Source organism: Aeromonas bestiarum, from assembly GCF_000819745.1.
GTDB lineage: Bacteria > Pseudomonadota > Gammaproteobacteria > Enterobacterales > Aeromonadaceae > Aeromonas > Aeromonas bestiarum.
In genome coordinates this window covers 18,638-76,308 of the sequence record NZ_CDDA01000041.1, presented here as the reverse complement: position 1 = coordinate 76,308, position 57,671 = coordinate 18,638, and the positions used below count along the sequence as shown (strand labels likewise).

Sequence of the window (57,671 nt, the reverse complement as noted above, 5' to 3'; positions counted from 1 at the left end):
GGATATCCCAAGGCACCCCTTTGATCTTGCGCCCTGCGTGCCATACCTTCTTCAGGCCGCCGTTGTCGCCAAACACGGTTTCCACATAACCGTAGAGCGGGATCTCCTGCACGGATTCCGGACGGCAGATTTCCCAGGGGTTGCCATATTCGCGCCAGGAGTCCGGACGCTCTATCTGACGACCATCCTGGATCTCCTGACGGAACAGGCCGTGCTCGTAATGGATGCCGTAACCGACGGCCGGATAGTTCAGGGTCGCCAGCGAATCGATGAAACAGGCGGCCAGGCGGCCAAGGCCACCGTTGCCGAGCGCCATGTCCGGTTCTTGTTCACACAGGTCGGTCAGTTCCAGACCGAGTTCACCCAACGCCTCTTCACACACTTTGTACAAGGAGAGGTTGTGCAGGTTGTTGGAGGTCAAACGCCCCATCAGGAATTCAGCAGAGAGATAGTGAATCGCACGAGTATCTTTCTTGAAATGAGTCTGCTGAGTGCGGGTCAGGCGCTCGTACACCTGTTCGTTGACGGCGGCTGCGGTCGCTTTCCACCACGCTTCTGGCGAGGCTTTCTGTTCGCTTGTACCCAAGGTAGAACGCAGGTGACGCACGATACTCGCCTTGAGCTGATCTTTATCCAGTTGGAGATCCTGGTCTGTCTTCTTCTTGGTAGCCATAAACCATTTCCTTCGTTACAGAATAATAAAATTGTTATCCCATCAGGGACCGGTGCTGTTGTTATCTCAGAATATGTTCCGGCGTGGGCATACTAGCTAAAGCCGATGGTTGAAAAGTTAACGCAAGTCACACTTTAACGCATAAAAATGACAGTTCAAGCTTGAAAGCCCTTTCCTGAAACTTATTAAGCAAGAACGCTCATTTCATTTAAAATCAGCAACTTAACAAACTCACGCAAATATAAATCCGTGAATAGGTTTTCAATCATTGCCAAGTACTGAAAATCCATGAAAATAACTGAAAATACAGCGCACATTGAAATCGTTTTCAATGTGCGCTGTTCATGGGACCAGACTGACGATGCCCTGTGATGGCTATATCCCCTTTAACCATGCGCCTTGAACTGATTGCTCATGGGGTCGTAGTGATAGCCTATCTGCAATAAACGGGTCGCGAGCTGATCCTCCGTCATGTCGTAATAGGCCAATAACTCCTCCAGACCATCGCACTCCAGCCGCAGCTTCTCATTGATGATCCCGAGCAGGATATTGGCATCCAGTCGTTGCAAGGTGCTGACGTCCATCCTCATCTCTCCTCTTCACAAACCGACTGTATAACCATGAGCGCCTGCTCCCACTTTGTCCATAGCCTAAAAAACACCCACACCCAGATACAAATAAATATCAATTAAAATCAATGGGATGAATATAAACCCTGCCGATTAGATCACATTTTTGACCATAAATGGCTTGTCACTGGTGTGAGTTACAACTACTGTATACACATACAGCATGGTTATTCATACAGGACGAACATATGAGCCAGCCCATGAGTCATCCCCCTTTCGCCGCCTCTGTCAGCATGAGCAATCCCTGGCCTACCCGGCATCAGGGCAAGGTGGAAGATGAACGCCTCATCACATCTGCCAGCCAGGAACCGCCGCTGCTCGACGAGCTGGTGAGACTGAGCCACGGCGACACGGGCTGGATCCTGCTGATTGCCCCGCCTGGCCTGCCGGTGGCCAAACAGCTGCAGGCACAGGGGATCAATCCCGATCGGGTGCTGGTGGTACACAGCCCCAAGATCAAGAACTGGCAGCGAATGCTGGAGCAGAGTCTGGGCAATGGCCACTGTGCGGCCGTCCTGACCTGGCTGCCTGAGCAGATCTCGCTGGATCGCGCCAAGCTGAGCAAGCTGGGGCAACGCTTCGGGGTGCTGACTCGCTTCTTCGAACCGGCAGGGACTGCCCTCCCCGTTCACAACGGCGCATTGGCCTATGGCGGACAGGATATCTACCTCAACCATTGATGCCGGCGAGAGGATGAAACCGTGCAAAGGCTGGGTCGTACGAACAGTCGTAGGCACAGACCAAGACACCAACAGAGGTGACAGGACGGAAAATGCCCAGGTGAGCGAGGTTCAGCAGGACGACCCAGCCCATGAACCGGTCGCCAATCCGGCCTGCCACTCATAGAAAAAGGCGACCCTGGGGTCGCCTTTTTGCGCAGTACCTATTGTTGAACTCAACCTGCGAGTTGGGCCACTCAGGAGAGCTTGCCATCGAGCTCGGCAATCTTGGCCGACCAGTAGGCCGGGCCTGTCTCATGTATGTTGTTGCCCTGCGAGTCCACCGCCACTGTCACCGGCATGTCTTCCACCTCGAACTCATAGATGGCTTCCATGCCCAGATCGGCAAAGGCCACCACACGCGCCTTCTTGATCGCCTTGGCCACCAGATAGGCGGCGCCACCGACGGCCATCAGATAGACGGCCTGGTGCTGCTTGATGCTCTCGACCGTCTTGGGGCCACGCTCGGATTTGCCGATCATGCCGATGAGGCCGGTTTCACCCAGCATCATGTCGGTGAACTTGTCCATCCGGGTGGAGGTGGTGGGACCGGCCGGGCCGACCACTTCGTCACGCACCGCATCGACCGGGCCGACGTAATAGATGAAGCGGTTGGTGAAATCGACCCCTTCCGGCAAGCCTTCCCCCTTCTTGAGCATGTCGGCGATGCGCTTGTGGGCGGCGTCGCGACCGGTGAGGATCTTGCCGGAGAGCAGTACAGTATCGCCGCTCTTCCAGCTGGCGAGCTCGGCCTTGGTGATGCCGTCGACATTGACGCGACGCACGTTGGCCCCCGCTTCGCGGGTGATCTCCGGCCAATCGGCCAGTTTCGGCGGGGTCAGCTCGGCCGGGCCCGAGCCATCCAGTTCGAAGTGGACATGGCGGGTGGCGGCGCAGTTGGGGATCATCACCACCGGCTTGGAGGCGGCATGGGTCGGGGCGCTCTTGACCTTCACGTCCAGCACGGTAGTGAGGCCGCCCAGGCCCTGAGCGCCAATCCCGAGCTTGTTGACCTTGTCATAGAGCTCGACCCGCAGCTTCTCTTCGGTGGTCTCGGGACCACGAGCGATCAGCTCCTGAATGTCGATATGCTCCATCAGGGCTTCCTTGGCCAGCACGGCCGCCTTCTCGGCGGTGCCGCCGATGCCAATCCCCAGCATGCCGGGCGGGCACCAGCCGGCGCCCATGGTCGGCACGGTTTTCAGCACCCACTCGACCACATCATCGGAGGGGTTGAGCATCACCATCTTGGATTTGTTCTCGGAGCCGCCGCCCTTCGCCGCTATGCTCACTTCCACCTTGTTGCCGGGGATCATGTCGATGTGCACGACAGCAGGGGCGTTATCCTTGGTGTTCTTGCGGCTGCCGGCCGGGTCGGCCAGTACCGAGGCGCGCAGCGGGTTGTCCGGATTGGTGTAAGCGCGGCGAGTGCCCTCGTCCACCATCTCCTGCACCGTCATGTCGCTGTCCCACTGAACCTGCATGCCGATCTTGACGAAACAGGTGACGATACCCGTATCCTGACACAGGGGGCGATGGCCTTCGGCGGACATGCGGGAGTTGATCAGGATCTGGGCCAGGGCATCCTTGGCGGCCGGGTTGATCTCGCGGTCATAGGCGGCCTTGGCGGCATGGACGAAATCGAGGGGGTGATAGTAGGAGATGTACTGCAGGGCGTCGGCGACGGAATCGATAAAATCCTGTTTTTTAATGATGCTCATATCATCCTCACTGGTCCTTGTCTTCGCCGTGACGGCAGAGCAAGGGCTTCCATATGAGCCGTGCTTCGGTGTTGTGATGCCAGGCGAGGTGCCTGCAGATCCGATAGACAACGGCGTGTTTTTTCTAAAAATTCCGGCGCCTATGATACGCTTGCCCCCCCGTACCGGCTAGGGAGCAGGGTGCAAACTGTTGCCTGTGTAACAAAAAATGAAACCAACTCTTCATATCCACCATTTTGATCACCAGACGGCGCTGCATGCGCTGTTTGCCCGCCTGCATCATCAGCCCTGGGCCATGTTGCTGGAGTCGGCCGGCCCTCAAGGGGCGGACAACCGGTTTGACATCATCACAGCCGACCCGCTGGCGACCCTGCAGACCGAGGGGCCCTTGACCTGGATAGCCCAGGGTGAACAGCGCCAGTCATTTGATGCCGATCCCCTGACCCTGCTGGCACAACGGCAGCGCGAACTGCTGGGTGAGCTGGCGCCACACAGCGACGCGCTGCCTTTTATTGGCGGCGCCCTCGGGCTGTTTGGCTATGATCTGGGCCGCCGCTTCGAACGGCTGCCGGTGCAGGCTGAGCGGGATGTGTCCGTGCCAGACATGGCGGTGGGCATTTATGACTGGGCGCTGCTGCGAGAGGTGGCGAGCGGCGCCTGGCAGCTGGTGCACTGGGGTGACGAGGCCGGCCTCCATCGCCGGCTGCAGTGGCTGGCCGCGCAGCACGAGCTGCCAGCGCCGCCATTTGCCCTGCAAGGGGAGTGGCGCAGCAACATGAGCCGCGCCGAATATGGCGAGAAATTTGCGCGGGTACAGGCTTACCTGAGTGCCGGGGACTGTTACCAGATCAACCTGACCCAGCGCTTCAGCGCCGCCTACCGCGGTGATGAATGGCAGGCTTATCAGGCGTTGTCCCGCGCCAACCGGGCCCCCTTCTCGGCCTTTATCCGGCTGCCCCGGAGCGCCATCCTGAGCCTCTCCCCCGAGCGGTTCCTGCTGCTCGATGACCGCCATATCGAAACCAAGCCCATCAAGGGCACCCGTCCACGGCTTGCCGATCCGGAGCAAGATCAGGCCAGCGCCCTCGAACTGGCTGGCGCCGACAAGGACAGATCGGAAAATCTGATGATAGTGGACCTGCTGCGCAACGATATCGGCAGGGTGAGCCGGCCAGGTTCAGTCCATGTGCCCAGCCTGTTCGCGGTGGAGTCATTCCCGGCGGTGCACCATCTGGTCTCCACCATACACGGCGAACTGGACAGCCGCTGGCAGGCGGTGGATCTGCTGCGCGCCTGTTTCCCGGGCGGTTCCATCACGGGAGCCCCCAAGATCAGGGCGATGGAGATCATAGAGGAGCTGGAGCCCCAGCGACGCAACGCCTACTGCGGCAGCATCGGCTACCTGAGCCAGCATGGCCGGATGGACACCAGCATCTGCATCCGCACCCTGATAGCGGCGGATGGCCAGCTGCACTGCTGGGCCGGTGGCGGCGTCATCGCCGACTCCGAGGTGGACAGCGAGTATCAGGAGACCTATGACAAGGTGGCCCGCATACTGCCGCTGCTGGATGCGCTGCGCTGAGCGCCTGACGAATGGACAGATGGATCGCCACGCGAGAGACTCAAGGGCAGATCCAAGAGAAGAGTTGAGAGACATAGCCCAGATGGACCGCACCGAACTGCTGACCCGCTTCTTGCTGCAACGCCCCGCCCCTGCCCATCGGCTGACGGTGGCAGGGCTCAAGCCCGCCGCCGTCTTGCTGCCGCTGGTCGAGCGGGCCGACGGCCTGCAACTGCTGCTGACCCGTCGCAGCCCGCACCTGCGCCATCATGCGGGCCAGATAAGCTTCCCCGGGGGCAGGCAGGATCCCGACGACCGGGATCTGATCCACACTGCGCTGCGGGAAACCCAGGAAGAGCTCGGCATCGCGCCCGCCCAGATCGAGATCATAGGCACCCTCAGCCCCCTCAATACCGTCTCCCAATACGAGGTGCTGCCGGTACTGGGACTGGTGGCCGCCGATTATCAGCTCACCCTGAGCCGGGATGAGGTGGCGCAGGCCTTCGAAGTGCCGCTCAATCACCTGCTGGATCCGCACCACCATATCGCCCTGACCATTCCCAGAGCCGATCACCGCCACACCATCTACTGGATACCCTGGCAGGACCACTTTATCTGGGGGGCGACCGCCAGCATGATCCGCCAACTGTCTCGCCAGATTTCGATATAACATTTCGTCAACAGATTACTGTGCAACATTTGCTCGTTAACACTAAAATAACGAAGCGATTTATAAAAAATAATTGATTAATTCTTCCTTCGATCACATTTCCGCAAAAGAGTGCGGGTCTGGCCCTCATTAAGATGAATTTCATCAACATTTTTGATTAAAAAAACCGTATCCTTGCGCCGACTAATTAAAACCACACATTCGGGGTGAGATACATGACTAATACTGTCACCGGCGCACAGGACGTTGCGACCTCACAGGAGCAAGGAACCCGCTCCATCCAATCTCGTGGTTGGACCAAACAAGACACCAGTTGGGTGATCAGCCTGTTCGGCACCGCCGTCGGCGCTGGCATACTGTTCCTGCCCATCAACGCCGGCATGGGTGGCTTCTGGCCACTGGTGGTGATGGCGCTGCTGGTCGGCCCCATGACCTACCTGGCTCACCGCGGCCTGGCCCGGTTCGTACTCTCCTCCAGCAAGCCCAATGCCGACATCACGGAAGTGGTGGAAGAGCACTTCGGGGTGGGTGCCGGTAAATTAATCACCCTGCTCTACTTCTTTGCCATCTATCCCATAGTGCTGATCTACGGTGTCGGTATCACCAACACGGTCGAAAGCTTCATGGTCAATCAGTTGCAGATGACGGCACCACCGCGCTGGATCCTCTCCATAGTGCTGATCATGGGCATGATGTCGGTGATGCTGGCCGGCGAGAAGCTGATGCTGAAGGTCACCGAGTTCCTGGTCTACCCGCTCATCGCCATCCTGGTGGGGATCTCCTTCTACCTGATCCCGGACTGGACCGGCGCCGCCCTCTCCCAGGTGCCCTCTGCCAAGGATTTCGCCACCACCCTGTGGCTGACCATCCCGGTACTGGTGTTCTCCTTCAACCACAGCCCGGCCATCTCCAGCTTCTCCCTGGCCCAGCGCCGTGATCATGGCGAGCATGCGGTCGAAAAATCCGACGCCATTCTCAAGCGCACCGCCACCATACTGCTGGGCTTCGTGATGTTCTTCGTCTTCTCCTGCGTCATGAGCCTGACCCCGGCCCAGCTGGCAGAAGCCAAGTCCCAGAACATAGCCGTGCTCTCCTACCTGGCGAACCAGCATGCCAGCCCCATCATCTCCTACTTCGGCCCGCTGGTTGCGTTCGTGGCCATCGTCTCCTCCTTCTTCGGTCACTACCTGGGTGCCCGTGAAGGCCTGAAAGGCATGATAGTGCAGAACCTGCGCAAGTCAGGCAAAGAGCCGAACCACAAGAAGGTCGAGATATTCATCATCGCCTTCTTCATCCTGACCCTGTGGGGCACGGCGGTAGCCAACCCCTCCATCCTCGGCATGATTGAATCTCTGGGTGGCCCCATCATAGCCACCATCCTCTTCATCATGCCGATGTACGCCATCAAGCGCGTGCCGGCCATGGCGAAATATCAGGGCCACATCAGCAACGCCTTCGTCGCCCTGATGGGCACGATCGCCATCTCAGCCATCCTCTACCAGATGGTCGGCTAATCGCCAGAAGCTGACGACAAGGCCGATGCCTGCCGCAAGTGCCCGCCCATGATGGCGGGCATTTTTATGGCGTCTCCCAGCCCAAGTCGGTGACCTGACCATGGCCGCCAGTTTGAGCACCCTATCCCAGGCTGGCGTGTTGTTCGCAACCTCAGAGCCGGTCTCGGCAAGGCAGGCGGATAACATGATCCCACCCATCCCCATGATTTTCCTCAGATAAACCTCGCGCCGCCCGTATGGCTTACGTCCATGGGTCTCTTGCCATGTCACGGCCGCACGCTTGCAAACCGTTGATGTGGCTGACCGCACTGACCTGACGTTGCGGCCTTGCAGATAGACAAGCAACCACCATGGCTGGGCTTGCTTGCACGCGGCTCTCCTTTATTCGGCCGTGGCAAACCGGCATAAAAAACGCCCTCGAATGAGGGCGTTGTCCATGGAGCCATGAAGCTGGCTATCAGGCTTCGGTATTGGGCACCGGCGAGGCATCCAGCAGGGTTTCATCCTCGGCCATGCAGGCCGCGGCGGTAAACAGCACGTCGGTGGAGCTGTTGAGGGCCGTTTCGGCGGAGTCCTGCAACACCCCTATGATGAAGCCCACGGCCACCACCTGCATGGCGATGTCGTTGCTGATGCCGAACAGGCTGCATGCCAGCGGGATCAGCAGCAGGGAGCCGCCGGCCACGCCGGATGCGCCACAGGCGCTGATGGTGGCGACCACGGAGAGCAGAATGGCGGTGGCCAGATCCACTTCCATCCCTAGGGTGTGTACCGCCGCCATGGAGAGCACTGTGATGGTGATGGCGGCACCGGCCATGTTGATGGTGGCACCCAGCGGGATGGAGACCGCATAGGTGTCTTCCGGCAGACGCAGTTTTTCACACAGTGTCATGTTGACCGGGATGTTGGCGGCGGAGCTGCGGGTGAAGAAGGCGGTCACGCCGCTCTCTTTCAGGCAGGTCAGCACCAGCGGATAGGGGTTGCGCTTGATCTTCCAGAACACAATCAGCGGGTTGACCACGAAGGCGATGAACAGCATGCAGCCGATCAGTACCATCAGCAGGTGGGCATAGCCAAACAGCGCATCGAAGCCGGTCTCGGCCAGGGTGGAGGCAACCAGGCCCAGAATGCCGAGGGGGGCGCAGCGGATCACCGCCTTGACGATGGTGGAGACACCGTGGGAGAGATCGGTGATCATCGCCTTGGTGCTGTCATTGGCGTGGCGCATGGCGATGCCAAGACCGATGGCCCAGGCCAGGATACCTATGTAGTTCGCATCCATCAGCGCCTTCACCGGGTTGGTCACCACGTTGAACAGCAGGGTCTGCAGCACCTCAGTGATGCCGCCCGGCGGGGTGATCTCGGCGCTGCTTGCCACCAGATGCAGGTTGGAGGGGAACAGGAAGCTGGCCACGACGGCGACCGCAGCAGCCAGGAAGGTGCCCAGCAGATAGAGCAGCAGGATCGGCTTCATGTTGCTCTTCTGGCCCTGCTTGTGGCCGATGATCGCCGCCATCACCAGTACAAAGACCAGCAGTGGAGCAACCGCCTTCAAGGCACCGACGAACAGGCTGCCAAGCAGACCCGCCGTTTTGGCCCATTCCGGCATGAACATGGCAAGCAGGATACCGAGTACCAGACCGACCAGGATCTGGCTAACCAGACTGGTGCTGTTGACCAGTCGCATGAGGGGGTGTTGTTGTGTCATCAAATAGTCCCTGAGCACCTAAGTGCGTGAATCATTAGTCCTGTTGGCAACCGCTACGCCAGGCGACACCCATGTCACAGGATGGCGTCATCTGCCCCGGCAAGCCTTCTGTTGAGCCTGTCCGGAAACACACGGGATTGCGGACAAGGAATATCCCATCTGCAATCGCTTTTTTCCACATAATCACTGAAAAATATCCGGTTAACCTCACAAAAAATCCACAACAATGCGATAACACAATATCAACAGCGCCCAATTGGATGCTGTTTTCCCCCGGATAGCCGTCCAGACACTCACTGGCGGTGGTATCATGCCGGTTTTGTACTGGAGTCCTGCCATGATCTCGTCCCTGTTGACCCGCCACTTCGGCTTCGACCAGTTAAGGCCCGGTCAGGAGGCGGTGATCAGCCGGTTGCTGGCAGGCCAGAGCGCCGCCGCCATCTTCCCCACCGGCTCCGGCAAGTCTCTCTGTTACCAGCTGCCCGCCCTTGCCCTGCCCCACCTGACCCTGGTGATCTCCCCGCTGATCGCGTTGATGCACGACCAGCTCGCCTTCTTGCGCAGCAAGGGGATAGCCGCCGCGACCCTGGATTCGAGCCAGACGCCGGAGGAGAGCCGCCGGGTGATGCAGCAGGTCAGTGACGGTCAGCTCAAGATCCTGATGATCTCGGTGGAGCGGCTCAAGAACGAGCGCTTTCGCCGCTTCATCCAGCAGGTGCCGCTGTCAATGCTGGTGGTAGATGAAGCGCACTGCATCTCGGAGTGGGGTCACAACTTTCGACCCGATTACCTCAAACTGCCGACTTACCGCCGCGAGCTGAAGATCCCCCAGGTGTTGCTGCTGACCGCGACCGCAACGCCGGCTGTCATGGCCGACATGCAGGCCAAGTTCGATATCGAAGATGAGGGGCTGATCGTCACCGGCTTCTATCGCGCCAACCTGGATCTGGCCGTCGTGCCGCTGCCCGCCGAGGCGCGCGATGGCTGGCTGCAAGCGGAAGTGCGACGGGAGCCCGGCGCCCCCACCATCGTCTATGTCACCTTGCAGCACACGGCGCAACAGTGCGCCGAGCTGCTGCAACGGGCGGGGATCAGGGCGCGTGCCTATCATGCCGGGCTCGACTCGGCCCTGCGCAGCCAGATCCAGCATGACTTCATGGCAGGCAAGGTGGATTGCATCGTGGCCACCATCGCCTTTGGCATGGGGATCGACAAGGCCGATATTCGCCGGGTCATTCACTACGATCTGCCCAAATCCATCGAGAACTACAGCCAAGAGATCGGCCGTGCCGGGCGGGATGGGCTCCCTTCCCGCTGCATAGTGCTGGCCAACCGCGCCCAGCTCCCCGTGCTGGAGAATTTCGTGTACGGGGATACGCCCGATCGCACCGCCATAGTGGCGCTGCTCGAGATCCTGCAGCAAAGCGGCAACGAGTGGGAGTTTGGTCTGCTGCGCCTCTCCAACGACACCAACATCCGTCAGTTACCGCTCAAGACGCTGCTGGTCTATCTGGAGATGGCGGGCATCATAGCGCCTGCCTACAGCTATTTCGCCGAGTATCGCTTCAAGTTCGTGCAGGACAAGGCCGAGATCCTCGCCCGTTTCAATCCGGATCGCCGCCAGTTCCTGGAGCAGCTGTTTGCCTGCGCCCCGCAGGCGCGCAGCTGGTGCACCATGGACTTCGATGCACTCTGGCAAGGCTATCAGGGGGAGCGGCAGCGAGCGGCGGCGGCACTGGATTATCTGCAACAGCAGGGCTGGATCGAGCTGGAAAGCAAGCAGATGACGGATGTCTATCGGATCCTGCGCAAGGGGGTGGACATAGATGTTCTGGCCGATGAGCTGTATACCCTGTTCGAGAAGAAGGAGTTGAGTGAACTGGCCCGGTTGCAGGCATTGCTGGCTTTCTTTACATCGGCTCGCTGCCTGAGCCATGAACTGGCCCGCTACTTTGCCGATGAGCAGGCGCCAAGCCAGTGCGGGCACTGCTCAGTCTGCCGTGGCGAGGTCGCCGTCCTGCCACCACTACCTAGCCTCACCCTGCCCAACGAAAGCGGGTTGCGCGCCTGGTGCGATCCCCTGATCGCCTTGTGCCACAGCCGCCATCCTCGCATTCTGACCCGTTTTCTGTGCGGCATCGCCACGCCACTGACCACCCGGGTCAAGGCAAAAAGCCTGGCGGGCTTTGGTCAGCTGGCCATGCATCCGTTTGCCGACGTGCTGGCGGCCGTGTCACGGATCTACCCTGCCCATAACGACTGATCATCTCTGTGCATGTTCACACTGCGCTGAAAAAATAAGACCCTCGCTTTTGCGAGGGTCAAGCCAACGGAAACGTGCTTAAACAGAGCTTTGTATCCAGCAGCCAACCACTCTCTTGCTAAAGCGCTGACTGCCTGACACAGGGCCAATCTAGAGCAGCCGCAATGTAGCGTCAATGTAAAAATTAGAGCCAAAGCACCAAACAGACTGCATTACGCTGACGTAAACGTAATGCATTTCCCTCTTGCCACTCCCCCTCCCCTTGCCCTGTCTAGGCTGCAGCCAGATGACCCGATAAATTCGATCTTCTTTCCATTTTCTGGCAAACATTTATTTTTTATGTCTTTGACATTTACCTCACTATCGTGGCAAAAATAATTTAACAGTCAGTAACATAGGTGTGTCACTGATTGCGCCTTCCCGCATCAGGATCGGGAAGTACCCTTGCAAATTTAAACCAATAGATGGTGATGGATTACTGGGGGCTGTTGACTAGGCTTAATGAGGTAAACAGAACAAAAGTAGTGATCCACTCTTTTCAGGGTAAGCGACTATAACGAGGGCAAAGTTATGGGCATCTTCGAGCATTATCAACAGCGATACGAGAAAGCCAGGGAAGAGGAGTACAGCATCCAGGAGTTTCTGGATATGTGTAAGCAGGACAAAGCCTGCTATGCCTCCGCTGCCGAACGCTTGCTGGTCGCCATCGGCGAGCCGGAAATGATCGACACCTCGGTCAATCCCAGACTCAGTCGCCTTTTTTCCAACCGCGTCGTCGCACGCTATCCCGCCTTCAAAGATTTCTACGGCATGGAAGAGGCCATCGAACAGATCGTCTCCTACCTCAAGCACTCGGCTCAAGGGCTGGAAGAGAAGAAGCAGATCCTCTATCTGCTGGGGCCGGTTGGCGGCGGCAAATCCTCTCTGGCTGAAAAACTCAAGTCTCTGATGCAGAAAGTGCCTGTCTATCGCATCAAGGGCTCACCGGTCAACGATCACCCCTTCTGTCTGTTCGACATCGAAGAGGATGGTGAGCTGCTGGAAAAAGAGTACGGCATCCCGCGCCGCTACCTGCGCCCCATCATGTCACCCTGGGTGGCCAAGCGACTGCACGAGTTCGGTGGCGACATCTCCAAGTTCAAGGTAGAGAAGGTCAACCCCTCCATCCTCGATCAGATTGCCATCGCCAAGACAGAACCGGGCGATGACAACAACCAGGATATCTCCTCTCTGGTCGGCAAGGTCGACATCCGCATGCTGGAGCATTTTGCCCAGGATGATGCCGATGCCTACTCCTACTCGGGGGCGCTGTGCAAGGCGAACCAGGGGATCATGGAGTTCGTGGAGATGTTCAAGGCACCCATCAAGGTGCTGCACCCGCTGCTGACCGCGACCCAGGAGGGGAACTACAACGGCACAGAGGGGCTTTCCGCCCTTCCCTTCGACGGCATTCTGCTGGCTCACTCCAACGAATCCGAGTGGCAGCAGTTCCGCAACAACAAGAACAACGAGGCCTTCCTCGACCGTGTCTACATCGTCAAGGTGCCCTACTGCCTGCGTGTCTCGGAAGAGGTAAAGATCTACGAAAAACTGCTGATCAACAGTGAGTTGACCGACGCCAAGTGCGCGCCCGGCACTCTGGAGCTGCTGGGTCAGTTCTCCGTCCTTTCCCGACTGAAAGAGCCGGAAAACTCCAGCCTCTACTCCAAGATGCGGGTCTACGATGGCGAGAGCCTGAAAGACACGGATCCCAAGGCGAAGAGCTATCAGGAGTATCGCGACTATGCCGGTGTGGACGAGGGCATGAATGGCCTGTCGACCCGCTTTGCGTTCAAGATCCTATCCCGCGTCTTCAACTTTGACCACGCGGAAGTAGCGGCCAACCCGGTGCATCTCTTCTACGTGCTGGAGCAGCAGATTGAACGTGAGCAGTTCCCGCAGGAGTTGCATGATCGCTATCTCGAGTTCATCAAGGGCTATCTGACCCCGCGCTATGTGGAGTTCATCGGCAAGGAGATCCAGACCGCTTACCTCGAATCCTATTCGGAGTACGGCCAGAACATCTTCGATCGCTACGTCACCTACGCCGACTTCTGGATCCAGGATCAGGAGTACCGTGACCCGGAAACCGGTCAGCTGTTTGACAGGGCATCGCTCAACAGTGAGCTGGAGAAGATTGAGAAACCCGCCGGGATCAGCAATCCGAAGGATTTTCGCAACGAAATCGTCAACTTCGTGCTGCGGGCCCGAGCCAACAATGCAGGCCGTAACCCCAACTGGACCAGTTACGAGAAGCTGCGCACCGTGATCGAGAAGAAGATGTTCTCCAACACGGAAGAGCTGCTGCCGGTTATCTCCTTCAACAGCAAAACCTCGGCCGAGGAGCAGAAGAAGCACGATAACTTTGTCGAACGGATGATGGAGAAAGGCTACACCCGCAAACAGGTGCGACTGCTCTCCGAATGGTATCTCAGGGTACGCAAGTCATCCTGACCCTGCCGTGGTTCAAGGGGGAGTTATGGCGCATTTTATCGACCGCAGGCTCAACGGCAAAAACAAAAGCGCTGTCAATCGGCAGCGCTTCATCCGCCGCTACAAGAAGCAGATCAAACAAGCGGTCTCGGATGCTGTCTCCAAGCGCAGCATTCAGGACGTAGACAAGGGCGAGAGCATCAGCATCCCGACCAAGGATATCGGCGAACCCCATTTCCATCAGGGGCAAGGCGGTAAACGGGAGATGGTGCATCCCGGCAATGATCAATTCGTCTCTGGTGACAAGATTGACCGCCCCAAGGGAGGGGGTGCGGGCCAGGGCTCGGGCGAAGGCCAGGCATCCAATCAGGGGGAAGGGGCTGACGATTTCGTGTTCCAGATCTCCAAGGATGAGTATCTGGATCTGCTGTTTGAAGACCTGGAGCTGCCACGCCTGCAGAAAACTCAGCTCAACCAGCTGATGGAAGTGAAAACCTACCGAGCGGGCTACACCTCCAACGGGGTGCCCGCCAATATCAACGTGGTGCGCTCGCTGCAAAACTCATTGGCCCGGCGCATGGCGCTGCAATCGGGCAAAAAACGCCAGCTTCATGAGCTGGAAGAGCGGCTGACCCTGCTGGCGGCCGATCCCAACGAGCATTTCGCCGAAATTGCCCTGCTTGAGAAAGAGATCAGAGAACTGAAACGGCGGATCGCAGCCGTGCCCTTCATCGACACCTTCGATCTCAAATTCAACAACTTCGTCAAACGGCCCGTGCCTTCCAGCCAGGCGGTGATGTTCTGCCTGATGGACGTGTCGGGCTCCATGGATCAGGCCACCAAGGAGATGGCCAAGCGCTTCTACATCCTGCTCTATCTGTTCCTGAGCCGGACCTACAAGAACGTGGAAGTGGTCTACATTCGCCACCACACCCAGGCCAAGGAAGTGGATGAACACGAGTTTTTCTACTCTCAGGAAACGGGCGGCACCATAGTCTCCAGCGCGCTCAAGATGATGAACGACATCATCAACGAGCGTTACCCCGCCCATCAATGGAACATCTACGCGGCGCAAGCCTCGGATGGTGACAACTGGGCCGATGATTCACCGCAATGCCGGGAGATCCTGACGCGGGACATAATGCCGCGGGTGCGGTACTACTCCTACATCGAGATCACCACCCGCGCCCACCAGACCCTGTGGCACGAGTATGAGTCGGTGGCCAGCCAGTTCCCCCACTTCGCGATGGAGCACATTCGCAAGGTCGAGGATATTTATCCGGTATTCCGGGAGCTGTTCAAGAAGCAAGCGGCGTGAGGGAGGCCATATGGTAGAAACCGCAAGAAGAGTACCGCCACTGGACGATGGCCCGGACTGGAACTTCGATCTGCTGGAAACTTATCATCAGGAGATCGCCCGGGTCGCCAGGTTCTATCGACTGGATACCTACCCCAACCAGATCGAAGTGATCACGGCAGAGCAGATGATGGATGCCTACTCCAGTGTCGGCATGCCCATCGGCTACCAGCACTGGTCATTTGGCAAACGCTTCATCCACACCGAGCGCAACTACAAGCGCGGCCAGATGGGGCTGGCCTACGAGATCGTCATCAACTCGGATCCCTGCATCGCCTACCTGATGGAGGAGAACACGATGCCAATGCAGGCGTTGGTGATGGCGCACGCCTGCTATGGCCACAACTCCTTCTTCAAGAACAACTATCTGTTCAAGACCTGGACCGACGCCTCCTCCATCATCGACTACCTGCTGTTTGCCAAGAACTACATCACCGAATGCGAAGAGAAACACGGCATAGATGCGGTGGAGAAGCTGCTCGACTCCTGCCATGCGCTGATGAACTTTGGTGTAGATCGTTACAAGCGGCCACAGAAGATCTCGCTGGCGGAGGAGAAACGTCGCCAGAAGGCCCGGGAAGACTACCTGCAGACCCAGGTCAACGAACTGTGGCGCACCCTGCCCAAGCAGCACAAAGCCTTGGGGGTTGAAGACAGACGCTATCCGGCCGAGCCGCAGGAGAACATCCTCTACTTCATCGAGAAGAATGCCCCTCTGCTTGAGCCCTGGCAGCGCGAGATAGTGCGCATAGTGCGCAAGATCAGCCAGTACTTCTACCCGCAAAAACAGACTCAGGTGATGAACGAAGGCTGGGCCACCTTCTGGCACTACACCATCCTCAATCACCTGTATGACGAGGGCAAGATCAGCGATCGCTTCATGATAGAGGTGCTGCACAGCCACACCAACGTGGTGTACCAGCCCCCTTACAACAGCCGCTACTACTCGGGGATCAACCCCTACGCCCTCGGTTTCGCCATGTTCACCGATCTGCGCCGCATCTGCGAACACCCGACCGAGGAGGACAGATACTGGTTCCCCGATTACGCCGGCACCAACTGGGTGGATACCCTGCATTTCGCCATGCAGAACTTCAAGGACGAGAGCTTCATCAGTCAGTTCCTGAGTCCCAAGGTGATGCGGGAGATGAAGCTGTTCGCCATCGACGATGACGATCTGAAGAACTACCTCAAGGTCTCCGCCATCCACAACGAGGAGGGTTATCGACTGGTGCGCAATACCCTGTCGGCCCAGTACAACTTGAGCAATCTGGAGCCCAACATTCAGGTCTACAACGTGGCGGTGAAGGGCGATCGTTCGCTGACCCTGCGCTATGTGCCGCACAATCGGATCCCGCTGGGAGATTCCCGCCACGAGGTGCTCAGGCATCTGCATCAGCTATGGGGATTCGATGTGGTGCTGGAGCAGGATAACGGCGACTTGCCCGCCGACATCATAGGCCGCTGTCCGGAGAAGAAACCGGCCTGAGGCCACTTTCAGCCATAAAAAACGCGCCAGAAGGCGCGTTTTTCTTTACATCAGCAATTAGTTATCGCACAGATTGCTCGGCATGTCCTGGCGCAGACGGGTCCACAGCTTGCCGGACTCTATGCCGTACTGGCGTACCGTCATGAACACGGCTTCGTGATTCTTGGTCTCGGCCAGACCCAGCAAGGTCTTGTAATAGGCATCCGCCGTTTCACGAGCCTGCTTGTCAGAGAAGTAGTAACGTCCAACCCGACTATAGAGCCCCTTGAAGCCATTGAGGATCAGGGCGTAGATGGGGTTGCCGGAGGCAAAGGAGAGCTGGTGATGCAGACGGTAATCAAACTCCGCATACGCTTCCGGAGTGCTGTCCACCGCATTGGCACCACGCAGTATCTCGGCGGCTTGCTCAGGGTTGTTGCGGATCGCGCCACGGATGAAGATGGTGCAGATATTGGTGCGGGCCGACAACAGCTGGGCCACCAGATCCGGTACCTTGTCCTGATCCAGACGGGCCAGGGTTTCCAGGATGTTGAGACCCGAGGTCTCCCAGAAATTGTTCACCTTGGTCGGTTTGCCATGCTGGATGGTGAGCCAGCCATCGCGGGCCAGACGCTGCAGCACTTCGCGCAAGGTAGTACGAGTCACCCCGATCAGCTCGGACAGCTCGCGCTCGGCCGGCAATATGGATCCTGGAGGAAAGCGATTGTTCCAGATGGACTCGATGATGTATTCCTCGGCAAACCCTGCAGGGCTCTGCGCTTTTATGACCATGTAGTGACTCTGTTGTAGTACGCAAAAAGGCCCACGAATAATAGCAAAGCAGAGAGGGCTGGCAAGCAGAAGGTCAGTCCTCTGCTCACATAAGCAGGCTATTTTGTTAAATAAATGTATGTATTTCCACCATGGGTGCCAGCCAACCCCGCCGTCTGGCGATAAAACGGACATTCTCTTGGGCAAGGGGCACTATGTTATTTATAGTTAAAGCCATTTTTGATTAAAATCATGAGGAATCAATCTGATAAGGGACAACATCCGGATGTTCTGGTCGAGCCTGTCTTGACTGCATAGACGCAGATACCCACAACAAAACAGAGACCCATTATTATGCCAATCAGCTTAGGCCAAGCCTTTGCCAGGAACTTCCTGGGCAATGCGCCCCAGTGGTACAAGGCCGCCATTCTGCTATTTCTGCTGATCAACCCGATCGCCTTCCATCTCGACCCTTTCGCCGCCGGCTGGCTGCTGGTGGTTGAATTCATCTTCACCCTGGCCATGGCGCTCAAGTGCTATCCACTGCAACCCGGTGGCTTGCTGGCCATCGAGGCCGTGCTGATCGGCATGACCTCGGCAGAGCAGGTCAAGCATGAGCTGGTGGCCAACATAGAGGTGCTGCTGCTGCTGGTGTTCATGGTGGCCGGCATCTACTTCATGAAGCAGTTGCTGCTCTACGTGTTTACCAAGCTGCTGATCCGGATCCACTCCAAGACCCTGCTCTCCCTGGCGTTTTGCCTGGTATCGGCCTTCCTGTCTGCCTTCCTCGACGCCCTGACCGTGATTGCCGTGGTGATCAGCGTTGCGACGGGCTTCTACGCCATCTACCACAAGGTCTCCTCCGGCAAGGATTTCGGCAATCCACACGACCACACCAATGACAATTCAGTCAACGAACTCAATCGCCAGCATCTGGACGACTTCCGTGCCTTCCTGCGCAGCCTGATGATGCATGCCGCCATAGGGACGGCCCTCGGCGGTGTCTGCACCCTGGTGGGAGAGCCGCAGAACCTCATCATAGGTGAGCAGGCTGGCTGGCATTTTGGCGAGTTTGCCATCCGCATGGCACCGGTCACTGTCCCCGTATTTTTCTGTGGCCTGCTCACCTGCATTCTGGTCGAGAAGTGCCGCTGGTTTGGCTATGGCGCCCAGTTGCCGGATGCGGTGCGACGCATCATGGAAGATTACAACCGCTACGAAGAGGCCGAGCGCTCCCCACAAGACAAGGCCAAGCTGATCGTACAGGCGCTGATCGCCCTCTGGCTGATCACTGGGCTGGCCATGCACCTGGCGGCGGTGGGGCTGATCGGGTTGTCTGTCATAGTGCTGGCGACCTCACTGACCGGCATCACGGAGGAGCATTCGCTCGGCAAGGCGTTCCAGGAGGCCCTGCCCTTCACCGCCCTGCTCGCCGTCTTCTTCAGCGTGGTGGCCGTCATCATAGATCAGCAGCTATTCAAACCCGTGATCCAGTGGGTGCTGGCAGCTGAGCCGGACGATCAACTCGCCCTCTTCTATCTGGCCAACGGCCTGCTCTCCATGGTCAGCGACAACGTCTTCGTCGGCACCGTCTACATCAATGAGGTGAAGACGGCCCTGCTCAACAACGCCATCAGCCGTGAGCAGTTCGATCTGCTGGCCGTCGCCATCAACACCGGCACCAACCTGCCGTCGGTCGCCACCCCCAACGGCCAGGCCGCCTTCCTGTTCATGCTGACCTCGGCACTGGCTCCCTTGTTGCGCCTCTCCTATGGCCGCATGGTGTGGATGGCGCTGCCCTATACCCTGGTGCTGGGACTGGTGGGTTTCTTCTCGGTGGAGATGCTGCTCGGCCCGGTAACCGAGTGGTTCTATCAGGCCGGTTGGCTGGTACTCGACAAGGTCACGCCTGCGGTGCTGCCTGCGCTGCATTGATCCCATAAGGGCCCGCCTGGGCCCTTTCTTTTTAGCCCCTGCTCTGCTCTAATTCAGCCACTGTTTTTTCTGTGAGATCAACCAGATGATTGAGTTTCTGCGACGTATCGCCGCCCATCGGCTGGCATGGGGCCTGCTTGCCGCCTCTGCCCTGTTCCTCGAGTTGAGCGCCCTCTTCTTCCAGCACGTGCTGGGCCTGCATCCCTGCGTCATGTGCGTCTATGAGCGGATCGCCACGCTGGGGGTCATATCGGCAGGCCTGCTCGGCATGGTGGCACCGCAGAAGTGGTATGTGCGCTGGAGCGCCCTGCTGCTGTGGGGCTACAGTGCCTTCCGCGGCCTCCAGCTGGCGCTCAAGCATGTGGATTATCAGATGAACCCCTCCCCGTTCAACGTCTGCAGCCCCTTTGCCGACTTCCCGAGCTGGGCCCCCCTCGATCAGTGGGTCCCCTGGCTGTTCTTCCCGGATGGGGATTGCAGCGAGATCAGCTGGCAGTTCCTGAGCTTCTCCATGCCCCAGTGGCTGGTGGCCATCTTCGCCGCCTACCTGCTGGTGTTCGTGGTGGTAGCCATCGGCAACCTGGTCAAGGGCCGCTGCTGCAGCTGAGGCTGCCAATACCACATAAAAAGGGGAGCCACTGGCTCCCCTTTTCTCATGCTGATCTCTCACCCATACACGATGTGGATCAGGATGCCGCCTTGCTGGCGTTCATCCTGGCCTTCACCATGCCGATCACCATGGGCAGCAGCGAGATGCCGATGATACCGAAGATGAGCAACGTAAAGTTCTGACGCACCACAGGCAGATTGCCAAAGAAGTGACCGGCGTAGACAAACGAGAGCACCCACAACAGGCCGCCCACCAGGTTGAACACCAGGAAGCGCGGGTAGGTCATGGCGCCCATGCCCGCCACGAAGGGGGCAAAGGTACGCACGATCGGCAGGAAGCGGGTGATGATGATGGTCTTGCCACCATGCTTGGCATAGAAGGCATGAGTCTTGTCCAGATAGTCCCGACGGAAGATCTTGGAGTCCGGATTGCGGAACAGCTGCTCGCCGAAGAAGTGGCCAATGGTGTAGTTGACCACGTTGCCGAGCACGGCGGCCACGATCAGCAGCCCAGCCAGGGTATGCACGTCCAGCACGCTGCCCACGGTGAGGGCTCCGGCCGCAAACAGCAGGGAGTCACCCGGCAGGAAGGGTGTCACTACCAGCCCGGTTTCACAGAAGATGATCAGAAACAGGATGGCGTAAACCCAGACACCATAGTTTTCGAACAGCTCTTTCAAATGCACGTCAACGTGCAGGATAAAGTCGATTGCAAACAGGATCAGATCCATTTTTTCATACTCATAAAGTGAACGGCGTGGAGTCTACGCCAATGCATTCAGGGTCACAATCTCCCTATTATGCTCTTTTTAATCAGTGGAAAACGAAACCCAATCGATTCCTTTTTTTACCTGAAAAAGATAAAAAACCGGCTCCTGTTCACCCCTGATTAAGAGGGGAACTGATTCAGTTTTGTTTATCCAGCGTCAGCCTGACGTGTTCAGGCAGGCACTTCTCCCAGCCCCACAGCAACACCAGCAGCAGAGTCATATCATCGAGCCAGCCAAAGAGGGGCACCAGATCCGGGATGAGATCCACCGGGCTGATGCCATAGAGCAAAATGAGGATCACCAGCCCCTTGGCCCACCAGGGGGGTGGCCGGGTGGCGAAAGCCCAGATAGAGGCGACGCACGCGCCGCCAGATGAGCCAGCGTTTGCCCATCAACTTTCGATCAACTCGTGGCGCAGCCGCTGGATCTGGTCTCGCAACGCGGCCGCCTGTTCGAACTCCAGATCCCGCGCATGCTGGAACATCTGCTCTTCCATCCGCTTGATCTCTCTGGCGATCTCGCTGGCGGAGCGGGCATGATATTCCCCTTGCGGCTCTGCTGCCTTGCGACCGCCCCTGCCCGCCTTGCCCGCGCTGCGGCTGCCCCCCATGTCCATCACGTCCCCCACCGACTTGTTGAGCCCCTTGGGAGTGATGCCGTGTTCGAGGTTATGGGCATGCTGCAGGGCGCGGCGGCGCTCCGTCTCCTCGATGGCCACCCTCATGGAGTTGGTGATGGTATCCCCATAGAGAATGACCTTGCCGTTGAGGTTGCGGGCGGCGCGGCCAATGGTCTGGATCAGCGACCGGGTGGAGCGCAGGAAGCCCTCCTTGTCCGCATCCAGAATGGCCACCAGGGAGACCTCCGGCATGTCGAGCCCTTCGCGCAACAGGTTGATGCCCACCAGCACGTCGAACTTGCCGAGGCGCAGATCACGGATGATCTCCACCCGCTCGACGGTGTCGATGTCGGAGTGCAGATAGCGCACCCGCACGTCGTGATCGGCCAGATACTCGGTCAAGTCCTCCGACATCCGTTTGGTGAGCGTGGTCACCAGCACCCGCTCCTCCACCGCGACCCGCAGCCGGATCTCGGAGAGCAGATCGTCCACCTGGGTGGTGACAGGACGCACCTCGATTTCGGGATCGAGCAAACCGGTGGGACGCACCACCTGCTGCACCACGTCGCCACCGGACTTGTCCAGCTCGTAGGGGCCAGGGGTCGCCGAGACAAACACCGTCTGCGGCATCAGGGCCTCGAATTCATCGAACTTCAGCGGCCGGTTGTCCAGTGCCGAGGGCAAGCGGAAACCGTACTCCACCAGGGTCTCCTTGCGGGACCTGTCCCCTTTGAACATGGCGCCTATCTGCGGCACCGTCACGTGGGATTCGTCGATGATGAGCAGGCCATCCCCCGGCAGGTAGTCAAACAGAGTGGGCGGCGGCTCCCCCGGCGCCCGGCCCGAGAGATAGCGGCTGTAGTTCTCGATGCCGGAGCAGTAGCCCAGCTCCTGCATCATCTCCATGTCAAACTGGGTGCGCTGGCTGATGCGCTGCTCCTCCACCAGCTTGTTGAGCGACAACAGCTGCTCCCGGCGACTCCGCAGCTCCTCCTTGATGTGTTCGATGGCGCCCAGTATGGTCTCGCGCGGGGTGGCGTAGTGGGTCTTGGGGTAGATGGTGTAGCGCACCACCGTCTGCTCGATGGCACCGGTCAGGGGATCGAACTGGGAGAGCCGCTCCACCTCCTCGTCAAACAGCTCCACCCGCAACGCCAGCTTGTCCGATTCGGCGGGATAGATGTCGATCACCTCCCCCCGCACCCGGAAGGTGCCGCGCTGAAACGCCATGTCGTTACGGGTATATTGCAGCTCGGCGAGGCGGCGCAGTATGTCCCGCTGATTGATCACATCCCCGACTTTGAGGTGCAGCATCATGCTGAGGTAAGCCTGGGGATCCCCCAGACCATAGATGGCCGACACAGAGGCGACTATGATCACGTCCCGCCGCTCCAGCAGGGCCTTGGTGGCCGACAGCCGCATCTGTTCTATGTGATCGTTGATGGAGGCATCCTTCTCGATGAAGGTGTCCGTGGTCGGCACATAGGCTTCGGGCTGGTAGTAGTCGTAGTAGGAGACGAAATACTCCACCGAGTTGTCGGGGAAGAACTCCTTCATCTCGCCATAGAGCTGGGCCGCCAGCGTCTTGTTGGGGGCCAGTATCATGGTGGGACGGTTCAGGGTCGCGATCACGTTGGCCATGGTGAAGGTCTTGCCCGAGCCAGTCACCCCGAGCAGGGTCTGGTGGGCGAGGCCGGACTCTATGCCATCGAGCAGGCGGGCGATCGCCTCTGGCTGATCGCCCGCGGGTTCAAACTGGCTGGCCAACTGGAATAACTTGCTCATGACGACTCCCGGCAAAAAACGGCAAGGCAGAAGTGTACTCCGAGTTGGGGTGGCCTGGGTATCCACTCTCCTGCCCAAGCGGCTATTGACCTCGAAAAGCGAGCTCTGTATAGTGCCCCTCCTTGCCTGATGTTCCCCCGTAGTTCAGTCGGTAGAACGGCGGACTGTTAATCCGTATGTCACTGGTTCAAGTCCAGTCGGGGGAGCCAATTCCTCACCATCTCGGTGCAAGTTATCCACTTTAGTGCTTTCCTCTGCCAATTTTAATGCACAAGCCGCGCCCTGCGGTGACAACCTCTCATTGCTCCCTCTTCTGCCCCGACAGTGTTTTGTTCTGCCACACCTAACCATTTGATTTTTATAGAAACATTTTTTTGCCGGTATTTTTTGAACAGCCCTTGCGCCCCAGTATTGGCGCGGCCTGCAGGCTGATCACCAAGTTTCACGCACAGGGTTATCCACAGATTCTGTGGGTAAGTCAGCCAAAGCCAGTCACGGCCTAGCCTCGCAGGCCATCGCCGCCAGCGAGGGGCCATTTTCCTTGCCGCCCCCATTTTCTGCTGTTTTTGAGCGCCCCCCCGAATGGGTCAAAAGGCCAGCGATCAGATACTTTTTCCAGATATCTTTTCGCCATCCCGTACGCCATGGGTCACCCCCCATCCGGTCCCCCAATACCCGTTTCCATTGCGGTCCATCGCCCCCAGTCAGATATGCTGAAAAAACGCGAAACCTGGCCGCCAAACAGCAGGGAATAAATTTTCAAGCTGGGTGTACGGGCCGGGATCACAGATAGCAGGTATCACTCATTGACAGCGGGGCAGACAGAGGGAAATAGAGGTTATTTTCCTGCCAGCCCCGAGGTTTCCCTCGACCATGGCGGCAGCGAGACGCTTTACTGCCGATTAATCCTCCTTTGACGCTTCTTTATTGGTGAGGGATCCGGCACAATATCGGCCCCACTTTTTTCCTCGGTTTTTCCGGGCATGACCATAGATTTCGTGACACTGCTACATCAAAGCGACTCCCTGCTGCTGTTCGTGGTACTGGCCTTCGGCCTGCTGCTGGGCAAAGTCAAACTCGGCAATTTCCAGATTGGCAACACCATAGGCGTGCTGTTTACAGCCCTGCTGTTCGGCCAGATGGGCTTCGAGTTCACCGCCACCACGGAGAACGTCGGCTTCATGCTGTTCATCTTCTGCGTGGGCATAGAGGCGGGACCGCACTTCTTCAGCGTCTTCCTGCGCGACGGCATCCACTACATCACCCTCACCCTGGTGATCCTGCTGACGGCGCTGCTGTTGACGGTGGGACTGGCCAAGTTCTTCAACCTGGGACCAGGCATGGCCGCCGGCATATTGGCCGGTTCGCTGACCTCGACCCCGGCCTTGGTGGGGGCACAGGATGCCCTGCGCAGCGGCCTGCTCAACCTGCCCCATGGCACCGACATGCAACCCGTGCTCGACAACATGGGGATCGGCTATGCCCTGACCTATCTGGTGGGTCTGGTGGGGCTGATGCTGGTGGTGCGCTACCTCCCCTCCCTGGCACGACTTGACCTCAACACCGAGGCCCAGAAGATAGCCCGCGAGCGGGGGCTGTCCGACAGCGAGAGCCGCAAGACCTATCTGCCCATCATCCGCGCCTACCGGGTCGGCCCCGAGCTCGCGGCCTGGATCGGGGGACGCACCCTGCGCGAGACAGGCATCTATCCCCACACCGGCTGCTATGTGGAGCGGATCCGCCGCAATGGCATACTGGCGAGCCCGGATGGCGACGCCGTCATCCAGGAGGGGGACGAGATCGCCCTGGTGGGCTATCCCGAGAGCCACGAGAAGCTCGACGTCAACTATCGCAACGGCAAGGAGGTGTTCGACCGCAACCTGCTTGACCTGCAGATAGTCACCGAAGAGATAGTGGTGAAGAACGATGCCGTGGTGGGCCGCCATCTGGTGGAGCTCAACCTCACCGAGAAGGGCTGCTTCCTCAACCGGGTGGTACGCTCCCAGATAGAGATGCCGTTCGATCGCAACATCATGCTGCAAAAGGGCGACGTGCTGCAGATCAGTGGCGAGAAGCAGCGGGTCAAGCTGCTGGCCAACAAGATAGGCTTCATCAGCATCCACAGCCAGACCACGGATCTGGTGGCCTTCACCACCTTCTTCGTGCTGGGCCTGCTGATAGGCTCAGTCTCCCTGGTGTTCGGCCAGCTCGAATTTGGTCTGGGCAACGCCGTCGGCCTGCTGCTGGCGGGGATCCTGATGGGCTACCTGAGAGCCAACCACCCCACGGTCGGCTATGTGCCGCCGGGCGCCCTGCGTCTAGCCAAGGATCTGGGCCTCGCCGTCTTCATGGTGAGCACAGGCCTCAAGGCGGGCGGCGGCATTCTGGATCACCTGAGCCAGGTCGGTGCCGTGGTGCTCTTCTCCGGCATGCTGGTGACCACCTTGCCGGTGCTGGTGGGCTACCTGTTCGGGGTCTGGGTGCTGAAGATGAACCCGGCCCTGCTGCTGGGGGCCATCACGGGTGCCCGCACCTGTGCCCCGGCTATGGACGTGGTGAACGAGGCTGCCAACAGCTCCATCCCGGCGCTCGGCTATGCGGGTACCTATGCGGTGGCCAACGTCATGCTGACCCTGGCTGGCTCCTTCATCATCGGCTTCTGGTTCTAGCGCCGTATCGCACCGCAGCAAGAAGGGAGCCATGATGGCTCCCTTCTTCATTTCACCCCCATCACCCGCACACAGCCTAGACCACTGCCTCCCCCTTCCTGACCCGGCCAATCCGATAGGGCCTATTGTGCTATTCGCCCTTGTTTATCAAACCCAATGAGCTAAAGCGCCCGCTGCATGCCGCTTACACTCAATGAAACACACGAGGGCATCGTCATGATACGGTTATGGATCCTTCTGATCTGGCTGCTGTGCGGCCCGCTTCAGGCCGCCACTGCACCGCAAGCCTCCCCCACAGAGAAGGCCGACCCCGAGCCAGCCTCGCTGGCATTCAGTACCGAAGAGCTGGCCACCCCCATGCTCGGCGACCTCGATGACATGCTGGCGCGGCGCACCCTGCGGGTGCTGACCACCTACAACAAGACCGGCTACTTCATCAACAAGGGGGTGCAAAGGGGCGTTACCTACGACGCCTTCATGCAATTGGAGAAACGGCTCAACGAACAGCTGCGCAAGGGAAAAAACCTCAAGCGCCACCTCAAGCTGCACATCGTCTTCATCCCGGTAGCCAGGGAGTCCCTGCTCAAGTCCCTCGTCGAGGGCAAGGGTGACATCGCCGCCGCCAACCTCACCATCACGGATCAACGCAAGAAGCAGGGGGTGGAATTTACCTCGCCCCTGCTGGAAAACGTGCGGGAGCTGCTGATCTCGGGGCCGGCCTCCCCCAAGGTGGAGAGCGCCGCCGACCTGGGAGGCCAGACCCTCTATGTACGCCCCTCTTCGAGCTACTTCGAGAGCCTGATCGCCTACAACCAGGCGCGCAAGGCGGCGGGTGAACCCCTTATCGACATCCAGCCGGCCCCGGAAGCGCTGGAAGATGAAGATCTGGTGGAGATGGTCAACGCCGGCCTGCTGCCCTTCATCGTCATGGACGAGCACAAGGCCCGCTTCTGGCAGAAGATCTTCCCCGCCATCCGCATCCATGAAGACCCCGTGTTCCGGGAGGGAGGCATCATCGCCTGGGCGGTGCGCAAGGAGAGCCCCCAGCTGCTCGCCATGCTCAACGAGCAGATAGCCGCCTTGCGCGGCAAGGCGACGGGAGAGGCCATCCTGGCCCGTTATCTCAAGCAGAACAAGTTCGTCAAGAGCGCCGCCGCCGAGGCCGAGCGCAAGAAATTCCTGCAGGTGGTGGAGCTGTTTCGCCAGTATGGCGATCGCTATGACGTGGACTGGCTGCTGATGGCAGCCCAGGGCTATCAGGAGTCGGCGCTCAACCAGAAGGCGCGCAGCCACGTCGGCGCCATCGGCATCATGCAGATCATGCCCGCCACCGGCAAGGGGTTGAAGGTGGGCGATATCCGCCAGATCGAGCCCAACATCCACGGCGGCGCCAAATACATGCGCTGGATGATAGATCACTACTATGCGGACGAACCCATGACAGCCCTCGACAAGGCGCTGTTCTCGTTCGCCTCCTACAACGCCGGCCCCGCCCGGGTGGCGCGGCTGCGCACCGAGGCGAAGAAGCGGGGGCTGGATCCCAACGTCTGGTTCCACAACGTCGAGTACGTGGCGGCGGAGAAGATAGGCCCCGAAACCGTGACCTACGTGGGCAACATCTACAAGTACTACATCGCCTACAAGCTGGTGATGGAACAATTGCAGCTCAAGCAGCAGGCAACCGAAGCCATCAAGCAGCAGGGAAGCCGCGACGACAAGGTGTCCGCCCCGCCATCAAAGGGATGAGCCACACCCGGCATCCGCGAGGCTCCCTCTTGCAGATGGGGAGCCTCGCGCGTTTTCACCCTGCGGCAGGGTTCGCACATGCCCGCCATCCGCCATGGCCAAGCCCCTCACACTGCCATGACCAGAATGAACACAATGACCACAACAGCCTTAATAGCCATTACGGCCAGATTGTTTTCCAGCCAGACACGATTAATTAACCTTCTTGCAACAATCACAAGGAGTACACCATGTTGCAAGGAACCCTCAAACGCACGTTGCTCTGCTGCCTGCTGGGCGCCAGCCTCGGCGCCCAGGCCAAGATAGACGAAATCCACTTCCTCATTCCGGGCGGTGCAGGCGGCGGCTGGGACAACACGGCCCGCGGCACCGGCGAGGCGCTGACCAAGTCCGGCCTCATCACCACCGCCTCCTACCAGAACATCTCGGCCGGCGGCGGCGCCAAGGCCATCGCCCACCTGATCGAGACCTCGGCCCAGTCCGACAAGACGCTGATGGTCAACTCTACCCCCATCATCGTCAAATCCCTCTCCAAGGAGCTGCCCCAATCGTTCCGGGATCTCACCCCGGTCGCCGCCATCATCGCCGATTATCAGGCGCTGGCCGTGCCGCTGGACTCCCCCTACCAGAACTGGCCCCAGCTGCTGGCCGCCTATGAGGCCAACCCCGCCAAGGTGAAGATAGCCGGCGGCTCAGCCCGTGGCAGCCTGGATCACCTGGTAGCGGCCATGACCTTCAAGAATGCCGGGGCGGATGCCGGCAAGCTGCGTTACGTGGCCTATGACGCCGGCGGCAGCGCCATGGCGGCTGTGCTGTCAGGGGAAACCCAGGTGCTCTCCACCGGCTTTGGCGAGGCGATGGAGGCGGTCAAATCCGGCCAGATGCGGATCCTCGGCATGACGGCACCGACGCGCATGCCGGATGCCAGCGAGATCCCCACCTTCAGCGAGCAGGGCAACCCGACTGTCTTTGCCAACTGGCGCGGCTATTTTGCCTCCCCCGCCGTCAGCGCCGAAAAATCCGCCGAATTCGCCGCCCTGCTCAAGCAGATGTATGACAAGCCGGAGTGGGAAACGGTCCGGGCCCGCAACAGCTGGACCAATCTCTACCAGGCCGGCCCCGAGTTCACCGCCTTCCTCAACCAGCAGGAGCAGCAGATTGGCGGCCTGATGCGCGAGCTCGGCTTCATCAAGTGATCCCTCAACCTGTGGCGGGCCAGCCCCGCCCAACGGAGTCATCGTCATGCACCTGACCAAGGAGCGACTCGGGGGGCTGCTGTTTTTGCTGCTCTCCCTCGCCTACGGCTATCACGCCACCCTGATCCCCGGCTATCCCGGGGACGAATATGAACCCTTTACCGCCAGCACTCTGCCCTATGCCCTGGCTGGCGTCGGCGCCCTGCTCTCCCTGCTGCTGATCTGCTTTCCGGGCGGGGAGCGGCTGCAGCGTGAAACGGGCAACTGGCGACTGGTCTTTGCCCTGCTGCTGTTGATGCTGGTTTATGGAGTGGCCCTCGGCTGGCTCGGCTTTGTCATCGCCACCACCCTGTTCCTCATCGGCGGGATCCGCTTGATGGGCGAGCAGAGCCTCGCCTTCGCCTGCAAGGTGAGCCTGCCCTTCACCCTCATCTTCTGGGCCCTGCTGACCAAGGGGCTCAACGTCTACCTCGAGCCAGGCCGGCTATTCACGCAACTGCTGGGATAAGGAGAATTCATGTTAGACGGCATTTTGCAAGGACTGGGCACCGCCATGCTGCCCATCAACATCTTCATGGTGATCGTCGGCTGCTTCGTCGGCACCTTCATCGGCATGCTGCCGGGCCTGGGGCCGGTCACCGCCATCGCCCTGATGATCCCCATCACCTACGGGCTGGATCCCGCCTCCGGCATCATCCTGATGGCCGGGGTCTATTACGGCTCCATGTTCGGCGGCTCCACCTCCTCCATCCTGATCAACACCCCGGGCTGCTCCGCCAGCATGATCACCGCCATCGACGGCTATCCGCTGGCCTGCAAGGGGCAGGCGGGCAAGGCGCTGGCCATCGCCGCCTACGCCTCCTTCACCGGCGGCACCCTGTCCGCCATCTTCCTGATGGTGGCGGCTCCCCTGCTCGCCAAGGTCTCCCTCTCCTTCCAGTCGGCGGACTACTTCGCCCTCATGGTGCTGGGGCTCTCCGCGGTGGCGGCCTTTGCCGGCAAGGGCCAGGTGCTCAAGGCGCTGATCATGGCGCTGTTCGGCATCATGCTCTCCACCGTCGGCATCGACCGCAGCGTCGGGGTGGACAGGTTCACCTTTGGCCTGCCGGACTTGCGCGATGGCTTCTCCTTCCTACTGTTGGCCATGGCCACCTTCGCCCTGGCGGAGATCCTGATGACGGTGCTGCGCCCGGGCAAGGACACCAGCAAGGAGGAGGCGAGCAAGATCCAGCAGCTCGGCTCCCTCAAACTGAGCAAGGCCGAGGTAAAAGAGATAGCGCCGCCCATAGTGCGCTCCTCTGTGCTGGGCTTTCTCATCGGGGTACTGCCGGGAGCCGGCGCCACCATCGCCTCCTTCATGGCCTATGGCGCCGAGCGCAATTTCGCCAGCAAGCGCAGACAGGAGGCCTTCGGCAAGGGCAGCCTGACCGGCATAGCCGCACCGGAGGCGGCCAACAACGCAGCCTCCAGCGGTGCCTTCGTGCCCCTGTTGACCCTGGGGATCCCGGGCTCGGGCACCACTGCGCTGATGCTGGGGGCCCTCATCGCCTACGGCATCCAGCCGGGCCCGCGCCTGTTCATAGAGCACCCGGACGTGTTCTGGTCGGTGATCATCTCCATGTATCTGGGCAACGTGGTACTGCTGATCCTCAACCTGCCGCTCATCCCCTATCTGGCCAAGATACTGCAGGTGCCGCGCCCCGTGCTCATCCCTATGGTCTTACTGTTCTCGCTGATCGGGGTCTATCTGGTCTCCTTCAACACCATGGACATCTATGTGATGGCGCTGGTGGCGCTGATCGCCATCTGGCTGCGCCTGCTGGACTTCCCCATGGCTCCCATGCTGCTCGGTTTCATTCTGGGGGGCATGCTGGAGGACAACCTGCGCCGGGCCCTGGTGATCAACGACGGCTCCCTGAGCTTCCTGTGGGAGCGGCCCATCACCCTCGGCTTCACCCTGGTGACCCTGGTGATGCTGCTGTTGCCGGTCTGGCAGTGGTGGCAGTCCCGCCGCGCACCGGTCACCACGCTGCAATCTGATCCGAGTTGAGTTCGCGGATCTCATAAAGCAAAAGAGCGCCAACAGGCGCTCTTTTTATTTGCAAACAAGATAGGTGGCTATCCCATTCAGGGCTGGCGATAACGCCGCTCCGGCCGCCCGACAGTGCCATATTCCAGCTCCGGGCTCGCCAGCTGCTGACCCACTAGAAACTCCAGATAGCGGCGCGCCGTGGTGCGGCTCACCCCCACCCGGTTGCCTATCTCCTCGGCGCTGGCTCCGACGCCGGTCAATGCCGTCAGCACCCGTTGCAGGGTGAGCGCGTCTATCCCCTTGGGCAGACCAGCGGCCGCCACCTGCTGCAACGGTGTACCGAGCAGGGTATCCACCGCCTGCTGATCGATGTCGGCAAGGGCCGCCAGGGCGGCGCGGCTCTGGCAATAGTTGTCGAGGGTATCGCGCAGTCGCTCGAACACCACGGGTTTGAGGATGAAATCCACCACCCCGAGCCGCATCGCCTCCTGCAGGGCACTCGCCTCCCGCGCGGCAGTGAGCAGGATCACATCCAGGCTGGCCCCGGCCTGGCGCAATTCACGCAAGAGGGAAAACCCTTCGCCATCCGGCAGCCACACATCCAGCAGCACCAGATCGGGTCTGAGGATGTCTATCTGCTCTCTGGCATCGAACAGGGTGAGCGCCACTCCCAGCACCTCGAACCCCGCCAGCCGCTGCACGAAGCGACGGTGGATCTCGGCGATGGCCGGATCATCTTCGACGATCAGGATCTTGATCACTCACACCTCCTTGGGAATGTAACAGACGACGCAACTGCCCTGCGCCGTGGCTTCGATGGTGATGGTCCCCTGCAGGGCATCCAGGGTCTTGCGCACCAGGGAGAGGCCGATACCGTGATCCGGCTCCGTCTTGCTGCTGACTCCGCGCTCGAACAACCTGTCCGCCAGGGCGGGATCTATGCCGCCCGCCCCGTCTTCCACCTCCAGGATGAGATCCTGGCCGAGATCGCTCAACGAGACCCGGATCGGCGGGTAAGGCGCGCCGTGACGACGGGTGGCCTCGAAGGCATTGTCGATGAGATTGCCCAGCACTGTCACCAACTGGGAACCGCTGACGCGAAGGGGGATGTCGTGCAGATGAGAGTCTGGGTCCATCACCAGTACCAGCCCCAGCTCGTGGGCCCTGTGATACTTGCCAAGCAGCAGGCCCGCCACCTTGGGCTTGGCGATGGCCCCCATCAGGAAGCTGAGCAGGGTCTGCTCGGTGGCGGCCTCCCGTCCGATGAAGGCGAGCGCCTCACGGGTGGCACCGAGTTCGATCAGGCCGGCTATGGTGCCGAGCTGGTTGTTGTGTTCGTGGGTCTGTACTCGCAGCAGGTCGCTGTAAGCCTGCACCTGGGAGAGCTGGGCGCTGAGCTCGGCCAGCTCGTCCTTGCGGCGAAAGCTCGACACGGCGCCGATCAGCTTGCCGTCCCGCACCAGCGGCAGCCGGTTGACGATGAGCTGCTGGCCGTTGAGCACTATCTCTTCATCAAACTGGGGACGGGGATCCTGAATGAGGGAGAGCATGCGGCTCTCCGGCAGCAAGCGGGTGACGGGCTGACCTATGGCCGCCCTCGCCGCCTGCTCGTCAAGACGCAGCAGGCGGATGCCGTTGGGGTTGAGAGAGGTGAGCCGCCCCTGTTCATCTATGGTGAGGATCCCCTCACGCACGGTGCGCAGGGTGCAATCCAGCTCCGCATAGAGGCGGCCGATCTGCTCGGGCTCGAACCCCAGCAGGGCGCGCTTGTAGCGCCGTGCCAGCCAGGCCGCCGCACCGCTGTTGAGCAAGACGATGAGCAGGGTCATCGCAAGGCCAAAACGCAGGAAACCCTGCAGATCCGCATCTATGTCGCGCACCAGATAACCGACCGACACCACGCCTATGACCTGTCCCATCTCGTTGCGGATCGGCCCCTTGCCGCGTACCGAGACCCCGAGCGATCCCTGGGCACGGGAAATATAGGCTTCTCCTTGCAGGGCACGCCTGGGATCGTCCCCCACCATGGGCTGGCCGATGCGATCCGCATTGGGGTGCACCAGCCGCCGCGCCTCGCTGTCACCGATGACGATGTAACTGGCGCCGACCTCGGCGCGGATCCGCTCAACCAGCAGGTTGAGCCTGGCGGTATCGCCGCGCTTCACCCCGGCGATGACACCGGGTTCACGGGCCACCAGCCGCGCCACGTCGAGGGCCTGATCCCCCACCTCGCGGTAGCGTTGCTCGGAGACGTAGTAGTAGCTGGCCCCGCTCAGCAACACCAGTTGCAGCAGACTGACCAGACAGAGCATGAGCAGGAAGCGTCCTTGCAACCCGAGTCTCATGCCTCCTTGTCACCTCGCAACAGGTCGAGCAGCAGGCTGCCGTCGCGCAGGGCCTTGTGCACCTGCACCGAGGTGGGCTTGGTGGGATCTTCGTAGAAGTGGGTGGATTCGATTTGCAGCCGCACCAGGTATTCGGCTGGCAACTGGCTGGCCAGGGACTGGTGCAGCATGGGGAACAGCAGCCGATCGGCGCGGGTTATTTCCCCCCCCAGCAGCAGCTTGCCCGGATTGAGCAGGCAGATGAGGTTGGAGAGCACCCGGGAGAGACGACCGGCCGCCTGATGGAGAATATCCTGGCACAGGCTGTTGCCCGCCAGCGCCAGCTCGCACAACTCGCGGATGGTGACGCTCTCGGGCAGATCATGCTCCTGCATCCGCTCGCGCAGATCCCGGTACTGGGCCTCCAGCGCCTGGTTGGTCACTAGCGTGCAGGCGCAGCCAAAGCCGCCGCAGTAGCAGCGCTGGCCGTAGGGTTCGAGCTGCAGGTGGCTGAGATCGCCGAGCAGGGCCGACTCGCTCTCGATGAGCTGGCCATTGACCACCATGCCGACCCCTATGTCGTTGTGCACGAACACCAGCACAGCATCGGCGCAGTTTTTGGCCGCGCCCCATTCCCGCTCGGCCTGGATCCAGGTGCGCACGTCGCCACTGACCAGCACGGGCACAGCGAACGCCTCCTGCAGGGTGGGGCCAAGCGGCCAGTTGCGCAGATCATAGAAGGGGAAGTGCTTGACCATGCCGGAGTGGCGCTCCACCTGCCCCGGCAGGCAGAGCGCGATGCAGGCAAGGCGCAGCGCCTTCTTGGGCAAAAAGCCCTCGATGGCGCGCACCAGGCTGGCCAGCAGGTCGGCACGCTCGGCCTCGCTGAAGGTGTGACGATGACGGGCGAGAGAGCGACCGGCCAGATCGAACAGCGCCATGTCCACATAGCCACGGCCCAGACGCATGGAGAGAAACTGGAAGCGGCGCTCGTTGATGCGCAGCAGGGTCTGACGGCGACCACGGCCCACCGAGCTCTCGCCACAGGTCACCACCAGACCGCCATCGAGCAGTTCACGGGTGATCTTGGTGATACTGGCCGGAGAGAGGCCGGTTAAACGGGACAGATCGGTACGGGACAGCTCCTTGTGCTCCTCCAGGCTGGCGTAGACCAGGCCATAGTTGAGCTGACGGATCAAATCGATACTGCCTTTCACGATCTCATTCATAGGATATGGGTTAACGAAAAGAGCGGATGGTGACAATTTTCCCACATTCTCCGCCAATCCCCAAATTTGCCGTCTGGAAATCACGTCCAGACGGCAAAAATGCGATCAGTAGCGGAATTGGGAGACGAGTTTGCGCAATTTGTCACCCGTGCTGGCCAGATCGCGGGTGGTGCTGTTGGACTCCACAGCCGCGTCGGTCAGCTCGCTGACGATCTGCTGTATGGCCACCAGGTTCTTGTTGATCTCCTCGGAGACCGCATGCTGCTCCTCGGCCGCCGTCGCTATCTGGATGTTCATGTCGTTGATGGTGCTGACCGCCATCACCATGCTGTCGAGGGAAGTGGCGATGTGGCTCGCCTCCTGTACCGTCTCCTGGCTGCGCTCCTCGCTGGCCTGCATCACGTCCACCGCCTGTTTGACGCCGCTTTGCAGCCGCTGCAGCATCTCGTTGATCTCCTTGGTGCTCTGCTGGGTACGCCCGGCGAGCGATCGCACCTCGTCCGCCACCACAGCGAAGCCGCGCCCCTGCTCGCCGGCCCGGGCCGCCTCGATGGCGGCGTTGAGCGCCAGCAGGTTGGTCTGTTCGGCAATGCCGCGAATGACCTCGACCACGGATCCTATCTTGCCGGTCTCCTGCGCCAACTGCTCGATGACGCCGGAGGCGGTATGCACCTCGCCCACCAGCCGGTTGATGCTGTTGATGGCGCTGCCCACCACGCCACGGGCGGCATCGGACTCGCGCGCCGCGTCACTGGTGGCGGTGGCCGCGTTGGAGGCGCTGGCCGCCACTTCCTGGGCGGTGGAGCTCATCTCGGTCACGGCGGTGACCACCTGATCCGTCTCCCGGCTGTGGCCATGCATCTGATGGTCATAGTGCTCGCTCAGGTGGTGCAGCTTCTCCACCGCACTGAAGAGGTGATTGCTGGTCTCTCCCACCTGACTCACCACCGACTGGATCCGCTCGACGAAGCGGTTGAAGGCGGTGGCCAGCTGGCCAATCTCGTCATGACTTTGCACCTTGAGGCGCTGGGTCAGATCCCCCTCCCCATCGGCTATGTCGTTGAGGGCCGACACCGCATCCGCCAGCGGTCGGGTGACCCGATTGCCGATCACCACAGTCACCGCCAGGGTGATCCCCAGGATCACCAGAATGAGCAGCACGCTGCTCTGCAGGGAGTCGTGCATATTGCTCTCACGCTCGGTGCGCAGCGCCGCCAGTTCGTTGTCGATGTCATCGATGTAAAAACCCGTGCCTATGATCCACTGATACTTGTCGAGCACCAGGTTGAAGGAGAGCTTGGGCGCATCCCGCCCGATGGAGGGCTTGGCGGTCCAGTACTCGGAGAAACCATCCCCCTGGCGCGCCGCCTTGACGATCTCCTGGATCAGCAGCTTGCCCTTGGCATCCTTGTCCTGCCAGCGGTTCTTGCCCTCCATCTCGGGGCGGGTCGGCAGCAATACCGTATTGCCCTGGAAGTCATAGACGAAGAAGTAGCCGTCGCTGCTGTAGCGCAATGGTCGCAGGATCTCGGTGACCTGCTTGCGCGCTTCCGGGCTGTCTGGCTGGTTGTAGGCCGTGTCGACGGCCGTCTTGGCGAGCATCAGGTAGCTGCTGAGCAACGCCTTGCGATCCTTGATCGCATTCTCCCGCGCCGCCACCAGATCGGCTTCCAAATCGCTCTTGGAAATCATGTAGTTGCTGAGGTTGACCACCAGGGCCATCAGGAGCACGGGGATGGCTCCCAGCAACAGAATTTTCTGCTTTAGCGTCATCATTCACATCCTTGCAGCTGTTTTTATTGGTGTTCCGTTCCTACCCAACCAGTATAGGGCGCTGGTCGGCGGGGACCCGCTTTCGCTACAATCCCCGCACCTTTATCTATCGACCCTGATGGGCTGACACATGAACAAATGTCCTTGCGGTTCAACTATTTCTCTCGAACTGTGCTGTGGATCACTGCACCAGGGGGCCGAGGCGCAAACCCCGGAGCAGCTGATGCGCTCCCGTTACAGCGCCTTCGTGCTGGGGCTGGGCGACTATCTGGTGCACAGCTGGCACCCTGATCACCTGGGGGGATTGACGGCGGATCAGCTATCTCAAACCGACACCCGCTGGGACGGGCTGGAGATCCTCGCCGCCCAAGGCGGCCCCTCGGACGAAACCGGCATGGTGGAGTTCAAGGCCTGGTTCAAGGAGGGGGAGGAGCGCCACTGCCTGCATGAACGTTCCCGCTTCGTGCGTTATCAGGGACGCTGGGTCTACACAGACGGCGAGCAGGATCCGGCACCGCTGCAGGCAGGGCGCAACGACCCCTGCCCCTGTGGCAGCGGCAAGAAGTTCAAGAAATGCTGTGGCTGAACACCCGTCTCATGCCAAGAGAAGGGGCCCTGGTGGCCCCTTCTCTGTTATGGGAGTGTGACCAGAGTCACGATTTGCTCATTAGCCTGCGCACGCATGAGCGTTTACGAGCATTAATTTGGCCCATATCAAACATTTTCGGCCAGAGAGGCGCCACACTGGCGTCATCTGGAAGAGATGAGACGGGCAAGAATGAAAAGAATAACCACACAAGTCGTCATCATAGGGGGTGGCGCCACCGGAGCCGGCATCATGCGCGATTGCGCACTGCGCGGCATCGACTGCATCCTGCTGGAGCGGGATGACATCGCCGCCGGCACCACGGGCCGCAACCACGGCCTGCTCCACTCGGGCGCCCGCTATGCGGTGACGGATCCGGAGTCCGCCCGCGAGTGCATTCAGGAGAACCGCATCCTCAAGCGGATCGCCAGCCACTGTGTCGAGGACACGGGCGGCCTCTTCGTCACCCTGCCGGAAGATGACATCAATTTTCAAAACACCTTCATGGACGCCTGTGCCCTGGCGGGTATCGACGCCCGCCAGCTGGATCCGGCCGATGCGCTGCGCCTCGAGCCCAACGTCAACCCGGCGCTGATCGGCGCCATTCAAGTGCCGGACGGCACTGTCGATCCCTTCCGCCTCGCCGCCGCCAACGTGCTGGATGCGAAAGAACATGGCGCGCGCATCTTCACCCATAGCAAGGTGCTGGGGCTGCTGCGCACCCAGGACAGGGTCCATGGCGTCAAGGCCATCAACACCCGCACCGGCGAAGCGTTCGAGGTGGAGTGTCAGGAGGTGATCAATGCCGCCGGCATCTGGGGCCAACAGATCTGCGAGTACGCCGATCTCGGCATCCGCATGTTCCCGGCCAAGGGCTCCCTGCTCATCATGGATTACCGCATCAACCAGATGGTGCTCAACCGCGCTCGCAAACCGGCGGATGCGGACATTCTGGTACCGGGCGATACCATCTCCCTCATAGGCACCACCTCGAGCCGCATCGACTACCACAAGATTGACCAGCTCACCGTGGATCCGGACGAAGTGGAAGTGCTGCTGCGCGAGGGGATCAAGCTAGCCCCCATCATGGCGCGCACCCGTCTGCTGCGCGCCTACGCCGGGGTTCGACCTCTGGTGGCGGTGGATGGCGACGAAACCGGCCGCAACATCAGCCGCGGCATAGTCCTGCTCGATCACAACGATCGCGACGGCCTGCAGGGTTTCAACACCATCACAGGCGGCAAGCTGATGACCTATCGGCTGATGGCCGAGTGGGCCACCGACCTCATCGCCAAGAAGATAGGCAACACCAAACCGTGCCGCACCGCCGAGCTGAGCCTGCCCGGCTCGCGGGATCCGGAGAAGGTCTCCGCCCCCGGTCTGTCGGCCCCGGCAGAAGGCTCGGCCCAGTATCGCCACGGCGAGCGGGTCATCGCCTTCTTTCGTGACAATCCCAAGGCCAACGCCCTCATCTGCGAATGCGAGATGGTGACGGCCGGCGAAATCGAGTACGCCCTGCGCGAGCTGGACGTGGACAATCTGGTGGATCTGCGCCGCCGCACCCGTCTGGGCATGGGTCCCTGTCAGGGTGAGCTCTGCGCCTACCGGGCCGCCGGCCTGATGCAGGAGTACGGCAAGGCCGATGGCCGCCAGGCCTGCGTCATGCTGCGCCAGTTCCTGGAGGAGCGCTACAAGGGCACCCGTCCCGTGCTGTGGGGCGATGCCCTGCGCGAGGCGGAGTTTACCTACTGGATCTACGAAGGGCTGTTTGGTCTGGGAGAGTGGACGGCGCCCCACCTGGTGGCCGAGCCCCCCTTTCCCCTCGACCCCGTCACCAGGACAGAAGACCACAGCCAGGCCCCATTGACTCAAGGAGTGCAGTCATGAAATTTGACAGTATCGTGATAGGTGGCGGCATGGCGGGCCTCTCGGCGGCGCTGCGCCTCGCCGAAGCGGGTCAGAAGACGCTGCTGATGGCCTCTGGCCAGAGTGCCTTGCACTTCTCCTCCGGCTCGGTCGATCTGCTGGAGAGCGACGGCGATCCCCGCGCTGCCCTGCCCGCCTTCATGACCGAGCACCCGGATCACCCCTACAGCAAGGTGGGCCTGACCAACATAGAGGCGAGCCTCGCCGATCTGCAGCGCCACTGCCACGAGCAGGGGCTGCCCCTGTTTCGCCAGGAGACCAACCACCAGCGGCTGACCCCTATAGGCACCCTGAAATCCACCTGGCTGTCGCCCCATACCTGCGCCTGCCAGACAGATGCGCCCGCCCCCGATGCCATCCTGCTGGCTACCCTGGAAGGGTTTCGCGACTTTCACCCGGCGCTCGCGGCTGCCAACCTGGCGACTCATCCGCGCTTCGCCCACTGCCGCATCATGACGGGTGAAATTCGCCTGCCCCAGCTCGCCGAATTCAGCCGCAATCCCCACGAGTTTCGCTCCGCCGACATAGCCCGCCTGTTTGACAAGCAAAAGGGCGATCAGCCCGATCTGCTGGCCGATCTGGCCCGCGAGATCTGCCGCATGGTGCACGAGAGCAGCGATCCCGGTTGCCGCCATGTGGTGTTGCCCGCCTGCCTGTCGCTGGGGCTGGTCGGCCCCCGTCTGGCGGAGCTGGAAAAACGCACTGGCTGCACCATCAAGGAGGTGGCTACCATGCCGCCCTCACTCATCGGCATGCGGATGCAGGAGGCGCTCAAGCGCCGCTTCCTGGCCCTTGGTGGCACCTTCCTCACCAGCGAACGGGTGCTGGGCGCCCGCTATGAGGGGGACAGAGTGATAGGCGTCCACAGCCAGAACGGCGACGATCAGCTGTTCGAGGCGGACCATTTCGTGCTCGCCTCCGGCAGCTTCTTCAGCCGCGGCCTCGAATCCCGGCTGCGCGGCATTCGCGAACCCATCTTCAACGCCGACGTGCTGAGCCTGGAGGAGCGCGATGCCTGGGCCGGTCGCCGCCTGTTCGACCACCACCCCTTCATGGGCTTCGGGGTCAAGACGGACGACAAGCTGCGGGTACTGCGCGGCGGCAAGCCGCTCACCAACCTCTATGGGGCGGGCAGTGTGCTGGCCCATTACGACCCGATCCGCGAAGGCTCCGGCTCAGGTGTCGCGGTTGCCACCGGCTGGCAGGCCGCCGGCCATATTCTGGCAGGGGTGTGAGATGTCCACCCTGCATTTCCTGACTGCGGGCAGCCCGCTGCCCGCTCGACAATCCCATTGCCGCGTCCCTTGCGCTTTCAATCCGGCCCGGGAGGAGTAAATCATGCTACTGGATCACGCCAACCAAACCTTCGATCAGTGCATCAAATGCACCGTCTGCACCGCCTACTGCCCGGTGGCCAAGGCCAACCCGGCCTACCCGGGCCCCAAGCAGGCGGGTCCCGATGGGGAGCGGCTGCGCATCAAGAGCCCCGAGCTGTTCGACAGTGCCCTCAAGTACTGCACCAACTGCAAGCGCTGTGAAGTGGCCTGCCCGAGCGGGGTGCGCATCGGCGACATCATCGCCAAGGCCAAGCACAAATACAGCGACTTCAAGCCCGGGATCCGCGAATTCGTGCTCTCCCATACCGACCTCATGGGCGGCATGTCCACCCTGATGGCGCCCGTGGTCAACTTCACCACAGGGCTCAAGCCGATGAAGCTGGTGCTGGACAAGGCGCTGGGGGTCTCCTCCCACCGCGACCTGCCCAAGTATTCGCAAGGCACTTTCCGCGGCTGGTACAAGAAGCAGAAAGCCAGCCAGGCCCAATATGAGCGCCAGATCGCCTATTTCCACGGCTGCTACGTCAACTACAACCACCCGCAGCTCGGCAAGGAGCTGATGCAGGTGCTCAACGCCATGAACATAGGCATGCAACTGCTGGAGCGGGAGAAGTGCTGCGGCGTGCCGCTGATTGCCAACGGTTTCATGGACAAGGCCAAACAGCAGGCGGCCTTCAACATCAAGCAGCTGGAGAACACCCTGCTTGGCAACGAGATGCCGCTCCTGGCCACCTCCTCCACCTGCGGTTTTACCCTGCGGGACGAATACCCCCACCTGCTGGAGCAGGACAACCACAAGGTGCGGGATCGCATCTCGCTGGTGACCCGCTTCCTGTGGAACGAGTTCTACCGGGGCAACAAGCCGGCCATGAAGCCGCTCAATCTGCACATCGCCTACCACACCCCCTGCCACATGGAGAAGATGGGGGGCGTCATCTACACCCTCGAATTGCTGCGCGCCATCCCCGGCGTCAAGGTGACGGTACTGGAGTCCCAGTGCTGCGGCATCGCCGGCACCTACGGCTTCAAGTCGGAAAACTACGAGACCAGCCAGGCCATAGGCGAGGGGTTGTTTGATCAGATAAACCGCCTCAAGCCTGATCTGGTCATCACGGACTGCGAGACCTGCAAGTGGCAGATAGAAATGAGTACGCCGTTCCGCTGTGAACACCCGATCCACCTGCTGGCCCAGGCACTGGCATAAGAGATCACAGCGGCAGATGGATATAGAGATGAGCACTCCGATTCCCCGCTGTGAGCATCCCATCCACCTGCTGGCCCAGGCACTGGCATAAGAGATCACAGCGGCAGATGGATATAGAGATGAGCACTCCGATTCCCCGCTGTGAGCATCCCATCCACCTGCTGGCCCAAGCGCTGGCATAAGAGATCACAGTGGCAGATGGATATAGAGATGAGCACTCCGATTCCCCGCTGTGAGCATCCCATCCACCTGCTGGCCCAGGCGCTGGCATAAGAGATCACAGTGGCAGATGGATATAGAGATGAGCACACCTGCTGGCAAAAGCGCTGGTCTGATAACTCCATCACCCACAAATAAAGAGAGCCGGCAATCGCTGGCTCTCTTTATTCCCCTTCTTCATCAAGGGGCAGGGTGATCAGGCGCGGATCACCCTGCATGGAAACGGGTGATGACAAGGGCGCTCAACATGATTGAATCCGCTGGTTCAGCCCTTGTTTTGCCTCTCTTTGGCGCCATCAATATTGAGTATTTATGCAAATTTACTTTTATATCCCGAAATGGATAGACCACCCCCTACCCCGCAGCACATTCCATGTAGGACAAGGCTTGCCGCCCCCACTCACCGGCAAATGACAATAGTGTCGGTTAACTGTGGTCCAATAAGTTGAGTTTCCTCATAATTTAACCGGGATCTCATTTCCGGCACTTGCCTCCCCCGGCAATTGATCTAGCGCAAGCCCCGCCTCGATAAATCATCATTCATTTTACCCATTTGGTAATATCCAGCCCGAGCAATCGCATAATTACATGGGTTTTATTCACTAATAACAATTAATCGGCCTGCCTGCTCCTGCCTAGTGCGGGGGCTGATGCCCACATCCAGGATGGAACGGTCAGGTCTGGCAATGAGATCGATTTGGGAGTGATGATCGTGAGTTCACACAACAGACAGACCAGACTGGGCCTAGCCGCCCTGCTGCTTACCACCTGCCTTTGCGCCAGCGGCTTGGCACAGGCCGAGGAGGCCAGCCCCACGGGAAAAATAGAGGCGCGCAGCGAGCTGTTCGCCAAGGATCACGCCGATCAGTTCAGCAGCTGGAAAGGCACCAGCGAGAGCAAGGAGCGCACCGACGCCCTGGCGGATGATCCCCAGATGGTGGTGCTCTGGGCCGGCTACCCCTTCTCCAAGGATTACAACAAGCCGCGCGGCCACTTCTACGCCCTGACCGACGTGCGGGAAACCCTGCGCACCGGCGCCCCCAAGACCGCCGAGGATGGCCCCCTGCCCATGGCCTGCTGGAGCTGCAAGGGCCCGGACGTGGCCCGCGTCATCAATGAAAAAGGCGAAGATGGCTACTTCAAGGGCATGTGGGCAAAAGGCGGACCCGAGATCGTCAACACCATAGGTTGCGCCGACTGCCACGACACAGCCTCGAAAGAGTTCAAGGAAGGGAAACCTGCCCTGCACCTCTCCCGTCCCTATGCCGACCGCGCCATGACCGCCATCGGCAAACCGTTCAAGGAGCAGGGGCGTTTCGATCAGCAGTCCCAGGTGTGCGGCCAGTGCCACGTGGAGTACTACTTCAGCGGCCCCACCAAGGCGGTGAAATTCCCCTGGGACAAGGGCACGACTGTTGAGCAGATGGAAGAGTACTACGACGAGATCGGTTTCGCCGACTGGACGCATGCCCTCTCCAAGACCCCCATGCTCAAAGCCCAGCATCCGGAATACGAGACCTGGCGCGCCGGCATCCACGGCCAGAACAACGTCGCCTGCGTCGACTGCCACATGCCCAAGGTGCAGAACGAACAGGGCAAGGTCTACACGGATCACAAGGTGGGCAACCCCTTCGATCGCTTCGATCAGACCTGCCGCAACTGCCACACCCAGAGCAAGGAGATGCTGCAAGGCATAGTCCAGCAGCGCAAGGATGCGGTTCACGATCTCAAGCTCAGAGTCGAGAAGCAGCTGGTGCACGCCCACTTTGAAGCCAAGGCGGCCTGGGATGCCGGCGCCACCGACGCCGAGATGAAGGACATTCAGCAGGACATCCGCCACGCCCAATGGCGCTGGGACTTCTCCATCGCCTCCCACGGGGTGCAGATGCACGCACCGGAAGTGGCGCTGCGCATGCTGGGTACCGCTCTGGACAAGGCAGCAGACGCCCGCACCAAGCTGGCTCGCCTGCTGGCGGCCAAGGGGATCAGCCACGAGATCGCCATTCCTGACATCTCCAGCAAGGAGAAGGCCCAGGCCGCCCTTGGCATGGACATGAAACAGATGAACAACGACAAGGCCCAGTTCCTCAAGACCACAGTCCCCGCCTGGGATGCCGAGGCCAAAGTGGCCGGACGGCTCGCACAATGATGAGGCATGCGGGCCCGCAGTGTCGGGCCCGCAATCGGATGGAGGCTTCCTATGGGTGATTTAACGATGGATTTCTTACGACTGATGCTGATGGCAGCCATGCTGCTGACCAGCCTGCAGGGCCAGGCCGCCGATGCGGCGAGCGCGCCTGCGGCCCTCCCCGCCACCCACGACGTGGAGTTTTTGCGCAATCCCGATGCGGCCTGTACCGACTGCCACAAGGAGCAGGCGTACGGCATGCACGGCAAGCATGGCCAGGCAACCAACCCCAACAACCTGGCGCCTGTCACCTGCACCAACTGCCACGGCCAGCCCTCCCCCAAACACAGGGAAGGGGTCAAGGACGTGATGCGCTTCAGTGACAGCTTCAACAACAAGCAGAGCACAGAGAGCTACCCCATCGCAGAGCAAAACGGGGTCTGCATGAGCTGTCACGAGCCCAAACCCCTGCGCGAGGCGCTCTGGGCCCACGACGTGCACGCCACCAAGCTCACCTGCACCAGCTGCCACCAGCTGCACCCGGCCAAGGAGCCCATGGTGGAAATCCCGGAAAAGTCCCGCATCCAGCTCTGCGTCGACTGCCACAGCAAGCAGCATGAAGCCGTCAAGGCGGCCAAGGCGAACGCCACCCCGGGCAAGGAGGCACAATGAGCTGCTCTCGCCGTCACTTCATGGCGGGGATGAGCGCGGGGGCCCTCATCATGATGACAGGGCCGACCCGCTCCCTTGCCACTACCCTCGCTCACAGCCAGACCATAGACGGGGTGCGCTATGGCATGATCCACGATGAGGCGGCCTGCATCGGCTGTACCGCCTGCATGGATGCCTGCCGGGAGGTGAACCAGGTGCCGGAAGGGGTCTCGCGGCTCGAGATCATCCGCTCCGGCCCCATAGGCACCTTCCCCGATGCCGAGTACCACTTCTTTCGCAAGTCCTGCCAGCACTGCGACAATGCACCCTGCGTCCACGTCTGCCCGACCGGCGCCTCCCATATCCGCAAGGAGGATGGCATAGTCGACGTGGACCCGGACTTGTGCATCGGCTGCATGTACTGTCTGGCCGCCTGTCCCTATCAGGTGCGCTTTATCAACCCGGTCACCCGGGTGGCGGACAAGTGCGATTTTTGCCGCAAGACCAACCTGGCGGCGGGCAAGGAGCCGGCGTGCGTGGCCTCCTGCCCCACCAAGGCGCTGGTGTTCGGCAATCTGGATGACCCCGACAGCCCCATCGCCAAACGGCTGGTGAAGGAGACCACCTATCGCTACAAGCAGACGCTCGGCACCTCGCCCAAGATGTACCGCGTGCCCAAAGGGGAGATAAAGTCATGACGATGCAAGAGGCGTTTCACTTCCCCTCGCTGGTGTGGGGATTTGCCCCATCACCATCTACCCCGGCCGTAACAGATGGAGGGAATGACCATGTGGCATGACGCATTTCACTTCCCTTCCCTTGTCTGGGACTGGCCCATCGCCATCTATCTGTTCCTGCTCGGTATCTCCGCCGGGGCCACCAGCCTCTCGGTGCTATTGCGCCGCAAAGGGGCCGGCAGCGAGAGCGGCATCATCAAGGCGACCGCCATTCTGGCGCCGGTGAGCGTGGTTCTGGGGTTACTGATCCTTATCTTCCACCTGGCCCGCCCCTGGACCTTCTGGAAGCTGATGTTCCACTACCAGTTCGACTCAGTGATGTCGATGGGGGTCATGCTGTTCCAAGTCTATATGGCGGTGCTGTTCGCCTGGCTGGCGGTGGTGTTTCGGGCCGAGATCGAGACCTTGCGCAGTCACCTGCTGAAAGAGAAGTTCGCCTTTGTGGATGGGCTGATCGCCCTGCTGGCACGCTTCGAGCAGCTGTTGGCACCGCTGTTGCTGCTGCTCGCCGTGCTACTGGGGGCCTACACCGGCTTTCTGCTCTCGGCGCTCAAGACCTATCCGCTGCTGAACAACCCTGTGCTGCCTGTGCTGTTTCTGGTCTCCGGCATCAGCTCCGGCATCGCCTCCACCATCTTGCTGGCGGTCACCCTGTTCAAGGAGAACCACCACAGCCTGGGGGTGAGCTTCGTGCATCGCTTCGAGCGGCCGGTGCTGGCGGTGGAGGTGCTGCTGCTGGTCTGCTTCTTTACCGGTCTCTATTTCGGTGGCGGCCAGAAGGAGGTGGCCATGTGGGCGGCCATCGGCGGCGGCTTCTGGGCCCAGGTGTTCTGGCTCGGGGTGGTGGGCATCGGCATGCTGCTGCCCCAGCTGGTCGGCCTGTTGGCACCGGCGCCCCTGCGGGCAAAGAGCGGCTATCTGGTGCTGGTCTGCAGCCTGACCCTGATGGGGATACTGCTGCTGCGCTACTTCGTGCTCTATGCCGGCCAAATGACGGTGGTATAAGAAACAGGTCACAAGCGCCAGCCGCCCTCGGGCGACTGGCGCTTGTTTGTTGTCGAGTCTGTGGATGTTATGCCCCAGCGCCGGCCCGATGCGGACGCTGCGGCATAACATGAACAAATAAGTAGAACCGGAGGTTGTGTGCTGGCTGAGCTCGGCTATCTCTCACTGTTGCTGGCAACGGCGCTCTCCCTGCTGCAAGGCACCCTGCCCTGGCTGGGGCTGCGGCTCGCCTCCCCGGCTCTGTTGGGCTGTGCCAAGCCGCTGGCGCTGCTCAATGCCGCTCTGCTCGGGACCGCCCTGCTGCTGCTCGCCAGCTGTTTTGGGCTCGATGACTTCACCCTGGTCTATGTGGCCCAGCACGCCAACAGCGCCCTGCCCATGGGTTTCAAGCTGGCGGCAGTCTGGGGCGGCCACGAGGGCTCCATGCTGTTCTTCGTGTTTGCGCTGGGGCTGTGGGGCGCCCTGGTGGCGATCTGTTCGACACGGGTCGATCCATTGATCCGCATCCGGGTATTGGCCATCATGGGACTGATCTTGGGGCTGTTCGGCCTCTATACCCTGATCTTCTCCAGCCCGTTCGATCGCGCCTTTCCGGGGCCGCTGGAGGGGCGCGATCTCAATCCCATGCTGCAGGATATCGGCCTCATCATACACCCGCCCCTGCTCTATCTCGGCTACGTCGGCTTTGCGGTCAACTTCGCCTTCGCCATGGCGGCGCTGCACTCGGGCCGACTGGACGGCGCCGTGGCCCACTGGAGCCGCCCCTGGGCGCTCGGCTCCTGGGTGTTTCTCACCGCCGGCATAGTACTCGGCTCCTGGTGGGCCTATTACGAGCTCGGCTGGGGTGGCTGGTGGTTCTGGGATCCGGTGGAAAATGCCTCCCTGTTGCCCTGGCTGCTCGGCACAGCCCTGCTGCATGCCCTCGTGGTCTGCGAGAAGCGTGGGGCCTACGGTCACGGCGTCTTGCTGCTCTCCATCTTCACCTTCTCGCTGAGCATGCTCGGCACCTTTGTAGTGCGCTCCGGGGTGCTCACCTCGGTGCACGCCTTCGCGGTGGATCCCAATCGCGGTCTCACCCTGCTGCTGCTGCTCGGTCTGCTATTGACCTGCGCCCTCACCCTGTTCGCGCTGCGGGCCGATACCCGCGCCCCCTACGCCCGCTTCGGCTTACTGTCAAAAGAGGGGCTGCTGGGCGCCACCATACTGCTGCTGTCGGTGGCCTGCGCCTGCGTGCTGCTCGGCACCTTCTACCCCATGGTGTTCCAGTCGCTGCACCTGGGATCACTCTCGGTCGGTGCCCCCTATTTCAACGCTGTTTTCGTGCCGCTGGCGCTGGTGCTGATGGTACTCATGACCCAGATCCCGCGCCTGCGCTGGCAGGGGCTGATGGCATCTTCCCGCCTGCGGATGCTGCTGCCGCCCCTGCTCGGCCTGCTGGGGGGGGGCCTGCTCAGCCTCAGTTATCGCGAGCAGGGAACCCTCGCCTGGAGCAGCCTGATCGCCAACATGGTGAGCCTCTGGCTCATCGCGAGCCTGCTGCTCAATGTCTCATTCAAGACTCGCGACCTGAGTGCCAGCCGGCTCGGCAGCCTGCTGGCCCACCTCGGGGTGGCGGTATGCGCCCTCGGCATAGCGCAGGTGAGCCACCATAGCCAGGAGGGGGGCACAGTGCTCAGTCCGGATACGCCCTACCGGCTCGGCGCCCATGAATTTCGCTATGAGGGGAGCGAGCCGCTGATCGGCCCCAACTACACGGCCGAGCGCATCACTGTCAGCGTGCACAAGGATGGCCGGGAGGTGGCCAGGCTCACCCCGGAGCGGCGCCACTACAGCGTGCGCACCATGAACATGAACGAACCCGGCATCCAGGGGGGGCTGTTTGGCGATCTCTACGTGGTGCTTGGCGAGAAGATGGGGCCCGGCGCCTATGCCATGCGGCTGCACTACAAGCCGCTGGTGCGCTGGATCTGGCTCGGCGGCCTGCTGATGATGGCGGGCGGCGCCCTGCGTTTGCTGGGGCGCAAGCCATTGCTGGCAGCCCAACCGCAGACCGCTGCACATCAAGTCGCGGGCTTGCTCCCCAAGGAGGCGCCATGAGAGCCCGCCTGCGCCTCTTCATGCCGCTGCTGCTGACCCTGTGCCTCGGCGTCCTGCTCTGGCTCGGCCTTGGCAACAACCCCTACAGTCAGGATGAAGCGACCCTGGGCCGCAGTTTGCCGGCCTGGCAAAGCGAGAGTTTGTTTGGCGGCGACCCCATCCACACAGCGGCACTCAAGGGGGAGCCCTTCGTGCTCAACGTCTGGGCCAGCTGGTGCCCCAACTGCCGCGCCGAGCACCCGCTGCTCGCCGAGCTGGCCAAGACAGTGCCCCTCTACGGCCTCAACTACAGAGACAAGGGCCATGCTGCCCGCGCCTGGCTTGAGGAGGCAGGCAACCCTTATCGCGCCGTGCTGGCAGATCCAGACGGCAAGTTGGCGCTGGAGCTCGGCGTCTACGGCACGCCCGAGACCTATCTGTTTGCCGCCGATGGCACCCTGCTCACCCGCCACACGGGTCTCTTGAGCACGGATATCTGGCAGCGCCAGTTTGTGCCAAAGCTTAAGGCCGCCCGCCAGGAGGGCAAACCATGAAGGGCTTCATCATCCTCTGCGCCCTGCTGGTACTCGGCGTGCCCCTGAGCCAGGGCGCCCTGGCCAGCGGCGTCGACACCTATCAGTTCCAGCACCCGGAGAGACAGAGCCGCGCCCAGGATCTCGCCCGCGCCCTGCGCTGCCCCCAGTGCCAGAACCAGAACCTGGTGGAGTCCAACTCCCCCATAGCCCGGGATCTGCGGCTCGAAGTCTACCGCTGGGTGGATGAGGGGCAGAGCGACGAACAGGTGATCGCCCGCATGACCAGCCGCTTCGGCGACTTCGTGCGCTACGATCCCCCCTTCAAGGCCAGCACGGCGCCGCTATGGGGGGGGCCAGCCCTGCTCTTGTTGCTGGCGCTTGCTCGCCTGCGCAGGAGCCTGCAGCGCCGGCAACCGGCACGGGTGCCACTTATCGGCGACAGAGCCGAGGGGGCGCTCACCCAGGATCCCAGGGCCGAGCTGAACCGGCGCATCATGGCCGAGCAGCAGGCCGGACTCGCCCCCCACAGCCGCCTCTATCGGGAGCTGGCACTGGCCCGCCTCGCCAATACCACCCCGGCCACCGAGCAGGCCTTGCGCACCCGGGTGGCCAGCTCGCATACCGCAAGCCGCCCCCAGCCCTGGCTGCTGCTTGGCGCCCTGCTGCTGGCGCTGATCGCTGGCGTCTATGCCGGCACAGGCCGCTATCAGGCATGGCAGGCGTATCAGGATAGACCCGATCCCCTGGCGGGATTGAGCCCCCGGGATCTGCAGGACAAGGAGCTGGGCGCCCTGCACCTGCGGCTGCAAAGCAACGCCCAGGATCTCGATGGCTGGGCCGAGCTCGGCCAGTTGTATCTGTATCGGGACGAATACGAGGATGCCTGGCTCGCCTATCAGCGCCTGGCCCTGCTGGAAGGGGGCGCCAGCGCCGCCACCCTGGCCGCCCAGGCTACGGTGCGCTACTACCAGGCGGGCCAGCAACTCACCCCGGAGGCGCGCCACCTGCTCGACGCCGCCCTGGCACTGGACAAGGGGGAAGTGAGCGCCCTGATGCTGCTCGCCGCCGATCACTTCCTGCACGGCCGCTACTCTCAGGCCATCGCCCTCTGGCAACGGCTGCTGGACGAGGAGCGCCCCCGCATCAACCGCGCCGCCCTGATCCAGGCCATTCAGACCGCCCGCATCATGGGGGGATAACGAGCCATGGCAGATGGCCCGGCGGCCCCTCGCCGGACGGATCGCCATCTTCTATCCAGAGGCCGCCCATACCGGCGGCCGATCCACGCCGCCCTATCACAGGCGATAACGGATATTCATGGTCTATTCTCTGCGCCATAATGCAGACCCTTAGCCAGCAACGACAAGGTGCACACATGATCCCCATTCGCTGTCACGCCGTCTCCGGTGTCGCGTTATCGGAAATCGACGGCCAGATAAAAATACTGCTGATGAAGCGGGTCAAGGGCGGCTTCTGGTGCCATGTGGCTGGCACGGTCGAGGCGGGTGAAACCGGCTGGCAGACCATAATGCGCGAGTTTGGCGAGGAGACAGGCATCGCCGTCACCGAGCTCTATAACGGCCAATATCTGGAACAGTTTTACGAGGCGGCCACCAATACCGTGATGATGGTGCCCGTCTTTGTGGTCTATTGCCCACCCAACCAGCCGGTGCGGCTCAATGACGAGCACACCGAATATCGCTGGTGCACCCTGGCCGAGGCCAAGGGACTGGTGAGTTTCCCCGGCCAGCAGGCGCTCTATGACCATGTCTGGCACTATTTTATCGAGCGCACTCCCTCGGCGCTGATGCGAGTGGCGACAGGGGCCTGAAAATGCAGGATCTCTCAACGCAGGGGGCGCCGCCTGCGCCACGGCAAGGGGGATTAACGGGCCGTTAAGCCCCCGAAGGCGCAATAAGACGTAAAAAGAGTGGTAACCCATGGCCATAACAGGCATATAGTGCGCCACCATGACGGGTGAAGCTGACGACCATCAGACTCGCTCATGGCTGGGTATTTCCCGGATCGGGTCGCCATTTGGCCGTCAACATGGGCATTTCAAGGCGCAAGATCCCATAAAATTGAAATATCAGGCCATTAGACGTTGTGAAGCGTCAATTACCGTCATATAACTTACCCAAATGTCCCTGTCAGTCGTACGGTAGCGTCAAATCATGATTATTCGCCCTTTTCTTACCCTGTTGCTCGGTGCCTTCCTCGTTCCCGTCAGCATGGAGAGCGCCCAGGCCAATCCGTTTTCAGCCCAGTCCCACTCCCCCAACAGCTTTCTGGAACAACGCAACGATCTGGCCCTGAGTTCGGCCGCCTTCGTGGTGGCCAATCCGCGCACCGGCGAGGTGCTGTCCGAGCGCAACGCCAACCGGGTCATGCCCATCGCCTCCATCACCAAGCTGATGACGGCGCTGGTGGTGCTCGATGCCAATCAGCGCCTCTCCGAGACGCTGACCGTCACCATGGCCGACGTGGATCGCCTCAAGGGCACGGGCTCGCGGCTGGCGGTCGGATCGCGTCTGAGCCGGGCCGACATGCTGCACATAGCCCTGATGTCGTCAGAAAACCGCGCAGCCTCCGCCCTGGCCAGAAATTACCCGGGTGGCCAGCGCGCCTTTGTCGAGGCGATGAATGCCAAGGCCCGCATGCTCGGCATGTGGAGCACCCAGTTCGCGGACAGCACTGGCCTCACCCCGCGCAACGTCTCCAGCGCCCATGATCTGGCCAAGCTGGTGGCGGCGGCTTCTGCCTACCCACTCATTCGCCAGTACTCGTCCACCGAGGAGCGCATGGTGCGCAACGGCAAGCGCCAGTTGCACTACCTCAACTCCAACCGTCTGGTACGTGAAGGCAGCTGGCCTGTCACCCTCTCCAAGACGGGCTACATTCGCGAGGCGGGTCGCTGCCTGGTGATGGCAACCCAGATCAACCGCGAGCCGGTGATCCTGGTGCTGCTCAATGCCGATACCCCCAACTCCCGGGTGGCGGATGCCAAGCGGATCAAGTCCTGGCTGGAGACCTCGGGCCGCATGAGCCTGACCGCCCAGTCCAGCCCCCAGACCAAGCTGTTCAGCAGCCAGTAATCCGCTTCAGACGCACACGTTAAAAAGCCCCCGCACCAAGGTGCGGGGGCTTTTTCATTGGGTCTTGTTGTAGCCAGGCCACTTGGCTGCAGCGGCAGTCCGGTAGCCGGTCAGACCGGCTTGAGCCGCGCGGTGAAGTGGCGCAGCAACGGCGGCTCGTAGTCGAAGGTGAGACCACGGATCTCGCTGGCCCGCGCCTTGACCGCAATGAGGCAGTCGGCCACATAGTCCATGTGATCCCGGGTGTAGACCCGGCGCGGAATGGTGAGGCGCAACAGCTCAAAGTCCGCCGCCTCCTGCTTGCCGGTGGCGGGATCGCGCCCCAGCAGCAAGGAGCCTATCTCCACCCCGCGCACGCCCCCTTCCAGATAGAGCGCGCAGGCCAGGGCATGGGCCGGGAACTGCTCCCCCGGAATGTGGGGCAGCAGCTTCTTCGCATCCACAAAGACCGCATGGCCGCCGGTGGGGGTCTGAATCGGAATACCCGCCTCGGCCAGCCGCTCGCCCAGATAGGCCACCTGACCGATGCGATAGGTCAGATACTCCTCGTCCATCCCCTCGCGCAGGCCTATGGCCAGCGCCGCCATGTCACGACCGGCGAGGCCGCCATAGGTGACGAACCCCTCCATCGCCACGCAGCGCACCTGCACCGCGCGGAACAGGTCGAGATCCTCCTTGAAGCAGCACAGCCCCCCGATATTGACCAGCCCGTCCTTCTTGGCCGACATGGTGAACATGTCCCCCAGGGCAAACATCTGGCGCACTATCTCCTGGATGCTGCTGTTGGCATAAGCCGGGTCACGTTCCTTGATAAACCAGGCGTTTTCGGCGAAACGGGCGGCATCTATCACCACAGGAATATGGTGGCGGCGGGCCAGTGCCGAGACCGCCTGCATGTTGGCCATGGAGACCGGCTGGCCGCCGGCGCTGTTGCAGGTGACAGTGATGATGACAGCGGCCACGTTGTCGGCCCCCACTGTCTCTATGGTGTCAGCCAAACGGCCCAGATCGAAATCCCCCTTCCAGGCATAAGGGGCCATGGTATCGAGGGCCTTGGGGGTGAGCAGGTTGATGGCCCGCGCCCCGGCCAACTCCACATGGGCCTTGGTGGTATCGAAGTGGTAGTTGGAGATGAACACAGGCGCCTTGCCCTGGCAGCGCTTGACCAGCTCGGGGAAGAGGATCTGCTCGGCCCCGCGCCCCTGGTGGGTCGGCATCACATGCTGGTAGCCAAACAACTCGCGCACTGTGCGCTCCAGTTCGACGAAGTTGCGGCTGCCCGCATAGGCTTCGTCCCCCATCATGATGCCGGCCCACTGGCGATCCGACATGGCACCCGTGCCGCTGTCGGTCAGCAGGTCGATATAGACATCCTCGGCCAGCAGCAGGAAGGGGTTCCAGCCTGCGGCCTCGAGGGCGGTGCGGCGCTCGGCGCCTGTGGTCTGCTTGATGGGCTCGACCATCTTGATACGAAACGGTTCGGGTATACGACGCATGATCTTCTCCTTGCACCAGCCGCGCGAACGCCTGGCGACAGTCACCAATATGAAATGAAAACAAGTGGGGTTAACGCAGGGAGATCAGCGGCGAGGAAAGTCGCACACCAGCACTATATCTTGCAGATACCAGGGCAGTGTGTGGGGACTGGCGGTGGGCCAGCCGGATGGGGCGTCAGCAGTTCGGGTCATCACATCCTTTCCTGTGGTGGTCTAACACGAGCGAGCCTGTGAAACGCGCATGCACCATGCAATGCGCTACCAACTCTAGGCAGGGGCGGCTGGGGGCGACAAGCGGCATGCATCGCCGTTGCGATCGGGCGCACAAATTTAACAATCCCCTTACCTTGGCCGCGCAGACGATCATGGGGTGAATCCAGCCCCAGGCGCCCATCAACGCATCTCGCTGCAGCCATAAACATCACATTATTGTGATTAATCGTCATTATCATCTGGCTATAAATGTTAATGTAGTGATAAATCACATTTTCAAACGGGTGGATTTGCCGATCACGCTGCCGGTGATAACGTGTGGCCTGTGCGCTGGGCCCCCTCCTTGTCCGCGAGCAACAATCGCAGCGACGGGAGCTGGCAGGCCCTCATAACAACAGCAGGATCTGCCGGTGGCGCCTGCATGACGACAAGGATGGAGTGATGAAGATAGTGGTGTTGGGTGGTGGCGTGATTGGCGTAGCCAGCGCCTGGTATCTGGCCAAGGCGGGTCATCAGGTGACCCTGCTGGAGCGACGGGATGGGGTGGCGCTGGAGACCAGCCATGCCAACGCCGGTCAGATCTCCCCCGGTTATGCCTCCCCCTGGGCGGCGCCCGGCATTCCCCTCAAGGCCGCCAAGTGGCTGCTGCAAAAACATGCCCCCTTCACGGTGCGCCCGACCTCGGATCCGTTCCAGCTGCGCTGGATGCTGAAGATGTTCGCCAACTGCACCCCGGCTGCCTATGCCATCAACAAGGGGCGCATGGTGCGCCTTGCCGAATACAGCCGCGACTGCATGAAGGGGCTGCGCGATGAGCTGGCGCTGGATTACGAGGGACGCCAGCTCGGCACCCTGCAGCTGTTTCGAAGCGAGACCCAGCTCGATGCCAGCAAACGGGATATCGAGGTGCTGGAAGAGTACGGCGTGCCCTACCAGTCGCTGGATGCCAGCGGTTGCGAGGGGGTGGAGCCGGCGCTGGCACGGGTACGTGGCAAGATAGTGGGCGGCCTGCGCCTGCCGGGTGATGAAACCGGCGACTGCTTCCGCTTCACCAAGGCACTGGCCGCCGAGGCACAAAAACTCGGGGTGGAATTTGTCTTCAACTGCGCCATCGACGAGATTGAACTGGCTCAGGGGCGCGCCGTCGCGGTGCGGGCCGGTGAGCAGCGTTTCAAGGCCGATGCCATCGTCTGTGCGCTGGGCAGCTATGCCACCGGCTTGCTGCGCCCGCTTGGGCTCGATCTGCCTGTCTACCCGGTCAAGGGCTACTCCCTCACCCTGCCGATGACCAACCGTGATGCAGCGCCCCGCAGTACTGTACTGGATGAAACCTACAAGGTGGCCATCACCCGCTTCGATGAGCGGATCCGGGTCGGCGGCATGGCTGAGCTGTCGGGTTTCAACCTGGCGCTCAACCCGAAACGCTACGACACCCTGGCCATGGTGGTGGGGGATCTCTTCCCCGAGGGGGGCGACATACAGCAGGCCGAGTTCTGGACCGGGCTGCGGCCCATGACGCCGGACGGCACCCCGCTGGTGGGCCCCAGCCCTGTGCCTGGGCTCTGGCTCAACACAGGCCACGGCACCCTGGGCTGGACCATGGCGGCAGGCTCGGGCCAGCTGCTGGCGGATCTCATCAGCGGCAACACGCCCACCATCAGCGATGAGGGGCTGACCCTGGCCCGCTACGGCTGAGGCTGAGGCTGCCACAAGGTCGCAAATGACAGAGGGAGTGCCAGGCACTCCCTCTTCACATCCGTCTCTCGACCCCCTCTCAGCTCGCGGTATCCGTCAGCAGCCTGGGCACCGCCTGCCACACCCGCTCGGGGTCGGGCTCGGCAATGGCCGCCGCCAGCAGTTGCCCCAGCCACTGCTGATGCAACTGCCACATCCGCTGGCCTTCTGATCCCTGCTCCTTGGCACTCTGCTTGACCACATCCGCCGTCCGGTAGAAATAACGCACCAGCGCCGTCAACGCGGGCTCGGGCCAACGACAGCCGAAATGGCGCAGTCGCTCCGACCAGAAGGCAATCTGGCCTCGCTCGTGCACCCGCTCCACCTCGTGCAGTGCCGGAATGAGATCCATCGCCTGCCACAGCGCCCCATAGCCGACGAAACGGGCATCCAGCGCGTCCAGCGCCTGATCCAGCAGCAACAGCGTCTCCTGCAAGCCGCACTCCTGGGTGCGGATCGCCTCCTGCGCCGCGCACACCGCCGCCAGCCAGTCCATGGCCAGCCGGCAGATGATGGCCTCCTTGTTGGGAAACAGGTGATAGAGCGACTTGATGCCGACCCCGGCCCGGGTGGCGATGGCGTTGGTGTTGAGCGCCGGAAAGCCCTGCTCCTGCAACAGGGCCAGGGTGGCCTGCTCGATCCGGGTGACCGTCTCCTGGCTGCGCTGCTGTCTGGGTTGGCGCCGCATGCAGAGATCGGCGGGCAACGGCTGTTCTGACATGGGTTCTCCCTCACCTTGGTCGCGGCATGGTTTTATAACTACATGATGAAACAAGGAAAATATAAGTCAAAAAGAATATTTTCAGTAATTGCTGGCTTTTATCCCAACAGCTGCAATAAACAAGAGTGCTCATATTTGCAGTAAAAACTGCATTATAACCAGGGAGAGTAATGGCATATGGATGGCAAGCAATCAGGTTTTAGGTTGACAACAAGCGCCGCACTGCTGCTGGTGGCCGGCGTGCTGACCGGCTGCAATCAGGAGAGCACGGGGCCTGAGGCGCAGCGGACCCTCTACCTCAACGGCACAATTCACACTCAGGACGGGCAACGCAGGGTTGCCGACGCCATGGTGGTCGCCGATGGCAAATTCCTCTACGTGGGCTCACGCCAGGGGGCCGAGGCCTATCAGGGCAAGGATGGCAAGGTCGTGGATCTGAAGGGTCGCATGGTGCTGCCCGGCCTGCATGACAACCACATTCACCTGCTCGGCACTGTGGCGCTGGATATGTGCGATCTGGACGGTCAGAGCGTCACGCTGGATCAGCTGGCCGACAAGATCCGCACCTGTCTGCCTCGCTACGCCCCCACCAAGGGGGAGTGGCTGGCGGTCAATCAGTGGTCCCCCTACGACGGCAATACCCCGACTGCGAACTACGCTACCCTGCTGGCCACCCTGGACGCAGTGGCACCGGACAACCCTGTGGTGCTGCTCGGGGCCGATGGACACGCCAGCGCCTATAACTCGCAGGCGCTGGCCAGCGCGCAGGATCAGGATGGCAATACCGTGGGTTTCAACAGTGTGACCCTGGCACCGGGCGGGGTGTTCGAGGCCTTTATTCCCTACGTGGATCTGACCAGCGGGGTGATCCGGGAGGGTGCCCGCAGCGCCATACCGGTACCCGACACCGGGGTGCTCAGCGCCAGCGATGAGCAGGCCGCCAGCCAGTACGACAAGATCCTGCCCGCCATCTCTACCCTGATGGCCTCTCGTGGCATCACGGGCGTACAGGATGCCTGCGCCACCGACTTCATCCGTCAGCGGCTGCTCAAGATGCAGTCGCTTGGGCTGCTGCACATGCGCATCACGGCAGCCACCTGCTTTCACCAGGATGACTACAGCGGCAAACTGGACATAGCCGGTCACCTGGCCAAGGCCAGCCAGGTCAGAAGCGCCTTTGCCGACAATCCCCTGATCAAGGCCGATGCGGTCAAGATCTTCCTCGATGGCGTACTGGAAGGGGATCCCTTTACCGCCCCGCCCTTCCTGCCCAATGCGGGCATGCTGGAAAACTACCAGAACCCGCACCTGGCCATGGATCTCGCCACCGAGCAGGTGACCATCACGGCCGATAGCGAGGATGCGGGCAGCAACGGCATCGTCAACTACCGGGACGCCGACCTGAAAAACTATGTCACCGCCCTCGATCGGGCCGGTTTCAGCATTCACATGCACAGCATCGGCGATCGCAGCACCCGGATGGCGCTGGATGCACTGCAAGCCGCCCGCGCCAGCAACGGTGACAAGGGGATCCCCCATACCCTGGCTCACCTGCAGGTGGTGCACCCCGACGATCAGAAAAGGCTGGGAGAGCTCGGTCTCTACCTCACCTTCACCTACGCCTGGACCACGCCCCAGCTCGCCTACGACATGCTGGTGACCCCCTTCATCCAGCCCACCCGCGCGGGACAATCCTTGCGCGAGGCGCTGTATGACCCCCTGGGCTATCTGCACGATGCACTCTATCCGGTGGAAAGTGCGCGCAAGGCAGGCGCCATCCTGGTGGCGGGCAGC

At 61.1% G+C, this 57,671-nt stretch carries 43 protein-coding genes, 1 tRNA gene and 1 pseudogene (1 of these 45 cut by a window edge); 31 read left to right on the top strand and 14 right to left on the bottom strand.

Annotated elements, in window-relative coordinates:
• Window positions 1–673 carry the 5' end (the start) of a glycogen/starch/alpha-glucan phosphorylase gene (locus BN1118_RS20530; protein WP_043139112.1) on the bottom strand. Its footprint begins 1,805 nt before the window's first position, so only the first 673 of its 2,478 coding nucleotides appear in the window; its start codon is at window positions 671–673; its stop codon lies beyond the left edge, outside the window.
• A 386-nt stretch (window positions 674–1,059) separates the two neighbouring features.
• Window positions 1,060–1,257, bottom strand: a complete 198-nt coding sequence (locus tag BN1118_RS20525; RefSeq protein WP_005300391.1) for a DUF4250 domain-containing protein — start codon at window positions 1,255–1,257, stop codon at window positions 1,060–1,062.
• A gap of 233 nt (window positions 1,258–1,490) precedes the next feature.
• On the opposite strand from BN1118_RS20525, the gene BN1118_RS20520 reads away from it, so the two are divergent.
• Window positions 1,491–1,982 carry a cell division inhibitor SulA gene (locus tag BN1118_RS20520; protein WP_043557748.1) on the top strand — a complete coding sequence of 164 codons (492 nt, stop codon included), beginning with the start codon at window positions 1,491–1,493 and terminating at the stop codon, window positions 1,980–1,982.
• Between the two features lie 236 nt (window positions 1,983–2,218).
• On the opposite strand, the gene BN1118_RS20515 is transcribed toward BN1118_RS20520, so the two are convergent.
• Complete coding sequence (locus tag BN1118_RS20515; RefSeq protein ID WP_042868385.1) at window positions 2,219–3,742, bottom strand: fumarate hydratase; 1,524 nt, start codon at window positions 3,740–3,742, stop codon at window positions 2,219–2,221.
• A 295-nt stretch (window positions 3,743–4,037) separates the two neighbouring features.
• On the opposite strand from BN1118_RS20515, the gene pabB reads away from it, so the two are divergent.
• From pabB to BN1118_RS20500, 3 genes are all read left to right on the top strand, one after another.
• Window positions 4,038–5,324 carry an aminodeoxychorismate synthase component I gene (gene pabB / locus BN1118_RS20510; protein WP_043557793.1) on the top strand — a complete coding sequence of 429 codons (1,287 nt, stop codon included), beginning with the start codon at window positions 4,038–4,040 and terminating at the stop codon, window positions 5,322–5,324.
• 82 nt (window positions 5,325–5,406) lie between these two features.
• Complete coding sequence (locus BN1118_RS20505) at window positions 5,407–5,973, top strand: CoA pyrophosphatase (RefSeq protein WP_043557792.1); 567 nt, start codon at window positions 5,407–5,409, stop codon at window positions 5,971–5,973.
• 215 nt (window positions 5,974–6,188) lie between these two features.
• Window positions 6,189–7,487, top strand: a complete 1,299-nt coding sequence (locus BN1118_RS20500; protein WP_043557747.1) for a serine/threonine transporter — start codon at window positions 6,189–6,191, stop codon at window positions 7,485–7,487.
• 457 nt (window positions 7,488–7,944) lie between these two features.
• Here the strand turns inward: BN1118_RS20500 and sstT are convergent, their stop codons facing one another.
• The gene (gene sstT / locus BN1118_RS20495; RefSeq protein ID WP_043557746.1) at window positions 7,945–9,195 is read right to left on the bottom strand and encodes a serine/threonine transporter SstT; all 1,251 of its coding nucleotides are present in this window, start codon (window positions 9,193–9,195) and stop codon (window positions 7,945–7,947) included.
• A 337-nt stretch (window positions 9,196–9,532) separates the two neighbouring features.
• Between sstT and BN1118_RS20490 the strand changes: the two genes are divergently transcribed.
• From BN1118_RS20490 to BN1118_RS20475, 4 genes are all read left to right on the top strand, one after another.
• Window positions 9,533–11,458: a RecQ family ATP-dependent DNA helicase gene (locus BN1118_RS20490; RefSeq protein ID WP_043557745.1), complete on the top strand. Its 1,926-nt coding sequence runs from the start codon at window positions 9,533–9,535 to the stop codon at window positions 11,456–11,458.
• A gap of 570 nt (window positions 11,459–12,028) precedes the next feature.
• The gene (locus tag BN1118_RS20485) at window positions 12,029–13,951 is read left to right on the top strand and encodes a PrkA family serine protein kinase (RefSeq protein ID WP_042868375.1); all 1,923 of its coding nucleotides are present in this window, start codon (window positions 12,029–12,031) and stop codon (window positions 13,949–13,951) included.
• Between the two features lie 25 nt (window positions 13,952–13,976).
• Window positions 13,977–15,248 carry a YeaH/YhbH family protein gene (locus BN1118_RS20480; RefSeq protein ID WP_043139099.1) on the top strand — a complete coding sequence of 424 codons (1,272 nt, stop codon included), beginning with the start codon at window positions 13,977–13,979 and terminating at the stop codon, window positions 15,246–15,248.
• A gap of 10 nt (window positions 15,249–15,258) precedes the next feature.
• On the top strand, window positions 15,259–16,776 hold the full coding sequence (locus BN1118_RS20475) for a SpoVR family protein (RefSeq protein ID WP_043557744.1): 1,518 nt from the start codon (window positions 15,259–15,261) through the stop codon (window positions 16,774–16,776).
• Between the two features lie 57 nt (window positions 16,777–16,833).
• On the opposite strand, the gene fadR is transcribed toward BN1118_RS20475, so the two are convergent.
• Window positions 16,834–17,547 (bottom strand): fatty acid metabolism transcriptional regulator FadR, encoded by a 714-nt coding sequence (fadR, locus tag BN1118_RS20470; protein ID WP_042869993.1) that lies wholly within the window; start codon window positions 17,545–17,547, stop codon window positions 16,834–16,836.
• Window positions 17,548–17,880: 333 nt separating this feature from the next.
• Between fadR and nhaB the strand changes: the two genes are divergently transcribed.
• Together nhaB and dsbB are read left to right on the top strand one after the other, a co-directional pair.
• Window positions 17,881–19,461, top strand: a complete 1,581-nt coding sequence (gene nhaB / locus BN1118_RS20465) for a sodium/proton antiporter NhaB (protein WP_043557743.1) — start codon at window positions 17,881–17,883, stop codon at window positions 19,459–19,461.
• An 85-nt stretch (window positions 19,462–19,546) separates the two neighbouring features.
• A complete protein-coding gene (gene dsbB, locus BN1118_RS20460; RefSeq protein ID WP_042869989.1) occupies window positions 19,547–20,068 on the top strand; it encodes a disulfide bond formation protein DsbB in 522 nt (173 codons plus the stop codon).
• A gap of 79 nt (window positions 20,069–20,147) precedes the next feature.
• Here dsbB and BN1118_RS20455 read toward each other — a convergent pair whose 3' ends face one another.
• From BN1118_RS20455 to uvrB, 3 genes and pseudogenes are all read right to left on the bottom strand, one after another.
• Complete coding sequence (locus BN1118_RS20455) at window positions 20,148–20,801, bottom strand: DedA family protein (RefSeq protein ID WP_043138999.1); 654 nt, start codon at window positions 20,799–20,801, stop codon at window positions 20,148–20,150.
• A gap of 175 nt (window positions 20,802–20,976) precedes the next feature.
• Window positions 20,977–21,235, bottom strand: a pseudogene (locus BN1118_RS20450) (YkvA family protein).
• Window positions 21,232–23,244 carry an excinuclease ABC subunit UvrB gene (uvrB, locus tag BN1118_RS20445; protein WP_043557742.1) on the bottom strand — a complete coding sequence of 671 codons (2,013 nt, stop codon included), beginning with the start codon at window positions 23,242–23,244 and terminating at the stop codon, window positions 21,232–21,234. The pseudogene BN1118_RS20450 and the gene uvrB overlap by 4 nt, the downstream one beginning before the upstream one ends.
• A gap of 133 nt (window positions 23,245–23,377) precedes the next feature.
• Between uvrB and BN1118_RS20440 the strand changes: the two genes are divergently transcribed.
• The 6 genes from BN1118_RS20440 to BN1118_RS20415 all read left to right on the top strand — a co-directional run bounded on the left by BN1118_RS20440 (window position 23,378) and on the right by BN1118_RS20415 (window position 30,905).
• Window positions 23,378–23,453 (top strand) — tRNA-Asn (locus BN1118_RS20440).
• A 774-nt stretch (window positions 23,454–24,227) separates the two neighbouring features.
• Window positions 24,228–25,913, top strand: a complete 1,686-nt coding sequence (locus BN1118_RS20435) for an aspartate:alanine antiporter (RefSeq protein ID WP_042869981.1) — start codon at window positions 24,228–24,230, stop codon at window positions 25,911–25,913.
• A gap of 216 nt (window positions 25,914–26,129) precedes the next feature.
• Window positions 26,130–27,659 (top strand): MltF family protein, encoded by a 1,530-nt coding sequence (locus tag BN1118_RS20430; RefSeq protein ID WP_043557791.1) that lies wholly within the window; start codon window positions 26,130–26,132, stop codon window positions 27,657–27,659.
• A gap of 230 nt (window positions 27,660–27,889) precedes the next feature.
• Window positions 27,890–28,855 carry a tripartite tricarboxylate transporter substrate binding protein gene (locus BN1118_RS20425; protein WP_043557741.1) on the top strand — a complete coding sequence of 322 codons (966 nt, stop codon included), beginning with the start codon at window positions 27,890–27,892 and terminating at the stop codon, window positions 28,853–28,855.
• A 46-nt stretch (window positions 28,856–28,901) separates the two neighbouring features.
• Window positions 28,902–29,363 carry a tripartite tricarboxylate transporter TctB family protein gene (locus BN1118_RS20420; protein ID WP_042869974.1) on the top strand — a complete coding sequence of 154 codons (462 nt, stop codon included), beginning with the start codon at window positions 28,902–28,904 and terminating at the stop codon, window positions 29,361–29,363.
• Between the two features lie 9 nt (window positions 29,364–29,372).
• Window positions 29,373–30,905 (top strand): tripartite tricarboxylate transporter permease, encoded by a 1,533-nt coding sequence (locus BN1118_RS20415; protein ID WP_043557740.1) that lies wholly within the window; start codon window positions 29,373–29,375, stop codon window positions 30,903–30,905.
• A 77-nt stretch (window positions 30,906–30,982) separates the two neighbouring features.
• On the opposite strand, the gene BN1118_RS20410 is transcribed toward BN1118_RS20415, so the two are convergent.
• From BN1118_RS20410 to BN1118_RS20395, 4 genes are all read right to left on the bottom strand, one after another.
• Window positions 30,983–31,648, bottom strand: a complete 666-nt coding sequence (locus BN1118_RS20410) for a response regulator (protein ID WP_043557739.1) — start codon at window positions 31,646–31,648, stop codon at window positions 30,983–30,985.
• Window positions 31,649–33,232 (bottom strand): ATP-binding protein, encoded by a 1,584-nt coding sequence (locus BN1118_RS20405; RefSeq protein ID WP_043557738.1) that lies wholly within the window; start codon window positions 33,230–33,232, stop codon window positions 31,649–31,651. It abuts the gene before it with no gap.
• Window positions 33,229–34,440 carry an ROK family transcriptional regulator gene (locus BN1118_RS20400; RefSeq protein WP_043138976.1) on the bottom strand — a complete coding sequence of 404 codons (1,212 nt, stop codon included), beginning with the start codon at window positions 34,438–34,440 and terminating at the stop codon, window positions 33,229–33,231. Before BN1118_RS20400 ends, BN1118_RS20405 begins: the two co-directional genes overlap by 4 nt.
• Window positions 34,441–34,545: 105 nt before the next feature.
• The gene (locus BN1118_RS20395) at window positions 34,546–36,213 is read right to left on the bottom strand and encodes a methyl-accepting chemotaxis protein (protein ID WP_043557737.1); all 1,668 of its coding nucleotides are present in this window, start codon (window positions 36,211–36,213) and stop codon (window positions 34,546–34,548) included.
• A 130-nt stretch (window positions 36,214–36,343) separates the two neighbouring features.
• Here BN1118_RS20395 and BN1118_RS20390 point away from each other — a divergent pair, with 130 nt between their 5' ends.
• From BN1118_RS20390 to pbpG, 13 genes are all read left to right on the top strand, one after another.
• Window positions 36,344–36,799, top strand: a complete 456-nt coding sequence (locus BN1118_RS20390; protein ID WP_084214220.1) for a YchJ family protein — start codon at window positions 36,344–36,346, stop codon at window positions 36,797–36,799.
• Between the two features lie 192 nt (window positions 36,800–36,991).
• Window positions 36,992–38,686, top strand: coding sequence for an anaerobic glycerol-3-phosphate dehydrogenase subunit A (gene glpA / locus BN1118_RS20385; protein ID WP_043557735.1), 1,695 nt, complete (start codon window positions 36,992–36,994; stop codon window positions 38,684–38,686).
• Complete coding sequence (gene glpB, locus BN1118_RS20380; RefSeq protein WP_043557734.1) at window positions 38,683–39,960, top strand: glycerol-3-phosphate dehydrogenase subunit GlpB; 1,278 nt, start codon at window positions 38,683–38,685, stop codon at window positions 39,958–39,960. The genes glpA and glpB overlap by 4 nt, the downstream gene beginning before the upstream one ends.
• Before the next feature lie 103 nt (window positions 39,961–40,063).
• On the top strand, window positions 40,064–41,266 hold the full coding sequence (gene glpC / locus BN1118_RS20375; protein WP_043557733.1) for an anaerobic glycerol-3-phosphate dehydrogenase subunit GlpC: 1,203 nt from the start codon (window positions 40,064–40,066) through the stop codon (window positions 41,264–41,266).
• Between the two features lie 925 nt (window positions 41,267–42,191).
• Window positions 42,192–43,634, top strand: a complete 1,443-nt coding sequence (gene nrfA, locus BN1118_RS20370; RefSeq protein ID WP_043557732.1) for an ammonia-forming nitrite reductase cytochrome c552 subunit — start codon at window positions 42,192–42,194, stop codon at window positions 43,632–43,634.
• 51 nt (window positions 43,635–43,685) lie between these two features.
• Entirely contained in the window at window positions 43,686–44,285 is a 600-nt protein-coding gene (gene nrfB, locus BN1118_RS20365) for a cytochrome c nitrite reductase pentaheme subunit (RefSeq protein ID WP_043557731.1), read from the top strand.
• Window positions 44,282–44,962, top strand: a complete 681-nt coding sequence (locus BN1118_RS20360) for a 4Fe-4S dicluster domain-containing protein (protein WP_043557730.1) — start codon at window positions 44,282–44,284, stop codon at window positions 44,960–44,962. The genes nrfB and BN1118_RS20360 overlap by 4 nt, the downstream gene beginning before the upstream one ends.
• Before the next feature lie 90 nt (window positions 44,963–45,052).
• The gene (gene nrfD, locus BN1118_RS20355; protein ID WP_043557790.1) at window positions 45,053–46,006 is read left to right on the top strand and encodes a cytochrome c nitrite reductase subunit NrfD; all 954 of its coding nucleotides are present in this window, start codon (window positions 45,053–45,055) and stop codon (window positions 46,004–46,006) included.
• Window positions 46,007–46,144: 138 nt separating this feature from the next.
• Window positions 46,145–48,103, top strand: a complete 1,959-nt coding sequence (gene nrfE / locus BN1118_RS20350) for a heme lyase NrfEFG subunit NrfE (protein ID WP_043557729.1) — start codon at window positions 46,145–46,147, stop codon at window positions 48,101–48,103.
• Complete coding sequence (locus BN1118_RS20345) at window positions 48,100–48,636, top strand: DsbE family thiol:disulfide interchange protein (RefSeq protein WP_043557728.1); 537 nt, start codon at window positions 48,100–48,102, stop codon at window positions 48,634–48,636. Before nrfE ends, BN1118_RS20345 begins: the two co-directional genes overlap by 4 nt.
• Entirely contained in the window at window positions 48,633–49,817 is a 1,185-nt protein-coding gene (gene nrfF, locus BN1118_RS20340; protein WP_043557727.1) for a heme lyase NrfEFG subunit NrfF, read from the top strand. Before BN1118_RS20345 ends, nrfF begins: the two co-directional genes overlap by 4 nt.
• Window positions 49,818–49,993: 176 nt before the next feature.
• The gene (locus BN1118_RS20335; protein ID WP_043557726.1) at window positions 49,994–50,449 is read left to right on the top strand and encodes an NUDIX hydrolase; all 456 of its coding nucleotides are present in this window, start codon (window positions 49,994–49,996) and stop codon (window positions 50,447–50,449) included.
• Between the two features lie 343 nt (window positions 50,450–50,792).
• On the top strand, window positions 50,793–51,713 hold the full coding sequence (gene pbpG, locus BN1118_RS20330; RefSeq protein WP_043138942.1) for a D-alanyl-D-alanine endopeptidase: 921 nt from the start codon (window positions 50,793–50,795) through the stop codon (window positions 51,711–51,713).
• A 110-nt stretch (window positions 51,714–51,823) separates the two neighbouring features.
• Here the strand turns inward: pbpG and BN1118_RS20325 are convergent, their stop codons facing one another.
• Window positions 51,824–53,209, bottom strand: a complete 1,386-nt coding sequence (locus BN1118_RS20325) for a tryptophanase (protein ID WP_043557725.1) — start codon at window positions 53,207–53,209, stop codon at window positions 51,824–51,826.
• A 654-nt stretch (window positions 53,210–53,863) separates the two neighbouring features.
• On the opposite strand from BN1118_RS20325, the gene BN1118_RS20320 reads away from it, so the two are divergent.
• Entirely contained in the window at window positions 53,864–55,117 is a 1,254-nt protein-coding gene (locus tag BN1118_RS20320) for a D-amino acid dehydrogenase (RefSeq protein WP_043557724.1), read from the top strand.
• Window positions 55,118–55,196: 79 nt separating this feature from the next.
• On the opposite strand, the gene BN1118_RS20315 is transcribed toward BN1118_RS20320, so the two are convergent.
• Window positions 55,197–55,877 (bottom strand): TetR/AcrR family transcriptional regulator, encoded by a 681-nt coding sequence (locus BN1118_RS20315; RefSeq protein ID WP_043557723.1) that lies wholly within the window; start codon window positions 55,875–55,877, stop codon window positions 55,197–55,199.
• Window positions 55,878–56,054: 177 nt separating this feature from the next.
• On the opposite strand from BN1118_RS20315, the gene BN1118_RS20310 reads away from it, so the two are divergent.
• Window positions 56,055–57,671 (top strand): amidohydrolase (locus BN1118_RS20310; RefSeq protein WP_043557722.1); only part of this gene is annotated, 1,617 nt, incomplete at its 3' end.

What these genes read in the sequence shown, in the direction of transcription:
- BN1118_RS20525 (WP_005300391.1), bottom strand. Translation starts at nt 1,257, where the DNA reads ATGGACGTCAGCACCTTGCAACGACTGGATGCCAATATCCTGCTCGGG.
- BN1118_RS20520 (WP_043557748.1), top strand. Translation starts at nt 1,491, where the DNA reads ATGAGCCAGCCCATGAGTCATCCCCCTTTCGCCGCCTCTGTCAGCATG.
- BN1118_RS20515 (WP_042868385.1), bottom strand. Translation starts at nt 3,742, where the DNA reads ATGAGCATCATTAAAAAACAGGATTTTATCGATTCCGTCGCCGACGCC.
- pabB (WP_043557793.1), top strand. Translation starts at nt 4,038, where the DNA reads ATGTTGCTGGAGTCGGCCGGCCCTCAAGGGGCGGACAACCGGTTTGAC.
- BN1118_RS20505 (WP_043557792.1), top strand. Translation starts at nt 5,407, where the DNA reads ATGGACCGCACCGAACTGCTGACCCGCTTCTTGCTGCAACGCCCCGCC.
- BN1118_RS20500 (WP_043557747.1), top strand. Translation starts at nt 6,189, where the DNA reads ATGACTAATACTGTCACCGGCGCACAGGACGTTGCGACCTCACAGGAG.
- sstT (WP_043557746.1), bottom strand. Translation starts at nt 9,195, where the DNA reads ATGACACAACAACACCCCCTCATGCGACTGGTCAACAGCACCAGTCTG.
- BN1118_RS20490 (WP_043557745.1), top strand. Translation starts at nt 9,533, where the DNA reads ATGATCTCGTCCCTGTTGACCCGCCACTTCGGCTTCGACCAGTTAAGG.
- BN1118_RS20485 (WP_042868375.1), top strand. Translation starts at nt 12,029, where the DNA reads ATGGGCATCTTCGAGCATTATCAACAGCGATACGAGAAAGCCAGGGAA.
- BN1118_RS20480 (WP_043139099.1), top strand. Translation starts at nt 13,977, where the DNA reads ATGGCGCATTTTATCGACCGCAGGCTCAACGGCAAAAACAAAAGCGCT.
- BN1118_RS20475 (WP_043557744.1), top strand. Translation starts at nt 15,259, where the DNA reads ATGGTAGAAACCGCAAGAAGAGTACCGCCACTGGACGATGGCCCGGAC.
- fadR (WP_042869993.1), bottom strand. Translation starts at nt 17,547, where the DNA reads ATGGTCATAAAAGCGCAGAGCCCTGCAGGGTTTGCCGAGGAATACATC.
- nhaB (WP_043557743.1), top strand. Translation starts at nt 17,881, where the DNA reads ATGCCAATCAGCTTAGGCCAAGCCTTTGCCAGGAACTTCCTGGGCAAT.
- dsbB (WP_042869989.1), top strand. Translation starts at nt 19,547, where the DNA reads ATGATTGAGTTTCTGCGACGTATCGCCGCCCATCGGCTGGCATGGGGC.
- BN1118_RS20455 (WP_043138999.1), bottom strand. Translation starts at nt 20,801, where the DNA reads ATGGATCTGATCCTGTTTGCAATCGACTTTATCCTGCACGTTGACGTG.
- uvrB (WP_043557742.1), bottom strand. Translation starts at nt 23,244, where the DNA reads ATGAGCAAGTTATTCCAGTTGGCCAGCCAGTTTGAACCCGCGGGCGAT.
- BN1118_RS20435 (WP_042869981.1), top strand. Translation starts at nt 24,228, where the DNA reads ATGACCATAGATTTCGTGACACTGCTACATCAAAGCGACTCCCTGCTG.
- BN1118_RS20430 (WP_043557791.1), top strand. Translation starts at nt 26,130, where the DNA reads ATGATACGGTTATGGATCCTTCTGATCTGGCTGCTGTGCGGCCCGCTT.
- BN1118_RS20425 (WP_043557741.1), top strand. Translation starts at nt 27,890, where the DNA reads ATGTTGCAAGGAACCCTCAAACGCACGTTGCTCTGCTGCCTGCTGGGC.
- BN1118_RS20420 (WP_042869974.1), top strand. Translation starts at nt 28,902, where the DNA reads ATGCACCTGACCAAGGAGCGACTCGGGGGGCTGCTGTTTTTGCTGCTC.
- BN1118_RS20415 (WP_043557740.1), top strand. Translation starts at nt 29,373, where the DNA reads ATGTTAGACGGCATTTTGCAAGGACTGGGCACCGCCATGCTGCCCATC.
- BN1118_RS20405 (WP_043557738.1), bottom strand. Translation starts at nt 33,232, where the DNA reads ATGAGACTCGGGTTGCAAGGACGCTTCCTGCTCATGCTCTGTCTGGTC.
- BN1118_RS20400 (WP_043138976.1), bottom strand. Translation starts at nt 34,440, where the DNA reads ATGAATGAGATCGTGAAAGGCAGTATCGATTTGATCCGTCAGCTCAAC.
- BN1118_RS20395 (WP_043557737.1), bottom strand. Translation starts at nt 36,213, where the DNA reads ATGACGCTAAAGCAGAAAATTCTGTTGCTGGGAGCCATCCCCGTGCTC.
- BN1118_RS20390 (WP_084214220.1), top strand. Translation starts at nt 36,344, where the DNA reads ATGAACAAATGTCCTTGCGGTTCAACTATTTCTCTCGAACTGTGCTGT.
- glpA (WP_043557735.1), top strand. Translation starts at nt 36,992, where the DNA reads ATGAAAAGAATAACCACACAAGTCGTCATCATAGGGGGTGGCGCCACC.
- glpB (WP_043557734.1), top strand. Translation starts at nt 38,683, where the DNA reads ATGAAATTTGACAGTATCGTGATAGGTGGCGGCATGGCGGGCCTCTCG.
- glpC (WP_043557733.1), top strand. Translation starts at nt 40,064, where the DNA reads ATGCTACTGGATCACGCCAACCAAACCTTCGATCAGTGCATCAAATGC.
- nrfA (WP_043557732.1), top strand. Translation starts at nt 42,192, where the DNA reads ATGATCGTGAGTTCACACAACAGACAGACCAGACTGGGCCTAGCCGCC.
- nrfB (WP_043557731.1), top strand. Translation starts at nt 43,686, where the DNA reads ATGGGTGATTTAACGATGGATTTCTTACGACTGATGCTGATGGCAGCC.
- BN1118_RS20360 (WP_043557730.1), top strand. Translation starts at nt 44,282, where the DNA reads ATGAGCTGCTCTCGCCGTCACTTCATGGCGGGGATGAGCGCGGGGGCC.
- nrfD (WP_043557790.1), top strand. Translation starts at nt 45,053, where the DNA reads ATGTGGCATGACGCATTTCACTTCCCTTCCCTTGTCTGGGACTGGCCC.
- BN1118_RS20345 (WP_043557728.1), top strand. Translation starts at nt 48,100, where the DNA reads ATGAGAGCCCGCCTGCGCCTCTTCATGCCGCTGCTGCTGACCCTGTGC.
- nrfF (WP_043557727.1), top strand. Translation starts at nt 48,633, where the DNA reads ATGAAGGGCTTCATCATCCTCTGCGCCCTGCTGGTACTCGGCGTGCCC.
- BN1118_RS20335 (WP_043557726.1), top strand. Translation starts at nt 49,994, where the DNA reads ATGATCCCCATTCGCTGTCACGCCGTCTCCGGTGTCGCGTTATCGGAA.
- pbpG (WP_043138942.1), top strand. Translation starts at nt 50,793, where the DNA reads ATGATTATTCGCCCTTTTCTTACCCTGTTGCTCGGTGCCTTCCTCGTT.
- BN1118_RS20325 (WP_043557725.1), bottom strand. Translation starts at nt 53,209, where the DNA reads ATGCGTCGTATACCCGAACCGTTTCGTATCAAGATGGTCGAGCCCATC.
- BN1118_RS20320 (WP_043557724.1), top strand. Translation starts at nt 53,864, where the DNA reads ATGAAGATAGTGGTGTTGGGTGGTGGCGTGATTGGCGTAGCCAGCGCC.
- BN1118_RS20315 (WP_043557723.1), bottom strand. Translation starts at nt 55,877, where the DNA reads ATGTCAGAACAGCCGTTGCCCGCCGATCTCTGCATGCGGCGCCAACCC.